Below are 41,390 nucleotides of genomic sequence, written 5' to 3'. Positions count from 1 at the left end.
ATGATATAAAAATAAAACCGGCAAATATTGAGTTTTTGTCGGTTAATAGTGAAAACCTATTTCCCTGTTTCTGGTAAGCGAAAGGGCATCATCATCCAAAGTATTCACATCAATATTGTTCAGGTAGTAATGCCCGCTCGATGCGGTATCCAGGCAACCGAGGATATTCATTAACGTCGACTTACCTGAACCGGAAGGACCCATGATCGCCACATATTCGTTTTTTTCGATATGGAGGTTGATACCGTGTATGACAGGGATTTCACTTTCTCCGAGGGAATAACTCTTCTTCAGGTTTTTTATTTCTATCAACATATCATTTTATTTTATTCGTAACGGATAGAGTCTACCGGTTTCAAATTGGCGGCGTTCTTTGCCGGCAGATAGCCAAAACTCACCCCCACGATTACCGAAAAGGAGAATGCGATAAAAACGGAGTAGGGTTTGATAAAGGTGGTTATATCCGTAAACAGGGTAACGATCAACGACAACATTATACCGATCAGCACACCTATCAATCCACCGGTAATACTGATTGCCACCGATTCGGTGACAAACTGGCTCATAATATCGATCTTCCGGGCTCCTACCGATCTTCGGATCCCTATCTCGCGTGTACGCTCCATTACAGTTGCCAGCATAATGTTCATAATACCTATGCCTCCTACCAATAAAGATATGGCAGCAATGGCACCCAAAAGGAAGTTATAGATCTGCCGTTCTTTTTCTTCCTGTTTAAGAAGCTCGTAAGGGATCACAATACTGTAATCGTCATTATTGAAGTGATGTCTCTTTAATATCTCATCAATAATTCTGGAAGCCTCGATCAATTTATCCGAATTATTGATCTGAACCGTGATCTGCTGTATTTCGCTGGAGAGGATATTATCCCGTGTAAAACGGTTCAGGAACAAAGATAACGGCACATAGACATCCGTATTCAGATCCCTTGCAGCCAGTTCACCTACGGTTTCAGTGAAAAGACTTTTCGATGCCAGTACGCCAATCACTTCCAACCATTGGTCGTCTATCTTTACCAGCTTACCGATAGGGTCTTCACCTTTAAAAAAACTGGCAGCCACACCCGCACCCAGGACACAGACCTTTAATCGTTCGTTGTAATGTTTTTCATTGATGAAGTAGCCTTGTTGTACTTTATAATTCATCAAACTGAGAAAATCGGGTGTAATGCCTATAACAGTAGATTTTACCGATTTGTCATCAAACTTCACTTCGGTGTTTTTTTCTGCCTGCGATGCAACCCTTTCAACTCCCGGTACAATTTCCTTAATGACATTGGCATCCTGAATGGAAAGACCCTGGGAGAATTTAGCCCGCACCTCTTCCAGCTCTTCATCGGAGAGTGATTTTTCCCTGACAATGATATTGTTTACCCCCAAATCCTGGTATTTCGCAATAGCCTCGCGTTTTGCACCTTCCCCAATCGATAACATAGTAATCACCGATGCCACACCAAATATGATTCCCAGCATTGTCAGGAAAGAGCGAAATTTATGGTCGACCAGTCCCTGAAGTGCCAAGCGAATATTTTCACCGTATTGCATATGCTGTTTTATAAAAATTCACAACTCACTGTCATCCCCGGCTTTAATCTCTCATCCGGCTCTAATATACTGATTTCCACATCAAAAACTCTTTGACGGGATTTTTGGTCTTTCAACCTGCATAACTTCCCGATATAGGCTACTTCTCCTTCAAAGACCACCTTCGGCAATGCATCTAAACGAACTGCCACTTTTTGGTTGACATCTATTTTTAAAAAGTCAGCTTCATTCACCTGGGTATCCACTTTCATAAACTCCAGTTCGGGAACTTTGGCTAAATTATTTCCCGCATAAATATTATCCCCTATTTTGTATAGAGTAGGATTGACATTTTGCCGGTTCAATTCAATCTGAAATACGCCTGATACAGGTGTCCGTAAAGTAAGTGCCGGCAGCAATGCTTTTGCATTTTCTATCTCTTTTCTAATCTGTTCGACCCTGATCTCCTGAATTTTTAAATCATTAGCATTGATAATCTTATTCAACTCGTAAATCCTTTTCTCTTTCTCAAGATTGATCTCTGCCTGGTCAAACTCCAGTTTTTTTATCCGTCGTAACCGTTCCGATTCAAAACGGGATGCTTCCAATTCGATCTTTTTTAAATCGAATGACGCCAGTTCGTTTCTAATTCTCGATTCGCTTTCCTGTTCCCTATTTTCCTGTTCCACATACAATTTTTCCAACACGGCTAATTGTGTTTCCAGATTACTCTCCTGATCCAGGATAAATTTATTGATATCTGCGGGATCCAGTTGAGCAATCGAATCTCCTTTTCTCACTATTTCTCCATGATTCAGCAGCCCGATGATCTTCATTTGATACCAATGCCGCCCGTACCTCGGTATGACAAAGGATATGGAATTGATCGCAGCAAGCTCTCCCGTTTCTATAATGGTACTTCCATCTGATGTTCTTCTTTCATTGCCTTCCGACCAAACTCCCTTTTTACAGGAAATAGAAAACAACAGCAGGAAAAACACTACCGAAAGACTATATATAATGCTTTTTTTCATACAATCATTTTTTATTAATTGACAATTGACAGTTGACAATTATCCCGCCTCACTGCTTTCCGGTTTCTTCTCGTCGGATTCTACTGCAAAGGGATCCACCAGTGCAATTTCATCCCCTTCTTTCAGTCCATCGACAACAACCACGTAATCGGTATTATTCTGGCCGGTCTCAACTTCTATTTTATCATAACCACTTGTACTCTTTTTATAGACAAAGTTCTTATCTCCCTCTGGTCTCACCGCATCCAAAGGAATATAAAGCACATCTTCTATCTTGTCTATAATAATTCTGCAACTCACGGTAAGGCCGGGGAGCAGGTGCTTGTCCGATTCGTTCAGTAGTATTTCAACCGGAAATACTTTTATCTTCGATGATCCGTCTTTGTTCACGGCAAGATTGGCAATCGAGTTGACTGTCCCGGTGAAGATACTATCCGAAAATGCATCCGGCTTTATCTCGACTTTCAGACCTTTACTGATTTTCGCTACATCCACTTCGTTAATCCTTACCGTTGCTTTTAACACGGCCAGATCGGGGAGCTGGATAATGGGAAATCCACCCCAGCATTGATCGCCAATCTGAAATTTATTGTTACTGCTCCAGTTCCGCGAGATGATGGCAATTCCGGATGAAGGAGTAACCACAGACAATTTTTTCAGTGTTTCATGCGCTTCATCAAGCCGGGATTGAAATTGCATGATGGAAAGATTTTTTTGCTTCACTTCTTCCCTCTGTATTTTTATCCGGTTATCTATCTGTTCTTTGGCTCTTTCCAAAGCAATATCTGCCTTATCAAGATTCAGTTGTATCTCTTTTTTCTTTATCTCCGATTCATACTCTGCCGACTCAAATCGTATTTTAGATATTTCATGGGAAATTCGCGCCACCTCATAGCCGGCTCTCAGTTCTTCCAGATCGGATTTCTGCTGAGCGATCATCTTCTCAAACTCAGCCTTGGCTATTTCCAGACTCGACTCCGCTTCTACAATGCCTTTAAGAACTTCCGACGGGTCGAAAACGATGAGTGTGTCTCCTGCTTTCACCTCCTGTCCATCTTTTACCAGTTCGGTAATTTTCAGATTACCATATCTCCATGAGATAAGAGGCGCCACAATATTGATAGATTGTACAGCTTCTATTTCTCCTTCTTCATACAAATCAAGAAAAAGAGTTCCTTTTGCCACTTTTCCTACAGGTACTTGCTGAGTTTCTTTCCGGCCGCATGCAGCAAAGAATATCAAACAAAAAAGGAGAAAAAAAAGCGTATTAAACTTGTTCCTCATTTTATCAGTATTTATCTTATTGTTGTAAAATCATTGAAGCAATATCACACCCTAACGAATTGAGTCCGAGAGGAACCTCTTCCCTCTTATAAATGAAGCGGGCGGTTTAATCAGAGAAATTACTTCTCCCTTTCTTAAACCTGTGGTAACTATCGATTCTTTTATTGACGACGGGCCGGTTGCAATTTGGCGCATCTCATATTTATTATTATTCCTGACATACACGACCTTCATCGAATCAACATCATAAATGGCAATCTGGGGAATTACGATGGTATCTCCGATATAGGTTGTAATTACACGGCTGTTTGCTGTAAATCCCGGTTCGGGAAGCTGTATCACACTATCGATAGATGCTTCTACCTCAAAAAACTTCACTTTTGAATCTCTTTTATAGGGTTGTCCGACGGGTAATTTTTTGGTTATTCTTCCATATGCACTGTTCCCCGGCATGGCCTCAAAGGTGTAAGCCACAGAATCGTTTTCATTGATCTGTTTGAAATCTGTTTCATTGACAGCCATTTTCACCTTCATTTCCGACATCTCAGGGATAATAACCACCGGCATATTATTCCAGACATTGTCCCCCACTTTTAACTTGGCGCCTGTCATGCGGGAATCGGCAATAATAGCCAATCCTTTTTTAGGAGCCCTGATAGTCAACTCTTCAAGAATTTTTTCTGCTGATTGTAAACGGTTGGTCAACTGCTGGATATTTATTTCCAACTTTCTTATTTCGGACTGATTAATGATATCAAGGGCATTCAGTTTCTGTTCGAATTTTACTTTTTCTATGTATGCCCTTTCAAGTTCTAATTCCTTGATTCTTCTCTGGGTTGGCGTGGCAAATTTGAGTTGCAAGGAATCAAGATGGGCGATGTCCGTATCGACCTCGTTATTCTTCACCTGTGCTTCCAAGAGAGCGTATTGCATCTTCAAATCGGCATTGACCTTGTTCAATTCAGCCGTAGCATTTTCCAATGCAATTTGCAGGTTGTCATAGTTGTTCTGTTGATTATTATCCTCAATAATACATACTATATCTCCTTCGTTGACATATGTACCATTATCAATCAGGAAGGTGACTATCCCGTCTACATTACCCGGACAAGCCAAGGTTGTAAACCGGATAGGCTCGACTATACCTTCAATTAAAATCGAATTCTCAAAATCCGTTTTGGAAACGGTATAAGTAGATATACTCTCTTTATTTTTCAAATTACATGAAGAGAGACAAAAGAATAAAGTTAAAATAAAAATTATCTTATCTTTTTTGAAGATAATATGATTAGATCGATAGTGCAATAAAAAAAATTTTGGTATTCACCCCTGTTTGTTGCAAATATCGAAAAAAAAGATGATATACCAAAAAATATTACACCTAAAAATGATATCAACTCAATCCTTCCACTTCTCCGTTAACGATATCTATCCGTTTGGCCTGCGGATCGGCGGGTAATCCGGGCATACGCATCATCTCACCGGCGATGGCAACGATAAACTCCGAACCGCGGTTAATCACCAGATCATTGATTTTAAACCGGAAATCTTTAGCTACTCCATACCATTTGGGATCGGCTGAGAAAGAGTATTGTGTTTTAGCGATGCATACCGGCATCTTTTCGAGGGGTGTTCCTTCAATCAGTTTCAGCTTTTTCAATGCTTTCTCACCCATTACCACATCGCGTGCACCATAAATCCGTGTGGCAATCCTGGTAAGTTTGGTCTCGATATCATCCTCATCGTCGTAAGTAAATTTCAAATCCCCTGATGGTCTGTTCTCGACGGCATCTACTACCGCTTCGGCCAACTCCACGGCACCTGCACCTCCGTCGGTAAACGCCTCATTGACAGCAAACGACACTCCACGATCATGACAAAAGGTACGTACCATATCGATCTCTTCAGCGGTATCAAAAGCATATTTATTAAATGCCACCACGACCGACTGACCAAAACCAGCCAGGTTTTCAAGATGTTTCCCCAGATTCTCCAATCCTTTTCTCAAACCTTCCATATCGGGCTCTTTGATCATCTTCTCCGGTGTGCCTCCGTGCATCTTCAACCCCTGCGCTGTAGCAACAATGACGGTCAGTTTGGGACGCAATCCGCTCTTACGGCACTTGATATTGAAAAATTTCTCTGCACCCAGATCAGCCCCGAAACCTGCCTCAGTCACCACGTAATCACCATATGACATCGCCATTTTGGTAGCCAGGACCGAGTTACATCCATGCGCGATATTGGCGAACGGACCACCGTGTATAAAAGCAGCTGTATTTTCAGTAGTCTGCACCAGGTTAGGATGGATGGCATCTTTCATCAATACGGTGATAGCGCCTGCCACGCCCAGATCTTTTACAGTGAATGGTTCACCGTCGATCCTGTATCCCAGGAGTATATTCTCTATCCGTCTGCGGAGATCGGGTTCATCTTCTGCTAAGCAAAGGATAGCCATCAGCTCTGATGCAGCGGTAATATCGAAACCTCCTTCCTGAGGTATCCCGTTACCCGGTCCGAGTCCCGTAACAATATAACGCAGATTTCGGTCGTTTACATCCAGTACCCGTTTCCAGAGCACCTCTTTGATCGCCTCGCCAGTACCTTGCACGCGAAAGATATAGTTGTCGAGCAGCGCAGAAATGGTATTATGGGCTGTGGTCACAGCATGGAAATCACCAGTAAAATGGAGATTGATGTTTTCCATAGGAAGCACCTGGGCATACCCTCCACCCGCAGCACCGCCTTTCATCCCGAATACAGGACCTAATGAGGGTTCGCGTAATGCAACGATAGCTTTCTTCCCGATTTTGTTCAATCCCAACGCCAACCCTATGGAAACGGTTGTCTTACCGATACCCGCCTTGGTAGCGGTAATCGCCGTCACTAATATAAGATTACTACGGTTAATTCTTTCCTGATCGATAAGATGGAGAGGTATCTTTGCCATATGTCTTCCGAAACCGATCACTTCTTCGCGATCGATCCCGATACTCTCTGCTATATCTTTAATTTTTCTCAGGGGTGTTTCCCTTGCAATTTGAATGTCTGGTTTCATCTAAAATTGATTTGCTGATTTATTAATTTGCTGATTTAAAGATTTGTTGATTAACGCCTCGTCACATCCTCCACTTCATTTCATACTTTTGGTTCTAATTTTATTTAAATCATCACATTTCCACATCATCGAATTAACCAATCATTTCAGCTTTTCTTCCAGCATGATCAACTGATCACGCAATTGTGCCGCCTCTAAGAATTCCAGTTTTTTTGCCGCGGCCATCATTGCTTTCCTCGTCTGTTCAATTTTTTTCTTCAGGTCGTCGGTCGAAGCATACTCAGGTATCGGTTCCGCCGCCAAAGCATAATAATCCGGTTCTATATATGCTTTTGCTTCAGCTATTATTTTATATTCTCTGGTCAATACCGATGAGCGTGCCTTCTTTATCTGCTGCGGTGTGATGCCATGCTCTTCATTATATTTTATCTGCTTTTCACGCCTGCGATTGGTCTCGTCGATAGTCATCCGCATACTATCGGTCATTTTATCGGCATAGAAAATTACCTTTCCGTTCACGTTACGTGCCGCACGACCGGCTGTCTGGGTAAGAGATCGATGGGAGCGGAGAAATCCTTCCTTGTCGGCATCCAGTACTGCCACAAGCGATACCTCGGGTAAATCCAACCCTTCGCGCAACAGATTTACACCGATCAACACGTCGAACAACCCGCTACGCAATTCATCCATGATCTTCACCCTCTCCAATGTCTCTACATCGGAGTGGATATAATTACACCGTACACCATTCTTTGTCAGGTAATCGGTCAGTTCTTCGGCCATCCGTTTGGTGAGAGTAGTCACCAATACCCGCTCATCGACCTCCACCCGTTGCCGGATCTCTTCCATCAGGTCGTCGATCTGGTTCAGGCTGGGACGTACATCTATAGGCGGATCGAGTAACCCTGTAGGACGAATCAACTGGTCGACCACAATACCTTCCGATTTTTCCAGTTCATAATCAGCAGGAGTGGCGCTTACAAAAATAATCTCAGGGGTAAGTGCTTCAAACTCTTCAAACTTCAGCGGACGATTATCGATCGCTGCCGGAAGCCGGAAACCAAACTCTACAAGATTGATCTTGCGGGAGTGGTCGCCCCCGTACATAGCACGGATCTGCGGGATGGTGACATGGCTTTCGTCAATAACAGTAAGATAGTCTTCGGGAAAGAAGTCGAGAAGACAGAAAGGACGTGTACCGGCGGCACGGCCGTCGAAATAGCGGGAATAGTTCTCTATCCCGGAGCAATAACCTATCTCCTTGATCATCTCCAGGTCATAGGTCACCCTCTCGTAAAGTCGCTTGGCCTCATACGGTTTTCCGATAGACTGAAAGAACTCCACCTGTTTTCCCAGATCGATCTGTATTTCATCTATCGCCCTGTTAATACGTTCCTGCGTGGTGACAAAAAGGTTGGCTGGAAATATCCGGTAAGAATCCAACCGTTCAATGGTGATCCCGCTGAGTGGATCTACCGATTCAATACTCTCTATCTCATCTCCCCAAAAGATAACGCGGATGATATAATCGTGGTATGCCAGGAAAACATCTACCGTATCGCCTTTCACCCGGAAATTCCCCCGGTTGAAGTCGGCCGTTTCGTTACGTGAATAAAGACTGTTTACCAGCAGGCGCAATAATTGGTCGCGCTCCATCACCTGCCCCTCACGGATATCGATAGTCGTCTTGTTAAAATCTTCGGGATTCCCGATACCATACAGACAGGAAACTGAAGAAACCACTATCACATCGTTTCTTCCCGAAAGCAGTGAGGAGGTGGCTGCGAGCCGTAGTTTTTCAATTTCATCGTTGATGGAAAGATCCTTTTCTATATAGGTATCGGTCGTCGGAAGATAAGCTTCCGGCTGATAATAATCGTAGTAGGATACAAAATATTCCACCGCATTATTTGGAAAGAAACTCTTGAACTCGCTATAAAGTTGTGCTGCAAGTGTTTTATTGTGACTCAGCACTAAGGTGGGTTTATTTATCTGTGCAATCACATTGGCCACCGTAAAAGTCTTACCCGATCCGGTAACACCTAACAGGGTCTGATAAGGGACTTTCTGCCGGAGTCCCTCTACCAGTGCCGCGATTGCTTCCGGTTGATCTCCGGTAGGTTGATATGCTGATGTAAGTTGAAAATCCATAGGTATTCTTTAACAAACAGAATTGAATTTAGTTTTCAGGATTGCTGTCTTGTACAACGCCTGTAACCATTACCACTAAGGCGCTTCAGGATAAGGCTTTGTTTCAAATATGCTGACAATCTGAAACAGTGTATCCAGCTCAATGTGGGCAATATAGCCATGTACCTCTTCCGTGGCACCATCTTTCTGATAAGATTTCCGAAGTGGGACATTGATTTTGTAATGGTTGCTGCTCGTCACTTCATATTGTAGTGACTCCAGATCCGGAGTAAATTTCAGAGTGGCACCTTCTGTCTGTGCACCCGTCACAAGCAGCTCACCGGCAATTCTTTCACGGGTAGCGGCACCTGAATTGAAGAAGCGATACACAGTAGGTGCCAGATAGCGAACCATACCATTATGATCTAAGGCAGAAAGGGCTATAAAAAATCCGCCTACTGTAGCACGTATACTATCCAATGTAACGGCATCGGTCGATTGCGGCCGGGAAAGCAAATCATATCTCTTTCGTGCTTCTGCAATATAATCGCCTGCAATACCACCGTTCTCAGCCAACATGATATAATCAGAGTATGACTCTGGCGTATTCATTTGCAAAGTGCCTATCCATATAAGTGAATCGAGTCTTGTCCTTACTAACGGGGCGTAAGGACTATCGGTATGCCTGTCTAAGAAATCACGCAACTCGGTAACGTTGTCAGTTTCTTTCATCTTTTCCCATGCGGCGGCTTCTTCCGATTTCAGTCTGCGCAGGCCGGCCTGTGCTTCGTCAAAGTGCGCACCCCGCGGATGTGCTTCCATATAAGCCAGATATCCCTCTACCGAATTTACTTTTACAGCTGCATCCCATCCGCTGCGATCCAGGTTACTTTTGCGGATAGTCTCATTATAAACAAAAAAAACGCCAGTTAATAAGGTAATCACTAATAAAAACAGTAATGGAACCCCTATTCCTTTTTTCTTCTTCATTACCGTTTTTTCCGATTTCAAATCCGGTTCCAGACCTGATTCCGGTTCCACGTCAGGCTCTTTATCGACATGAGTCATTTCTGATTTCACGTGATTGCCCGTCTCCTTCTTATCCTCTACGTGTTCTTGCACACGTAAATCCTCAGCAACAGAAGCGCTCCCTATTTCAATTTCTTTCGGAATATCTACTTCATACTCAGTATGGATCTTCCTTGTACAATCATCACAAAAAAGGGCTTCTTCCGTTTTGGTTTTTCCACAAAGGGGACAGGATTGAGACATAGTTTTTTCTAAATTCTTATTGAACCTTTACTTACTTAAGTTTCGCATGTAAATTCATAATGTATGCAACTAAAACGGAGACCTTTAAATATTTTGTGGGGACCCATAGCGCGAGATGTACGAAACTTGAATTACTTATCTACAAATTTACAAGATTTTATTTTGATACAGCCATAATTCATATAGTAATTGGCTATTATACTTTTTATTTTTCCACCTTCATATGAGATTATTTTGGCGAGAAGAGACAAATATTGTAAATTTGAGTACGGATTTCCAATATGGAAGTGGATTGTAAATCGGCTAATCAACAAATCAGTAAATCATCAAATGAGTTATATAAAAAAACGAATCCAATCTTTTGCATACGCCTTCAGGGGTCTGTATTTTTTATTCAAAGAGACACCTAATGCGCTGATACATTTAATAGTGGCAATTATTGCGATTTCGTCAGGATTCATATACAAGATATCTTACAACGAATGGCTTGCCATTATCATTGTTATCGGCGCTGTGTTTTCCATGGAAGCCATAAATACGGCCCTGGAAAGATTATCTGATTATACTTGTAACAAAGAGATTCATCCCGCTATCAAAAAAGTGAAAGACCTTTCAGCCGCAGCAGTTTTGATCGTCGCTGTGGCTGCATTGGCAGTTGGGATTACTATCTTTCTACCCAAAATTTTCTGATATTGTATGGCTGAATCTTCTGCTTTTCCTGTAGGTTTTTCCACTGATACTATCCGCGTTCAACTCCTGAAAGTTGACAGGGAGAGGAAATTGCTTATATGCATGACCATGGAGAATCCGGGCACGGCACTGATTGCCAGATATGGGATTTCACCGGAGAACCGCGTTTTTGACAGTTCAGTAGAAAGATTTCAGGAGGGAGCCAACCTGAACCTGATAGATTCTGTTATCGACGGCAATGGTTTTCTTATCCCTAACTATATCATCCTAGAACCTGATTATCTGATTGATGCTTCCGCAATCGCGGAATGTTTTCAGGATTATTCAATCTCCCCGCTCCATTATTTCCGCAACAAATTTGAGGAAAAAGAAAATCGTTCCTATCTGCTACTGGGAAATTTAGCAAACTTCTTCCTCGATGAACTGGTGTTTGCAGAAAATCCTGAGAAAGTTTCCTTCAGGGATGTATTCCTTCGGTCGTTTAAACAATCGCCTTTCGAATACGCCAGTTGTGAAGATATCCGCAGCGAGAGCGATTTCCGGGTATTCATGGAAAAAGCAAGAAGTCAGTTTGAAAATATTAAACGGGTAATTCGCACGGATTTTCCGGAAAGAGGTATCGATCTGCACCACTGTACGCTGGAGCCTTCGTTTTTTTGCGAACGGTTCGGGTTCCAGGGACGACTCGACCTGTTACAACCTTACTCCGACGAAACAGATGCCCGGATCGTAGAACTGAAATCAGGCAGAATTCCATTCCCTTATTCCGACAACGAGAAGATCTCGCTCAATCATGAAGTACAGACTGCCGTGTACCGTCTGATGATAGAGACCGTTTTCGGAAAAAAGGCACAGGGAGTAGATGCCTCTATTCTCTATTCGGCTGGAAGCCGACCCGGAGAAAATCTCCGCACTGCTGCGGTTGACGGGGAGTTGGAGAAATCAATCCTGAATATCCGTAACCTGATCGTAGCCAACGAACAGATTCTGATCCGGGGAGAAAACAAAGATGCAGAGGCGTTGTTCGAATCATTGTTCAACCTCATTCATACAAAACAAAGATTACCTGCCTTCTTCATCGAAAAAATAGAACGGATACGTTTTCTACTGTCGAGTTGCAGCGATCTGGAACGACTTTTTTTCTATCGATATATCCGGTTTATCTCAAGGGAATTGTATCATCAAAAAATCGGCGATATAGCCTATGAAACGCCGACAGGCACAGCATCACTGTGGAACAGCGCTTTCAGCGAACGTGCCGAAGCGTTGGACGTACTTTTCGATCTTTCTATCCTGGAAATCGATGATTCGGGAAACGATATGACAATCCTATTCGCCCGTAACCAGGCAGGAAACGATATTGTCAATTTTAGGGAAGGAGAGATATGTATTGTCTATCCCAGGCAAAATGACAATGACACGGTACTGAATCGGCAAATATTGAAAGGCACCATCGCAAGGATTACCGCATCGACAGTGGAAGTACGCTTTCGTTATAAACAGAAAAACCACAGTTTTTTTAAAGAGAACCGGCTCTGGGCTATAGAACATGACTCGCTGGATTCCAGTTATAACAGTATGTACAAATGCCTCTTCGCTTTTTTGAATGCTCCTACGAAAAAGAAAAAGATACTGATGGGACTGATACCCCCGGAAACAAGCGATCAAAATAAAACTTACCGGGATGAAACTCATCCGATAGAGACTTCACCAGAGGCAGGCTATCCTGAAAATATCATCCGGAGAGCGATGGACACCCAGGACTACTTCCTGATTATAGGCCCTCCCGGCACAGGGAAGACATCCATCTTTGCCCGACGCCTCATTGAAGAATATCACGCACAACCGGAAAAGAATATCATGGTACTCGCCTACACAAACCGTGCAGTAGACGAGTTGTGTGAAGCCGTCAACGCCGCTTTCGGATGTAAAAAGGGAGAGTGTGACGCCTATATACGCGTGGGTACGGAGCTCTCCTGTGCCGAACCCTATCGTCATCGGTTGCTGCAAAGGATCTCGGAGAAAGCCAAAGACAGGGAGTCGCTACGGCACGAGATAGAAAGGAGCCGTATATACATATCTACCCTTGCCTCCATCAACGGGCGAATGGAGCTTTTCAACCTCAAACATTTTCATATAGCTATCATCGATGAAGCATCCCAGATACTGGAACCACAGATTATCGGCCTCCTACCCCGTTTCGACCGGTTTATCATGATCGGTGATCACAATCAACTATCGACCATCGTGTTGCAGGAGAGTCAATTTTCAGGCATCAATGAACTGGCATTGCGTGAGGCTGGATTTATTGATTGCCGTGATTCTCTATTTGAGCGGCTGTTACGCCGCTGTAAAGCAAAAGGATGGCATCACGCCTATGCGCAACTCACCCATCAGGGGCGGATGCACAACGACATTGCCGCTTTTCCCGCAACCAGCTTTTATTCCGATAAACTATTTCCCGCACTCGACTGGCAATCGGAAGATTGGACACTGCACAGCCCGTCGGATAATATTTTTGACTGTTGGATAGCCACCAAACGCACCGCCTTTTTTTCGACGGAAAAAATCTATGGATCCCCTATTTCTGACAAAATCAATGAGGCTGAAGCAGATCTGATCATCACTCTTCTGGCATCTATCCGTAATGTGTATGAAGCAAACGGTAAGATTTTCGATACGGGATCGATCGGCATTATCGCCCCCTACCGGAACCAGATCGCCCTGATCAAATATAAACTGTCGTTAACAGACATTCCGCACCGGGAAAAAATCATGATCGATACTGTGGAGCGATATCAAGGGAGCCAGCGTGATGTGATACTGATTTCGTTCTGTGCAAATAAACCCTATCAGATGAATTTTCTTTGTAACCTGAACCATGATGGAACGGTGGATAGAAAACTCAATGTGGCCATTACCCGTGCACGCCGGCAGCTTTTTCTTGTCGGTAATGCCACCATCTTACGTGAATCGCCGGTCTATGCAGACCTGCTCGACTTTTACAGGCAAAAAGAGATCTACTCGATCATCAGTGACAACACGAAACCAATAATGGTGTAAGCCAAAATAATCTTTCAAAGGATGAAGGAAAAGATTCAATTTTTTCATACAACTTTTTTTGTTGTCACATTTTTTTATACCTTTGCAGTCCCATTGTCTTATGGTGTAATGGTAGCACAACAGATTCTGGTCCTGTTTGTCCAGGTTCGAGTCCTGGTAAGACAACAACGAAAACCCGCTTAATGGCGGGTTTTATTATTTCGTCTTCCCCATAAGCACAGGAGAAGACGAAACCAATTGAATATAAAGAGGCAGATAATTACCTATGAAAGAGCTTTCTCGTAATTCTTCTCAACTGCTGCCCAATCGAGCACCGACCAGAAAGCATCGAGATAATCGGCACGTTTGTTCTGATACTTCAGGTAGTAAGCATGTTCCCATACATCCACCCCCAAAATCGGACAGCCTTGGTTAGCAGGATTGACATCCATCAAGGGGTTATCCTGATTTGGAGTAGCAACAACGGACAATGATCCGTCTGCTTTTACCACCAGCCATGCCCAGCCTGATCCAAACTGCCCCAGACCGGCTTGCTTGATCTGCGCTTTCAGTTCGTCGAGGCTGCCAAAGGTCTTATTGATTTCGTCTGCCAATTTCCCGGAGGGTGCAGTTTTTGGCGAACCGGATAAAATCTTCCAGAACAGGGAATGGTTGTAATGCCCGCCACCATTGTTTCTCACAGCAGGCGCATATTTACTTATCTCTTTCAGGATTTCTTCCAAACCCTTAGACTCTGCTTCGGTACCGGCAATGGCCTTATTCAGATTGTCAACATAAGCCTGGTGATGACGTTGATGGTGGATAGTCATCGTCTCAGTGTCAAAATGAGGCTCTAACGCATCATAAGCGTAAGGCAATTCAGGTAATGTGTAGCTCATAATTTTACTTTTTAAATGTTTACTATTTATATGACTCTGTAAATGCATATACCAATCAACAATAAATCAATCATATTGTTGTTTTATTTCATTGATTTAACAAACCAGGGCCAATCAGCATAAAATTACTCCTTCAACAAGTTAAAATATAATAATCACTTTATTTTTATTCAAAAGAAAATATCTTTGTATCGATAATATATTAACTGGAGGAGACCAATATGGACAGGCGCAAATTTATAAAGGCCGGAATAGTAGCGGGTACACTGATAGGGACAAATATCCGCAATGCCAGTTATGCACTTCCTTTTAACGTAAAGGATGAAACCGACACGAAGGATGATGCATACCTGGACAGTAAAGTGATACTGGGAGCTACCGGGCTTACGGTACCTCTTATGGCCATGGGATCCGGCACTTCCGGTTGGAATAATGCATCCAACCAGACCCGCTTGGGTATGGAGCAATTTGTCAGATTGGCAAAGAATGCATATGACAGGGGGATGAAATTCTTCGAGATGGCCGAATCATACGGATCCCATCCTTTTTTCGGAGAAGCAATGAAAGGTCTGCCAAGGGAAGAGCTGACACTTCTTACCAAAATAGCCAAAACTGACGGAGTTTCTGCCGCTGAGACACGAAACAAGATCGAGTCTTATCGCAGGGAACTCGGTACAGATTATATTGATATTATCCTGTTACACTGTATGACTTCGGGCGGATGGGCCAACAGCCGTCAGGGAGTAATGGAAGGATTGTCCCGGGCTAAGGAAGATGGCATTGTAAAAGCTGTCGGTATCTCCGCCCACAATCTCGAAGCACTTCAGGAAGCTGTTGAATCACCCTGGGTAGATGTAATACTTGCCCGTATCAATCCTTTCCAATCGCATATGGATGGAACCCCAGACACAATCCGGGACTTATTGGGGGAAGCACGTCGAAAAGGGAAAGGTGTGATCGGCATGAAAATATTCGGTGAGGGCAAGCATGTCAAGGAGGAAGAGCGTGAACAATCGCTACGCTATGCCCTTACAGAATCCAATATACACTGCATGACGCTCGGATTTCAAAGTATCGGGCAGATGAACGATGCTATTGCTCGAGTTGTACGCATTCGGAAAGAGATTGCCTGATCTACTCTTATCGCAGTCGTTTCCTGTCAAATAAAGGCATTCTTTTATAAATGATTTCAAACCTTTTTCACCTATCTTTGATAATTGGAGGTAAACTGTAAGACAGAGACAAACCCTTCAATTACATTAGACTTTTCAATTTTTATTTATACAAAAGTTCAGACAATGCCTGTCCATCAAGGATTTATCCGGCAAGAACAAGACTACATGACCCGTATAGTTACACTTCTGCTTATTACATTTTGCGTTGCTGTTTCCTCAACGCTTTATGGGCTAACAACTGACAGTATATATCAAAATGAATCACTTACGCTTGAACCGGTAGAAGTAATTGCCTATTTCAACCAGCAACCTATTTTAGGATTAACTGCTTCGGCACAATCTGTTTCTTCAAACCTTATAGAAACACAACAGGCCACGACACTTTTACCGGCGTTGAATATGGTAGCCGGTGTTCGTATGGAAGAGCGTTCGCCGGGAAGTTACCGGTTGGCAATACGTGGTAGTCTGATCCGGTCTCCATTTGGTATTCGCAACGTCAAAATATATATAGATGAATTTCCTTTGACCGATGCAGGAGGTAATACCTACCTAAATTTGATAGATCCTGCTTCCATATCTACAATACACGTGCTAAAAGGACCTGACGGCTCGCTTTACGGGGCCAATTCAGGAGGTGTGATCCGCATTCAACCTAAAGGATTTGGCACGCCCCGGAACCAAGGGTTTCTTTTGTTAAGCGGGGGCTCTTTCGGATTGTTCCAGGAGCAATTTTCCATACAACGAAAAGTAAATGATAGTTATGCTTTTTCAATAGACCAATCATTTACCCGTTCGGATGGCTACCGGGAAAATACAGCATTAAACAAAAAGACCTTTCAAACGTCCCATAAATGGCAATATTCTGAGAACAACGAACTAAGATTTATCGCCCTATATACTGATTTAGGTTATCTCACTCCGGGCGGGCTTACAGAAGACCAAATGCATGAAAATCCAAGGATGGCACGCCCTTCCAGTGGGTCAACACCCTCTGCTGTAGAACAGGAATCAGGTATATACAACAGGACATTTTTTGGAGGTATTGCCCACAACGCACGAATCAGCGGGAGGTTATCCCATACCATTAGTGTTTTCGGTTCACACACCGATTTTGAAAATCCGTTTATTACCAATTATGAATTCCGGAAAGAGAAAAATCTGGGTATCCGCACTTACTTTTCCTATAGAAATGTGGATCAAGAACAGTTTCAATGGCAGATGCAATTTGGTTTCGAGGGACAAAAAGGGTGGAACAGAATTGATAATTATGACAATGAAAAGGGTACAGCCACTACCCCACAAGCAAAGGATAACCTGGATAATACCCAGGGCAGTTTCTTTTATCGGGCAATGGCTTATCTATATAACCGTTGGACCATCGAAGCCTCATTAGGCATCAACCGGGTTGAAATCAACTATACCCAACGCTATCCCGAAGTTCCAGATCCTGATGGCAGTGCCGGTTTCGGGAATATATGGATGCCGAGAATTGCCACCTCTTATATACTAAGAGAAGGCTTAGCCGTCCGCGGTTCCATATCAAAAGGATATTCACCGCCTACCATTGCCGAAGTACGTTCTTCTGATAATATCATCAATACCGATCTGACAGCGGAAACAGGAATAAACTACGAATTGGGAATACGTTGGGAAACCGCAGGAAGGAGATTTATCGCAGATGTAAGTCTCTACAATTACAATATGGATAATGGAATTGTACGACATCTCCGTGATAATGGTGCCGAATTTTACCTGAATGCCGGAGAAATAAAACAAAAAGGGATTGAAGCCTCGATTTGGGCCTACCTGTTACCCATGCAAACCGGCAGGTTTATACAAACCCTGAGCCTCCAATCCGCCGTATCATATAACCATTACCGATTTGGAAACTATCAGGTGAACGACAACGATTTTTCCCGGAACAAGGTAACTGCCGTACCCGATTGGGTATGGACGAATTCACTGTTTATTACTTTTCCCAAACAGTTCAGATTGAATGTTTCCCATAATTTCACTTCGGCTATGCCGCTAGATGATGCAAATAGTTTCTTTTCGGACAAATTCCATCTGGTTCAACTGAAAGGGAGCTGGAACCGGAAAATGAATCAATCACTACAAATAGAATTTTTTGCGGGGATAGATAATTTGCTGAATGAGAAATATAGCTTAGGCAACGACATCAATGCTTTTGGTAATCGCTTTTTCAACCCTGCACCCACAAGAAATTATTATGGAGGAACTAAGCTCTCATTTTAGCATATCAGAACGGATAACCGATAGCGAAATGGAAAGCCAAATCGCGGCGGAGGTTCGGTTTGAAGATCGTCCACCGGGTACCTGCCGGAAGTCCGGGATTGTGCGCTTTCATCCCTCCGTCAACCCTGAGCAACAAGAAGTCGAGATCTAAACGCAAACCAAGTCCATATGCCACGGCCAGTTCCTTGTAAAAACTGTTCCATGCGAACATACCACCCGGCTGCTCCACATAATCCCGGATAGTCCATATATTTCCGGCATCTACAAAGGTTGCCAGTTCAAACCGTCCGGTAAGCTTACGGCGGAACTCCACACTGAGGTCGAGTTTCATATCTCCTATCTTACGTCCAAAATCGGATCCTGCTGAGTCCCTACTATAGGTACCTGGACCCAAAGCACGTGTGCTCCAACCTCTTACGCTGTTAGCCCCTCCTCCGAAATAACGTTTTTCGAAAGGTAATACGTTGGAATTTCCGTAAGGATACGCCAGTCCTACTGCAAGATGTGCGGCAATAGTATTTTTGTCGTCAAAAGCATGCGATGCGGAGATATCAAAATCCCCTTTCACATACTCCGAATAAGGTTGTTTAAAGAATGTCTCGAAGCCTTTGTCATTCACTTCACCTCCCCCCAGACCGGTAACGATACGGGGCAACCATCCGGCCAGTTCAATCCCTGATCGAACTCGAATAGGAACAGCAGGCATACTGCGTCTCCCAAGACGATTATAGTTGGTATAGGTGATATTGTATGTAGTGCGTACAATCAACAGGTCATCGTAACTATAGCGCAAGATTGGGTTGGCATCCTCATCCATATAAAGCTCTTCGAATCGTTTGGATTTCCAGGGCATCCTTACATAGGTTACCCCTATCGGTTCAAGCATATGTTGTAATTGCCATTCCATAGAAGCCCACTGAAAGCGGGTGGATAGGTTAAAGAACTGACGCAGGTATTCAGGCCGTTTCTGGAAGTTGATACCTGCCGAAAATTCCGTTGATGCCGAGGGTTGGTCTCTGAGTCGCTTCATCAGCCACGGAAGCATCAACTGGGGGATGGAAAGGAATGCCTCAGCCCCATATTCATAGAAACTGTTGTCGAGGAGATTGAGGCTGTCTGAAGGTGTGATAAATTCGTAAGCAGCATTTAATTGCACCCGGAATGTTTCTCCCCCTTTCAGGAAGTTGCGGTGCTCATAGGCCACATTGCCAGCAACCCCAAGGTCGCCCGCCGAATTGGTACCATCCACCCCGAAGCGCATGTAGTGGAGATTTCCCGGATAAAGGGTGATTCTCGAATCGATATATGCCGAATCGTTCCGCACCTCAGGCGTTAAGTTGATAGACGTCTGGTTCACCGGCCCCATCCCGTTCAATGACGCATAGGTTCGCTCAACCATCCTGTCGGCATAGAGTCGTCCGGGACGTAAAAAGGTATTATAATAGACTGCCCGTGGACGCAGAAAACGATCTTTTTCCGAGATAACTTGTATCCCTCTATAATTTACCGTATCCAGCTCCAAAGAAGAACGACGAACCGAATCCTGCAAGAGAACCGGATCTACCCCGTTGATCACGGTCACATTCCCCATATAGTACTGCTGGTGGTAAGTCGAATCGGAAGGATTGTTGAGGGCAAGCGTCACATCCACCTGATTTGTTCCTACGGTAGTATCTGCAATAAAATAGAAGTTATCTTTCAAAAAATTGTAATATCCTCTGTTCCTCAGTATGGTAGTCATTCTTTCCCGCCCCTCTTCCAATACGGATAGGTCAAAAAGATCTCCCTCTTTCATCAGTTCGAGCTGTCTGGTCCGGTTCAGGATATTATAAATAGTAGTATCAACCGAATGGATCGTGTCGGTAAAAGTGCGGATGCGATGAGGTTCATTGCCGGTCACATTATAAGTGACATTGGCTTTCTTGTCTTTCTTTACCACATTGGTATCGACTTCAGCATTCAGGTATCCCTTATTTTTAAGGTGCAACCGGATCTGTTCAGCCGAAATAACAGCCAACTGCTCATTATAGAGTACGGGCGGTTCGCCGTATTTGAGGAATTGCCTGTTCATCCATGTGGAGGTGTCATTGGGGGTATTATACATATGCAGCTTCACCCTTCCCAACAAGATCATCGACGAGTTAGGCTTCTGCCGCAGGTAAGGCTCCAGGGCAGACGACCCAATACCTCTCACGTCTGACTTTATATCAGTCTTGTTGAGAAGATAACTTCCCTCCGGCACTTTTTTGGTTACGTTACAGGCAGCCAAAGTAAATATCCACAATATAAGGAATATATAATTCTTCATACAATCAGCAGAGTAAAATTACAAATTAGTAATCACCAATTACTAATCATCATCAAATCATCTCATTATCTATCTTTTATGGCGCGTAGCACTTTAATCCTCTTCCTTCGGTCTGACAAACCTTAAGTCAAACAAATCCTTGAACTCTTTGGCCTCCCTGGTAACCATAATCCCTACCCCTTGCGTGGTGAGTGAGCGACGGTAAAAACGTTGATTAGCCCTATTAAAAGCACGCAACATAAGCCAGGTGTTGATATCATACTCTAATTCAAACTCTCCCAGAAATTGCTGTTGGCCCCCCACCAGCATACTATTATCTCCATAGCTCAGGTTGGTGTTTATACGCAGCCGGTTGTCCATCAAACGGGTGGAGACATCCACCCCCATCCTTACGTTTTCGAGGCTGCCGTCGACCGACTCCAGGTTGGTACTGACCGACCAGTTATCCCTCAGTGCTCTGGCAAAGAGAGCATCCAATCCTCTGGAGAGCGCATTAGCCGCGACATTTGTCACTGTCGAAGAACCGAAATTCATATCCGGAGACCCCTCCGCCGGCATAAAACCGCCGGTGGTTACCAGATATACCACCTGAAGTATCTTCGCCTCCTCATTCGGCATAAAGCTTTTTACCCGCTGTTGCACATCATTGGAGTTTTCCGGCAATTCAACATCAAATTGCAGGTCCATCCCTTGCAGATTACCTCTGATCTGTAGTAGTGCATTCACCGGTACCCGCGTATTGGCCAGTTCAGATTTAAAAGTGCTGCTGAGTGCTGCCAGATCCGCCCTTACAGACCTGTAAGCAGTTACATTGAACTGCGTATTCATTGGATTACCTTCCATAGAGAGCCTGCTTCCTTCGCGAATATTGAACTCTATTGTACGAAGATTCTGTAGGTTGTAATGAAACTTTCCACTATTGAGGACATAATCTCCGTAAAGTAATACCGGCGGGGTAGACCTTGAGTTGAAGTTGATATTCAACTCGCCTTCTCCACTCACCTCAAGCGCATTACCGGTAGTAGGGTCGAGAACCACACCTGCTTCGAGCAACGGGGTCAGGTTCACGGTAACTGCCATGACAATGGGAATGCCCTGGGAAACGTTAGTACTGAGTTGTCCTCCCGATTCTTCATTCTTACGCAAAAATGCCAGTGAATCGGGTTCCCTGGATTTGCTGCTGACATAGACTATACCGCTGTATTCCGTTGCTGTCGCTGTTTGTGGAAGTACTATGGTAACATCCGACTTGCTTGAACTGGTCAAATTCCCATTGCCAAAAATTCCGGAAGGAGATCCCGTCACTTTCAGTTCTCCCGACAGTTTCAGATTGCCATAGGCCATCAGGTCGGTCCGGTTCGCATTGTTCAGCAGCATGAAATCGTTGAGACGGATGCCGGCATTATACACCATACGCCCGAAATTGGTATGTGACAGGCTTACGTTCAAAGTGGCTGTATGATTGTTCTGGTCACGGATCACCAGATCTTTCAATCCCACATTATCCCTGCTAATCTCTATTGTATCGGATACATAATAGGTTACATTGGTAAATGCCACCTTCATCACACCGTCATCAATTCCGAGCCATCCTTCCGTTATTGGTTCAGAAAGTGTGCCGGTTACGTGTATATTAGAATTTAAACGTCCGTTCAATTCACTAAAAACACCGGTGGTAAGCGGCTGGATTGCCATCAGTTTAAAATCAGCAATCGAGAGGTTTATATCCATTGGAAAGGGACTATTATCCCCGGTGGGAATATATCCTTTCACATCGAGGCTGCGTTCTCCCCCATCCTCCAGCCAGGCATTCAAATTGAGTCCGGAAAGGAGGTTATCCCAATCCGCATCAATCCGGAATGTACCGATAGTATCACCATGCACGGTAATATTCTCTATCCGGAGTTCTTCGGAACGAATCATCGGATTATCCAATGCCTGACGCACATAGATATCTCCATTGATAGAGCCCGAAAAATTGGTCACATTAAAGGCATTAAGAATATTCGCAAGATCCGTATTATTAAAATAGATACGGATGTTATCCGCTTCACTTTTGGATGCCACCCCATCTATTCCTAGCAGGAGCATGTTATCTTCACGGATGCCAAAATTGGAGATTACGATACGATCTTTACTGTAAGCGATGGCAGCATCGTTGAAGTCGATCTGTTTGTTATTGAAACTGATCCTGGCCGGAGGAATGCGGATGTTTGCCGCCAACCGGTCGTCAATATCACGCCGGAATCCCATTGTGATCATCAGTTCCCCGTTGGAGTTGGTATTGTTTTGCTTCATATCGAACGACAGGCGGTTATTCACCGAATCCGACGCCACGTCACTATCCAGTTTTACATTAATATATCCGTTATTCTGCACCAGATAGCTGTTCACATCCAGTTTCAGGTCGGATGTATGGTTACGCAACCCCATCTTCGTCTCCCTGATGTCATTGTTCCCTACCATTATCCGGGGAAGGTGTGCGTCGATGCGCAGTGATTCGTCTGCCGTCATGTCCACACGGCCGGAAATGGTCGCCGGTTCAACATTATAAAACGGAAGTGAAAGCGCATAGGAGATATCTTCCGTATTTTGAAGTTGGATATTGAACTGAAAATTATTCTTGCCGGTTTGCACTTGTTCCTGCTCCTCCTTCTCAACGATTACGGAAGGAAGATGAGGATGGATTGCCCGCATCAACTCTTCACCTATAGTAGAGAAATAGTAATCACCCGTGATATTACCTTCAAAAAAGGATGACATGAATTCGATCTTCTTTCCCTCTCCCTCATCGGGCAATGCCTGGAGATAGATAGCACCCGGATTATAAAAGAAATTACTGTCGGCCAATGAAATGTTATCGATCACAACCATCCCCGTGAGATCATCCAACGAACGCCCCGATAAATTTCCATCAATATTCACCCTCAGGTAAGGATCTTTCCAACTTTCAATTGCCACGAAAGGTGTTAACTCGAGACGTTCCACATCTCCTTTTACGTCAAATTTCATTATCTCTCCGAATGTGATGTCACCGGAAAGGTCAAACTTATTTCTTTCGGTATCAGAACGGATATCAGCAACAATATTATTCCCGCTATACACCCCGTTGAAAAAGATATTACTGTAATGGTACTCTTTGAAGGATGTCGATTCAATCCGTCCATCGGCTGCCACGCTAATTGTTGAGTCTTGAATGATTGATAATTTGATATTTGTATTTATGGTAGTATTACCTATCCCCACATCCTCGCCTATGATATTGCCCACTTTTATATTATTGGCTGTAACAGGCCCTTTAAAAACAAAGCTTTTAAATTGATTACCGATATGACCGGTACCATTGAGTGACACCCCCCCCTGACCGGTAATTACCTCTCCTTCGTAAAGGAATTGTCTCAAACGGCCGTTGGCTATCATACGTAGATTGAGGTCTCCCATTGCAACCAGTTGATCGGGAGAAGCATAGTCCGGCACACCAATGCGGATAAACGATTGCAGATCTTCCTGAGAGAGGGTCATATCCCGGAGATTAACACGCAATTCCCCGTCATTGATATTACTGTAATCCGAGATCGATGCCGATACATTAATCTCAGTATCGGGGCCATACTGGAAAACCAAACTGTTCAGTTCAGCTTGGGGTAACGTACCCTCTGCGTTAACTTCAAATGAGATAGGCTTATCAAGATGAGCAAAACGGGGAACAAAAATATTTATATCACGCGGGTCTATCAGATTACTTTCGGCAACGAGGGAAAACGCTTTCGATTCGAGATCATAGGCCGCATCTTTAACCTGAATACGCGATCCGTTCAAACCCACAGTGAGTCCTTCACTACTAAGTAATGTACCCTCACCTTTCATTCTCGCTCTTAAATTATTAAGCGTAAGTCCGGCATTCCTTTCCAGAAAATTGAGAAGGCTCACCTCTGCCTTCATATTTTCCAGACTCAAAAAATCCGCTTTCCCCTTAAAATTAAAGTCAACCAGATCTATATGGTTGACATTAAAGGTTCCCGGAGTCTCCGGAATGGAGTGAATATCATAACTGATATTTCCATTTTTCAATATCACTTCATCAGCAGTAATACGCCATTCCTTTTTTTCTTTCTCCACCTTTATTGTATCCTCTTTGGCAAAGGCATCGATAATAAATTGGAAATTGAAAGGATCATCCGGCGAAGCACGGTGTATATTGGCTTTGAAATTCTCAATACCCGCTTTATGCACTGTAACCTTGTTTCTCAAAAGATCCAGAGCTTGTATTCGGACCGCTATTTTACCTACATAAAGCAAAGTGTCCTGCTGCAAATCCTCCACATAAATTCCATCAAGTTCTACGGTATTAAAAAGACGGATACGGATACCCTCCAAATCGACTTTCGTTCCAATGATTGGCCTGAATTTTTCCAAAGCCATGTTAGCCACACCTTTTTGTACTGCCGGAACAGAGAAGGTAATGACAAGTATTACATTCAACAAAATAATACTAACAATGATAATGGCGAATATGCGGACAATTTTAGCGACCAACTCAATCGAAATATTATAAATGAGAGACTTTGATTATTTAATAATACAATTATACAAAAAAAAGAAAGCAAAAGTTCGTTCCCGGTAAAGTTTTTAACCAAAAATAGGCTTTTTGAATAATAAAGAACTATCGCCATAACTCAGAAACCGATAATCATTTTCCAGTGCATAGTTATATATCTTACGCCAATCATCACCGGCAAATGCTGAAATAAGTAGTAGCAATGTGCTTTGAGGCTGATGAAAATTCGTAATGATAGCATCGGGAAAATGAAACTCATAGCCGGGGGCGATCATCAGTTGCGTGGAAGAAATAAGTTGCTGTAGCCCGGTCTTTTCCAGATAGTTTAAAATATTGAGAAGTGCCTGTTCCGGAGCAATTTCCGCAGTGTCATCATAGGGTTCCCATTGCTTTACACCCAGTTCTTCGGGAGACATACCAGGATCTGTGCTGAGTTTTCTCCCAATATAATAGAGGCTCTCCACGGTACGCATTGAAGTGGTTCCCACCACTACAATTTTCCCGGAGTTGTGGGTCAGCAATTTCTCAATAGTTTCTTTCGGTACCGAAATGAATTCGGTATGCATCTCATGGCCGGCTATAATTTCACTTTTCACAGGTTTGAAAGTCCCGGCTCCAACATGGAGGGTTACTTCTGCCGTCCGGGTCCCCTTGTTCCTAAGCTCTTCCATCACCGCTTCCGTGAAGTGTAATCCCGCCGTAGGTGCTGCCACAGAACCTTCAGAACGGGAATAGACAGTCTGGTAAGTCTCGTCGTCTATCGCTTCCGAAGGACGATTCAGATAAGGAGGAATAGGCAGCTTACCGGCAATTTCCAATAGTTCTGAAAAAGTAAATCCCTCATTATCCCAGCAAAACCGGACTACCGTATCACTTCCCGCGATATCTGCCTTTTCAGCCTTCAAGTTCACGATACCATCATGAGTGGATATCTGCATCTGCAACGTCCCCTCTTTCCAGCGTTTGGCATTCCCGATCATACAATGCCAGGAACAATGGCGACGTTGCTGAAAATTCACCACATAATCGGCAGGATAATGGGGAGAGAGACAAAAGACCTCAACCTGTGCCCCGGTCCCCTTAAGAAACAGCAACCGGGCATGAATCACCCTGGTATTATTGAACAGGAGGAGACTACCTTCCGGGAGTAAATCAGGAAGTTCACCGAACCGGTGGGTATCGATTCCAACACCGTCGTATAACAACAGTTTGGATGCATCTCTTCGTTCGAGAGGATATTTCGCGATTTTATCGTCAGGTAGATGATAATTATATTGGGATATCTGTAGTTGCTGAATCTTTTCCTTTTGCATACGATTTTTTTAATCTTACATTTTTTTACTAACACAAAAATGATTTTTCGTAATAATTAATGATTTTATTCCACAAAATTAGTCAACTTTGCAACACGTAACAAGAATAAAAGAATCAAACAGGCGTATCCATCGTAAACTCGCCTTGACAAACGAAACACGCTGACACTTTATAATGAATAAATTAACAATAGGAGACACGGTCCGTTTCCTCAATACAGTAGGTGGAGGGATCGTAAAAGGATTCCGGAATAAACAGGTGGTAATCGTTGAAGATGAACATGGTTTCGACGTGCCGGTATTGATTTCAGAATGTGTTGTGGTACAACCGGCAGGTAATGAAAAACTGACGCAATTGCCCCAATCCGCTCCACGACTCAACCCACCAGCAGAAGAGAAGAAAGAGGAAGAACCAGCCGAAGAAACTCCGGAAGGTGAAAAGATTACAGCCTGCCTGGCATGGCTTCCCATGGATATAAAGAACCTGTCGTCCACAACCTACGAATGTTATTTCGTGAACGACAGTAACTACTATCTCTTTTTAAATTATATGAGCCGTGAAGAATCTTCTTTAAGGATCCGTTATAGCGGGCTTATTGAACCCAACACCAAAATATTTTTGGAAGAACTCGAAAAAGGCGATCTTAATGAAATAGAGAGGATAACCATACAATTCATTGCATTCAAACGGAACAAACCATTTAATGAAAAACCTCCCTGCTCTGTAGCACTGCGTATAGATACGGTAAAGTTCTACAAGCTGCACAGTTTTCACGAAAACGACTACTTCGAAGATGATGCTCTTACCTGTTTTGTCATCCGAAACGATATCCCCGAAGATAAACTCCGCATTTCAGCAGGAGATCTGGAGCAGGCAATGAAAGAAAAAAAGAGAGAGGATGACCGGCCACAGAGAGCACGTATCGAGAAGATAAAAAAAGAGGCAGCAACCATGGTCGATCTTCACATTAACGAGTTGCTCGACACCACTGCGGGAATGAATAATGCAGAAATACTGGAATATCAATTGGGTAAATTCAATGAGGTGATGAATGAGCATATTCATCGGAAAAACCATAAAATAGTATTTATCCACGGTAAAGGAGATGGCGTATTAAGAAATGCCATTATCAAAGAGTTGAAAAAGAATTATCCAAAATGTTTTCACCAGGACGCCTCTTTTCGCGAATACGGCTACGGAGCGACAATGGTGACTATTAAATAAGAAAATAAATATTATCGTATGAAAAAGATGATCCTGCTCCTTAGCGTAGCCCTTTTATTCAATGGCTGCGACGTGATGAATAAAATCGGAGGAGCCTACCAACTTTCACAGAGCGAATATCGCTATCATTCATTAGACAACATCCAACTGGCGGGAATAAATTTAGGAAACGCTTCTGCCATCTCAGTGTCAAAACTAGCTTCTATAGCCACTGCATTGGCCGGGGGATCCTCCTTACAAAACATACCATTCAGCATGACTCTCAATATGGATGTAACCAACCCCAATAAAAGTGCCGCTTTCCTTGATGCATTAGATTATGCCATCCAAATCAATGAAATGGAATTTGTAGAGGGAAAAATGGATATCCCTATCCGGATTGAGCCGGGAGAAACCAAAGTGGTTCCTATCCCCATCAGTCTGGATTTGAAGAATGTAATAAATCGTTATTCCCAACAACGGGTCGCCAATGAGATGAGTGCTTTCCTGGGAATCACTCCCAACGAGACCTCCGTCACTGTAAAGTTGTGGCCTAAATTAACAGTAGGAAATACAGTCCTTAAATCACCCGCAGCAATTCCTGTAGTATTTAATTTCGGGGGAAAAAATTAACGAATTAAGCAAATAATAAGGGTTAAACCGGTCCGGGGCGGGAAATTATTTTCCCGCCTCTTTATTTGCCACCTTTTCGAATAATATCCGTGCGCGGCAAGCAGTTCCTTTTTCTTTTGTTTCAATTTGAAAAAGGTAATCTTCGGGGGCAATCATTTGCCGGTAAACTTCCCCCGAATCACCATATGTAATCTCTTTCAGGAAGTTGATCTCAAATCGACGAATATAATGTTGCCTGTAAAAATCGAGAGAAAAACAATCAGATACCCATTGTACATAATTCAAACTGTTCACATGGCCATTCACATCAATTTCACTATATTTTACGGTAAAACTGTTAGCACCAGCCCCTTCCACATTGGCAATCCTACCCGGCTCTTCCACCGGAACGGTTTCATCTACTACAAACTGCTGCATAGAAGGGATAGAATCTAACTGGACACTACGTCGTGTACGCATGTCGATGACTGCCCATGATGATTTGGCATGGCCGATTACTGTTCCGGCACCATCCCTCATCCGAAAATTACGAGTCGTGAATGCAGTCCCTACATGTTCTATCCATGTCTCAATAGAAAGAGAATCTTGTTCGGTGGGGAAACGGTCCATGTCGATCACTAAACGCGATAACACCCAAGTGTAATGTTCCGTCTGTAACTCCAGCAGGCCGAAACCATTTTCATCAGCATTCCTTCCGGCTGTCATCAATACCATATTGGTAAGCGACCTCAACGAGACCCTACGTCTGAAATCGATATCCTGCGCCTCAATATTATAGCTGTACTTTTTCTTTGCACTCATTATGCTCTTTTTTAACTATTTCATTTTTAAAATCCCAAAGGTACAAAAATATCCAAAAACGGCCTTTTATCTCCTATTGATCTCTCAATACAACCTATTACCCACTATTATCCGGCAGCGGTTCATGACGACTTTTTTTCCAAATGGAATTAATCATTACCTTTGTAAAGACTTTACAAAAACAGCTAATTTCACATTTGTCCATGCAATCGATAAAAGAACTTTTCCGCATCGGGAACGGGCCGTCAAGTAGCCATACGATGGGGCCAAAAAAAGCAGCAGCCATGTTTGCCGAAGACCATCCCGAAACAAAGAGATTTGTTGTTACGCTTTACGGAAGCCTGGCCGCTACGGGCAAAGGGCATTTAACCGATGAAGCAATTTTAAGCGTACTGGAACCGGTTGCTCCCACCACCATCGAATGGCTGCCGAAAACATTCCTCCCTTTTCATCCCAATGCCTTGAAACTGGGTGCTTATGGCAGCGATGGTAAAGAAATAGCTTCTCAGACCGTATACAGTGTGGGCGGTGGAAAGATTTCCGATGGTACAAAGACTATCGGCATAACAGGAAATGAAGGGAAAGATATCTATCCGATGACCACTATGACAGAGGTGATGGAGTGGTGTGAAAAAACCGGCAAAAGCTATTGGGAATATGTGGGAGAACATGAAGGTAAAGAGATATGGGATTACCTGTCGGATGTGTGGGATGTGATGAAAGCTGCTGTGGAAAGGGGACTCGATAATGAAGGGATACTTCCCGGGCCATTGGGCCTGCAACGCAAGGCGGCAAGTTATTTCATCAAAGCCAAGGGATACAAGGCGTCATTGCAATCACGGGGTCGGGTATTTGCATTTGCCCTGGCGGTATCGGAAGAGAATGCATCGGGCGGAGAGATTGTCACGGCACCTACATGTGGCTCCTGCGGTGTGGTACCGGCAGTGCTTTATCATTTGGAAGAGAGCCGCAGTTTCAGCAAGAACAGAATGCTCCGTGCACTGGCTACAGCGGGACTGGTCGGCAATATCGTAAAGGAAAACGCCTCTATTTCCGGTGCCGAGGTAGGATGTCAGGGAGAGATAGGCGTTGCCTGCGCAATGGCCGCCGCAGCAGCCAGCCAACTCTTCGGAGGAAGTCCCGCCCAGATAGAATATGCAGCAGAAATGGGCCTGGAACACCACCTGGGAATGACCTGCGACCCGGTATGCGGATTGGTACAAATCCCCTGCATTGAACGTAACGCCTATGCCGCAGCAAGAGCACTGGATGCCAATCTCTATTCGTCATTCACCGACGGGATACACCGCGTTTCATTCGACCGTGTAGTAAATGTGATGAAAGAGACAGGGCACGACCTGCCTTCACTCTATAAGGAGACCGGTGAAGGCGGATTGGCAAAAGGACATATATTTTAATGAAGAGTGAAGATCTTTTTTGCCCCGGATATACTTTTTTATCAATTTTACCGTTATAACAGCGGTATTACGTAATCAACCTATTAAACAATGATTGACTATATCAAAGGAGAGGTAGCAGAACTTACACCGACTAATGTAACATTGGAATGCGGAGGTATCGGCTACCAATTAAATATCTCATTAAATACCTACGGTGCAATCAGCCAGGAATCCGGGGTAAAACTCTATGTATATGAGTCCATCCGTGAGGATGCCCATGTGTTGTTCGGATTTAGGGATAAACATGAACGGGAACTGTTCCTTCACCTTATCTCGGTATCGGGTGTAGGCCCCAGCACAGCAAGAATAATCCTTTCCTCCCTCAACTCAAGGGAACTGGAAAATGTGATCGCTACGGAAAATGCTGCCGTACTCCAATCCGTGAAAGGGATCGGCGCAAAGACTGCACAAAGGATTATTGTCGATCTGAAAGACAAGATCAAAATGACGGATGAGAGCGGTACCATCCGGTTACCCACAAAAAATGATCTTTCCGAAACAGGCCATGCTGCTGTGTCCGCCTTGGTTATGCTTGGATTTGTACAGACCGCCTCACAAAAAGTGGTATCAAGGATTTTGAAAGAATCGCCTACATTACCGGTAGAAAGCGTAATCAAAGAGGCGTTGAAAAGATTATAAAATTACAATCATACAGAGGTTTTTAAGGAGATCATAACAGGCTGATTACGTAATACGGATTTAATTAAGATGAATCCTGTTAAGCTGTTATTTCTCTGAGAAAAATTGGTCACATATCCTTCTACTTCCATACGGCAATCTCCCGCTTTTTTCTAAGAAAGCCACGTGAGATCCGCGTGCTTATTATCTTGTGCGCATATTACGTCATCTCCCCTGCTCCCATATCTTCCCAGCTCCTCCAGTCCCCGCCGACGGTACGGACAGAAGTACGATACGATCATCATACCAACCTTTATATCATTGAACGGATGATTGGTGACATGGTGATAGATACACCCATTGTCATGACTCCCAAAGAGTATATGGAATACCATCTGAAACAGATGCAGCACCGTCATTTCAGGGAACGTAATACGTCCACCAATAGCAACCCACCACCAGTCCGTCTTACTCCACTTTCACGTCAGCAAGCCAGAAATAACCAGGGAGCCACTATTTTCGGCCCCGGAGGTGTACGCATTACTACACAGGGCTCTATGGAAATTTCGGCCGGATTGAAAAGGGATGTGACCAATAATCCCACTCTCCCGCAGCGGGCACGCATACGTAACCGGTTCGATTTCGACCAGCAAATCCAGCTCAATATGAACGCGCAGGTAGGCGATAAAATCAATTTCAATATCAACTACGACAGCGACGCTACTTTTGATATGGACGCCCGGCAGATAAAACTGGCCTACCGGGGAGATGAAGATGAGATTATCCGCAATATTGAGGCAGGAAATGTAAGCATGACCACCAGCAATTCACTTATTAACGGGGGGACGGCACTCTTTGGCATAAAATCGGACCTGCAATTCGGCAAACTACATATCAATACCCTTTTTTCCCAACAACAGTCGGAAACGCAGACAGTCAACAGCCGGGGAGGGGTACAGACCACTCCGTTCGAGTTTAATGCCGACCAATATGACGAGAACCGTCACTTCTTCCTGGGATATTATTTCCGTGAGTCATACAACCATGCGTTGAGTAAACTGCCTTATATCCAGTCACCGGTATCCATCACCCGAATGGAGGTATGGGTTACCAATAAACAGGGGAATTACGACCAGGTAAGAAACTTAGTAGCATTTGCCGACCTGGGGGAATACAATACCATCCATAATCCTTTCTGGACACAACAGGGAAGTGAAGAGTATCCTAATAACAGGGCTAACTCAATGTACGAACAGCTTGTTACTGCTTATGCCGGCGCAAGAGATATCACAGCTACCGACAATACTTTACCCGGCAATATAGTTCGTGGTGTTGATTACGAAAAACTTGAAAATGCACGTCTTCTCAGTCCATCGGAATATACCTTCCAACCACAATTAGGATATGTCTCGCTTCAGATGCCATTACAAGCGGACGAAGTACTGGCAGTGGCCTTTGAATATACCCGAAACGGCCAGGTGTATCAGGTGGGAGAGTTTTCTGATGATGTGGAGGGAGGTGCACTCTTTGTGAAACTGCTGAAACCGGTCTCTCTCTCTCCACGAGCCTACACCTGGGACCTGATGATGAAAAATATCTATTCCGTAGGTTATAGTGCCTACGATCTGCAGAAAGAGCATTTCAAACTGCAGATCACCTACCAGAGTGATACCACCGGTGTTTATCTGAATTATCTCCCCAACAGCGGTATAGAAGAGAGACTGTTATTGCGGGTGATGAACCTCGACAGGCTCAATTCACGGAATGACCCCTACCCCGATGGGATATTCGATTTTGTGGACGGTTATACCATTGACAGTAAGAACGGACGTATTATCTTTCCGGTTGTGGAACCATTCGGGTCTCATCTTCGGGAGAAGATCGGCGATGATGCCTTAGCAGAACGGTTTATCTATCAAGAGCTATATGACTCTACCCTTACCGCCGCCCGGCAGGTGCCGGAAAAAAATAAGTTCCGTATGAATGGTGAGTACAGAGGTTCATCAGGAGCAGAGATCAACCTCAACGCAATGAACGTACCGCGGGGATCAGTACGGGTGACTGCCGGAGGTATTACCCTGACCGAAGGGGCAGATTACACCGTAGATTATCTCTCCGGTGTAGTACGTATCATCAACCGGTCGATCATCGATGCCGGCACCCCCGTGAGCGTCACACTCGAAAACCGCATGATATCACAGATGCAACGCAAAACATTAATGGGGGTAAACCTATCATACAATTTCACTAAAAACTTTTCTGTGGGTGCCACGCTGATGCACTACTACGAGAAACCACTCATCATGAAAACCGTTTTCGGCGATGAGTCGGCAAAAAACACCTTATGGGGGCTCAATTTGGATTATAAGAAAGAATCCATTGCCCTGACCAATCTTCTCAATATGCTACCGTTTGTAGAAGCAACCGCCCCCTCCCAACTCTCGGCAAGAGTGGAATTTGCCCATCTCATCGCAGGGCATTACAAAAACAAGTACACAGGTGGTTATTCTTATCTTGACGATTTCGAGTCCTCCGCTTCGGGAATAGACCTTCGCAACCCTTACGGCTGGTCGCTTGCCGCCACACCCTATAACAACACCTCTACCGGATTATTCCCCGAAGCAGCCCTTTCCAACAATATTGAGCAGGGTAAAAACCGGGCACAACTGGCATGGTTCTATATCGACGGGATGTTCACCTACAGGAACTCGGGGCTTACTCCTACCCATATAAAAAACGACACAGAACAACTCTCCGATCACCGTGTAAGGGAGATCTATGAACGGGAAATCTTCCCCGGCAGGGACGCTTACTTCGGACAACCCGCAACCATCCCTGTGCTCAACCTCTCCTACTATCCCAACGAACGGGGTCCTTATAATCTCGACACCAACGTGGACAGCGAGGGCAGGTTACTCAATCCCCGTGATCGCTGGGGCGGCATCACCCGACGGATGGATGTCCGCGATTTTGAAGCAGCCAACATAGAATACATAGAGTTCTGGCTGATGGATCCTTTCGTAAATGACACTTTGGGCACTTCACAAGGGGGTGACCTTTATTTCAATCTGGGGGAGATATCGGAAGATGTACTGAAAGATGGGAAAAAGTTCTTCGAGAATGGTCTGCCTGTCGATGGCGACACTACAGCCATAGGCTATTCGGTATGGGGAAAGTACCCCAAGCGCCAATCCACCGTCTATGCTTTCGACAACTCCCGTGGCGACGAATCCCGCCGGTTACAGGATGTGGGTCTTAATGGGTTGAGCAGCGAAGAAGAGAAAACATATCCCGCTTACAGGGATTATCTGGAAACATTACGTACCCGCCTGTCGGGTGAAACCCTTTCTCAGATGCAGGAAGATCCACATTCCCCGTTCAATGACCCGGCAGGCGACAGTTTCCGCCATTATCGGGGAGCAGAGCAGGACAGGCAACAACTGAGCATCCTTGAACGATATAAATACTTCAACGGTACAGAAGGGAATTCACTTTCACCCGAAGATGGTAATCCCTACTCCACCGCTTCACGGGCTACTCCTGACATAGAAGACATTGACAACGACAACACCCTCAATGAGAACGAGTCGTATTACCAGTATAAAGTCTCCCTTCGCCCCGACATGATGGAGGCAGGTGCCAATTTCATCGTGGATAAACGGGAAACGAGCGTGCGATTACGCAACGGAAAGGAGGGCAAAGTCACCTGGTATCAATTCAAGATTCCCATACAGGAATACCAGATAAAGACAGGCAATATAGAGGGGTTCAATAATATCCGTTTCATGAGGATATTCCTCACCGGTTTTGAAGAACCCCAATTCCTCCGGTTTGCCACACTGGAACTGAAACGGAGCGAATGGAGGAACTACAGGAATGACCTCTCCTCCGGGGGAACAGTCTCCGGATCAGGAAACCTCGGCATCTCTACGGTCAATATCGAAGAGAACGGCCGCCGCACTCCGGTCAACTATGTCCTTCCGCCGGGCGTTACCCGTATTCTGGATCCGGGGCAACCCCAATTGCGACAGGAAAATGAACAGTCGCTCTCTCTTAAAATAACCAATCTCGATCCGGACGACAGCCGGGCAGTATATAAGGGGAGTATGTATGACCTGCGTCGGTACAAGAGGCTGCAGATGTTTGTACATGCGGAACGGCTGGCGGAAGATCCCGGTACCCTGCAGGATGGGGACCTCTCAATCTTCCTGCGGCTGGGTTCGGATTACCGGAATAATTACTACGAATACGAGATCCCATTACGACTTACCCCCGAGGGGCAATACAGTACCAATAACCTGCCGGATCAGGAGAAAGTATGGCCGGTAGAGAATATGTTCGACTTTCCACTCGCACTGTTCACCGACTTGAAATTGGCACGCAATGCTGAAAAGGAAAACGATGAAGGAATATCCTTTTTTGTCCCTTACACGCAACCTGATCCCGGGAAGCAAGGGAACAGGATTACCATTGCCGGCAATCCATCACTGGCTGAAGTGAAAGTGCTGATGATCGGTATCAGGAACAACGCAGACAACCAACGGTCGGCAGAAATATGGGTCAACGAATTACGTCTGGGCGAATTTGATGAGAAGGGAGGCTGGGCTGCACAGGGCAATGTGCAATTGGCACTGTCCGACATAGGAACAGTCAGCTTTTCCGGCCGGAAAGAGACTGCCGGTTTCGGCGCACTCAACCAAAGCCTGCTGGAACGGCGTGATGATGATTATACTTCGGTACAACTGGCATTGAATTTAGATATGGGGCGCTTCCTGCCCAAACAGATCAAACTATCGGCTCCACTCTACTTCTCCTACTCTAACCAGCTTACCGCTCCTCTTTACGACCCGTTCAACCAGGATATCCTGCTCTCGGAATCCCTCCAACACTCCGGGACACAGTTCCTTCGTGACTCGATACGACGGATCGCCACCACCGGCATCAAAGATATAAACCTCAGTCTCAGCAACGTGAAGATGGATATCAAGAGTAAGCAGCCGATGCCTTATGATCCGGCCAATTTCAGTTTCACCTATGCCCGCAATCAAAACCTACGTCGCAGTCCTGATACCGAATATGCTACCTTGAAAGATTTCAGAATACAGGCCAATTACGATTACACTCCACAAATAAAAACCTGGGAACCGTTTAAAAACAGTAATGCCAATTCCGGTTGGACAAAACCGCTCCGGGCAATAAACCTCAACTTCCTGCCCAACAACATCCGATTGGGCTCCAATCTTGTACGACATTACGAAGAGGTACAGCTACGAGACCTGAACAGCTCCGCTGAAGGGACTACCCAAACAGAACAGAAGTATTTGTCATTCAGCCGCAATTTCTTCTGGGACCGGAATATTTCCATTACATGGGATTTGACACGTAACTTGAGAACCTCTTTCCGCTCAGGAACCATCGCCGAGATCGAAGAACCCTACTTACAGGTAAACAAGGAGCTTAACAGAAGTGATTACACAATATGGAAAGACTCGGTGATACAGAGCATTCTCGAACTGGGTAAACCGTTAAACTATACACAGACAGCCGATGTGACCTATACCCTTCCGTTCGCCCACATCCCATTGTTGGATTGGGTCAATTCCAGTGCGGCATACCACTCCCGATACCGCTGGGAGCGCGGTGCCATGATAGCGGATGAAAAGATTGGGAATTTTCTGCAAAACGACCTTTCATTCACACTTAACAGCCGTTTCAATATGGCATTGCTATATAATAAAATCCCCTTTTTACGGGAGATAAATAACCATTTTGCCGGTGAACGGCAGGAATACCGGTCCGACAACCCATCGAATAGACAGAACAATGCCGGACAGGATATTGCCCGATATACGGCACATACACTGCTGATGCTCCGAAGCATCAGCATTAACTGGGGATACAAAACACGCAGCGACATCCCCGGTTTTGAAGAAATGATAGGAGATTTCTTCGGACAGCATCAAACATCCGGCGGCCTGTTACCCGGTTGGGGGTTCGCCTTTGGGTTTGAGGGAGGCGAGCGTTTTATCGGGAAATTAAAAAATAGTGGTCTTCTTGTATTGAATGAAAACAATATCACCCCGGCTATCTATAACGAAACCAGAAACCTGCGGTTTGACGCCTCCCTGGAGCCGTTACCGGGATTGAGGATAGATCTGAATACATTGTATGAAAAGAATCACCGGACAGAGATCCAGTACATGTTCGACGACATGCCCAAAAAGAGAGGTGGCAGTTTCGCCATGACTATACAGACTCTCTCTTCGGCATTCGAAAACTCCAAAGCAAACAACAATTACCGTTCACGGGCATTCGAGAAGTTTCTCGAGAACCGGCAGATTATCTCAGAACGTACAAGGCAACAATACGTCGGCACAAACTATCCCGCCGGAGGATTTCTTGCGGGGAGCGGTTTTGAGGATAAACCTTTCGACAGCAATATAGGTGATGTGAGACTCAATTCTGCCGACGTGCTTATCCCTGCTTTCCTGGCCGCCTATACAGGCAAAGATCCCGCATCAATAAGACTTACCCCTTTCCCGGATATCTCTGCGCTACTACCCAACTGGCTTGTCTCCTATAACCTAATGAGGATGTTCCCCCAACTGGGAGAACATATGCAGTCTCTCACCCTCACACATCAGTACCTCTCCCAGTATAGAATAGGATCATTCGAATCTTTTATGAACTGGGTGCCTCTCCCTAATGAGGGTAATCTGGGATATATACGCGATGCGGTTTCAGGCTCTCCCGTTCCATCTACTCCATTTAACATAACTTCAGCCAGCATTCAAGAGAGTTTCAATCCGCTGATAGAAGCACGAGGAGTGTGGGACAATAATGTGAGCCTCCATTTCAGAATCAATATGGGCAGGACACTTAACCTCAACATTGCTTCCTACCAGATTGTAGAAACAAATGACCGGGATTTTGTAACCGGTCTGGGGTACCGTATCCAGCACTTCAATCGTATCATCGGTTTCGGATCCAACTCCATCCAAAGGGAACGCCGCCGGAACTCTCCCAACAGACTGGCCGGCAAATCCCAGGCAGAACATAACACTACATTCACTAACGACCTGAATATACGGCTTGATATCTCACGGAAGACCACCCATGCACTGGTCAGGAGGATTGAAGAAGAATTTACACAGGCTACAAGCGGCATAAGAACCACTACTATCAGTTTTTCAGCCGACTATGCACTAAGCAGATTGATTACCATGCGTGCATTCTTCGACAAGATGATACACCGGCCGCTTGTTTCGTCAGGTTCTTACCCATCTTCAACCACCAGTGCCGGAATAAGCCTGCGGTTTAATATGAACCAAAATTGATGGGAGATGGAGAGAGATTGATGGGAGATGGAGAGAGATTGATGGGAGATTGATGGGAGATTGATGGGAGATTGATGGGAGATGGAGAGAAGGAATCTTGAATTTTGAATCTTGAACCTGCTAAACAAATGCTAAAAAGAAAACTTGACCGGCGACATTCTATTAATTTATGTTGTAAAAAGGAGTTCCTTACGTTTTTTTTTAATTTTAAGGACAAGTGTTAAACAAAAAAGAGGTTTATTTGTTAAATTAAAAATGAAGGGAGACGATCTTTGAAATAAGATTATCACTAAAACGGAGGTAAGTAAAAGAAGTGTATGAAAAAATCGACTATCTGGTTGCTTGCTATTGTGATGTTCACGGCGTTTTTGGTATTGCTGTTCCTGCAAGTAAGATATATGAAAACCAGTCTGGATATCCGTACCCAGCAGTTCGACGAGCAGGTCAACAGAAGCCTGTATAGCGTGATGAAAGAGCTCGAAAAGGATCAGACTCTGAGATATCTGGAGGAGGACATGATCGCATCGGAAAACAGGTATTCACAATACAACCGGCCGCAAATTTCACAAAGCATCACAAGTGAAAGTAGTAGTACAACAATTATGCACCCCGACGGAAGTGAAACAAGAATCGAACTGAGCAGGACGCAACAGTCACTACAGCCTCAACAGCAACGGGAGAGTGTGTTTTTATCCCCCAACAGAGGTTCCAGCACCATCTCCAGGACCCAGTACGACATGCAGCAATCGCTTCATAAACGCTACGCGTACGAAAAAGCGCTGATGGATGAAGTTATTCTGGAGATAATGAGCCGTGCAAGCGACGAACCGATTGAAAAAAGGGTAGATTTCCACAACGTTGAAAAATACATCCGGTCCCAGTTGGCATACAACGGGTTGAATGTTCCGTTCAGTTTTCAGATTGTAGATTTCAACAATAAAGTGGTCTATTCCTCACCCGGGTTTTCCACCAAGCAAAAAAACGCTATCTACACACAGATTCTGTTTCCGAAAGATCCACCGGCAAAATTAAACAGGCTCAGGGTCTATTTTCCGACGAGAAGTAATTATGTGTATGGCGAACTTTCTTTCTTTATCCCGTCGCTTATATTTACGATTATCCTGCTGATAACGTTTATATTCACGGTGGTATCACTCTTCAGGCAAAAGCGTTTGTCTGAAATGAAGAACGATTTTATTAATAATATGACGCATGAGCTGAAAACACCCGTCTCGACCATCTCATTGGCATCCCAGATGCTGAAAGATGAATCAATACTGAAATCACCCGAAGTGTTCAAACATGTCACCGGTGTAATTCACGATGAGACCAAAAGATTGAGTTTTCAGGTAGAAAAAGTGTTACAGATGTCGCTTTTCGACAAACAGAAAGCCACACTGAAAATGAAAGAGATCGATGCAAACGATCTGGTAGTGAGTGTGGCCAATACGCATGTGTTGAAGGTTGAGAAACTGGATGGAACCCTCGACATTGATCTTCAGGCGGAAGAATCTACCATTAAAGTAGATGAGATGCATTTCACCAATGTGATTTTCAATATTCTTGACAATGCACTCAAATACAGAAAGAAAGATGTACCACCGGAATTAATGATCCGGACCAGGAATGAGGGGAACAAGATCATTATCAGTATTGAGGATAATGGGATCGGAATGAAGAAAGAGGATGCGAAGAAAGTATTTGACCGATTTTACCGTGTGCCTACCGGCAATCGTCACGATGTGAAAGGATTTGGCTTGGGACTGGCATACGTAAAAAAAATCGTGACTGACATGAATGGCACTATCCGTGCCGATAGTGAATTAGGAAAAGGAACAAAATTTATAATAAGTTTACCCGTAATAACACAAAAATGATATGGAAGAGAAGTTAAAAATTTTTTTATGCGAAGATGATGAGAATCTTGGTATGTTGCTCAGAGAATACCTCCAGGCAAAAGGGTTTGACACCGATCTGTTTCCCGACGGGGAAGCTGGTTTCAAAGGATTTGTGAAGACAAAATATGATCTTTGCATTGTGGATGTGATGATGCCCAAAAAAGACGGAATTACGCTTGTAAAAGAAATAAGGACCATCAATACGGAAATCCCGGTAATCTTTCTGACTGCAAAGAACATGAAGGAAGATGTGTTGGAAGGTTTCAAGGCCGGCGCAGACGATTACATCACCAAACCGTTTAGCATGGAAGAGTTGGTACTTCGTATCGAAGCTATCATCCGTCGTGTGAAAGGTAAGAAAAGCAAAGAACAACAGGTTTACAACTTTGGTACAATGTCTTTCGACACTCAGAAGCAAATTCTCACTATTGGTGACACCCAGACAAAACTGACCACCAAAGAGTCTGAATTGCTTTCGCTCCTCTGTGCACACGCCAATGATATTCTTGAAAGAAACCATGCCCTGAAACAGATATGGGAAGAGGATACCTATTTCAATGCACGCAGCATGGATGTGTATATCACCAAATTGCGTAAATTGCTGAAACCTGAGCCCAATATTGAAATTATCAATATTCATGGAAAGGGTTACAAGTTGATTGTTCCTACCGATGAAAATGAAAACGTAGAACAATAGTAACTAATTTTTTTGATCAGAAAAGAGCCGTTCCCTCCGGAGCGGCTCTTTTTATCCATAAAATTTCACGTTACAAATTCGTAACATTAAATTTATTGAGTACTTTTGCAGAACGTACGAAAGGAACTGAACCACTATGGATTGAAAATCCATAGGTTCGATTCCGACTAAAAGTCGGC

The 41,390-nt window shown here is 44.2% G+C and carries 24 protein-coding genes and 1 tRNA gene; 12 read left to right on the top strand and 13 right to left on the bottom strand.

Annotation, left to right across the window (positions count from 1 at the left end; translation table 11 throughout):
- Positions 1-42: 42 nt before the first annotated feature.
- The 8 genes from U2P89_RS13455 to U2P89_RS13420 all read right to left on the bottom strand — a co-directional run bounded on the left by U2P89_RS13455 (position 43) and on the right by U2P89_RS13420 (position 10,322).
- On the bottom strand, positions 43-315 hold the full coding sequence (locus tag U2P89_RS13455) for an ATP-binding cassette domain-containing protein (protein ID WP_322191642.1): 273 nt from the start codon (positions 313-315) through the stop codon (positions 43-45).
- Positions 316-326: 11 nt separating this feature from the next.
- Positions 327-1,565 carry an ABC transporter permease gene (locus U2P89_RS13450; protein ID WP_322191641.1) on the bottom strand — a complete coding sequence of 413 codons (1,239 nt, stop codon included), beginning with the start codon at positions 1,563-1,565 and terminating at the stop codon, positions 327-329.
- A gap of 8 nt (positions 1,566-1,573) precedes the next feature.
- Entirely contained in the window at positions 1,574-2,578 is a 1,005-nt protein-coding gene (locus U2P89_RS13445) for an HlyD family secretion protein (protein ID WP_322191640.1), read from the bottom strand.
- Positions 2,579-2,617: 39 nt separating this feature from the next.
- Positions 2,618-3,862 (bottom strand): efflux RND transporter periplasmic adaptor subunit, encoded by a 1,245-nt coding sequence (locus U2P89_RS13440; protein WP_322191638.1) that lies wholly within the window; start codon positions 3,860-3,862, stop codon positions 2,618-2,620.
- Between the two features lie 51 nt (positions 3,863-3,913).
- On the bottom strand, positions 3,914-5,080 hold the full coding sequence (locus U2P89_RS13435; protein ID WP_139224088.1) for an efflux RND transporter periplasmic adaptor subunit: 1,167 nt from the start codon (positions 5,078-5,080) through the stop codon (positions 3,914-3,916).
- Between the two features lie 175 nt (positions 5,081-5,255).
- Positions 5,256-6,920 carry a formate--tetrahydrofolate ligase gene (locus U2P89_RS13430; RefSeq protein WP_322191637.1) on the bottom strand — a complete coding sequence of 555 codons (1,665 nt, stop codon included), beginning with the start codon at positions 6,918-6,920 and terminating at the stop codon, positions 5,256-5,258.
- A 141-nt stretch (positions 6,921-7,061) separates the two neighbouring features.
- Positions 7,062-9,071 carry an excinuclease ABC subunit UvrB gene (gene uvrB / locus U2P89_RS13425; protein ID WP_322191636.1) on the bottom strand — a complete coding sequence of 670 codons (2,010 nt, stop codon included), beginning with the start codon at positions 9,069-9,071 and terminating at the stop codon, positions 7,062-7,064.
- Positions 9,072-9,146: 75 nt separating this feature from the next.
- The gene (locus tag U2P89_RS13420) at positions 9,147-10,322 is read right to left on the bottom strand and encodes a hypothetical protein (protein ID WP_322191635.1); all 1,176 of its coding nucleotides are present in this window, start codon (positions 10,320-10,322) and stop codon (positions 9,147-9,149) included.
- A gap of 330 nt (positions 10,323-10,652) precedes the next feature.
- Here U2P89_RS13420 and U2P89_RS13415 point away from each other — a divergent pair, with 330 nt between their 5' ends.
- From U2P89_RS13415 to U2P89_RS13405, 3 genes are all read left to right on the top strand, one after another.
- The gene (locus U2P89_RS13415; protein ID WP_313381350.1) at positions 10,653-11,012 is read left to right on the top strand and encodes a diacylglycerol kinase family protein; all 360 of its coding nucleotides are present in this window, start codon (positions 10,653-10,655) and stop codon (positions 11,010-11,012) included.
- Between the two features lie 6 nt (positions 11,013-11,018).
- Positions 11,019-14,075, top strand: coding sequence for a DEAD/DEAH box helicase (locus tag U2P89_RS13410; protein WP_322191634.1), 3,057 nt, complete (start codon positions 11,019-11,021; stop codon positions 14,073-14,075).
- Between the two features lie 94 nt (positions 14,076-14,169).
- Positions 14,170-14,240, top strand: a tRNA-Gln gene (locus U2P89_RS13405).
- A gap of 98 nt (positions 14,241-14,338) precedes the next feature.
- Here U2P89_RS13405 and U2P89_RS13400 read toward each other — a convergent pair.
- Positions 14,339-14,953, bottom strand: a complete 615-nt coding sequence (locus tag U2P89_RS13400) for a superoxide dismutase (RefSeq protein WP_076929839.1) — start codon at positions 14,951-14,953, stop codon at positions 14,339-14,341.
- A gap of 221 nt (positions 14,954-15,174) precedes the next feature.
- Here U2P89_RS13400 and U2P89_RS13395 point away from each other — a divergent pair, with 221 nt between their 5' ends.
- Both U2P89_RS13395 and U2P89_RS13390 read left to right on the top strand, forming a co-directional pair.
- Positions 15,175-16,086, top strand: coding sequence for an aldo/keto reductase (locus U2P89_RS13395; protein WP_322191633.1), 912 nt, complete (start codon positions 15,175-15,177; stop codon positions 16,084-16,086).
- Positions 16,087-16,251: 165 nt separating this feature from the next.
- On the top strand, positions 16,252-18,384 hold the full coding sequence (locus U2P89_RS13390) for a TonB-dependent receptor (protein ID WP_322191632.1): 2,133 nt from the start codon (positions 16,252-16,254) through the stop codon (positions 18,382-18,384).
- 4 nt (positions 18,385-18,388) lie between these two features.
- Here the strand turns inward: U2P89_RS13390 and U2P89_RS13385 are convergent, their stop codons facing one another.
- The 3 genes from U2P89_RS13385 to U2P89_RS13375 all read right to left on the bottom strand — a co-directional run bounded on the left by U2P89_RS13385 (position 18,389) and on the right by U2P89_RS13375 (position 26,563).
- On the bottom strand, positions 18,389-20,692 hold the full coding sequence (locus U2P89_RS13385; protein ID WP_322191631.1) for a BamA/TamA family outer membrane protein: 2,304 nt from the start codon (positions 20,690-20,692) through the stop codon (positions 18,389-18,391).
- A gap of 93 nt (positions 20,693-20,785) precedes the next feature.
- Positions 20,786-25,114 carry a translocation/assembly module TamB domain-containing protein gene (locus U2P89_RS13380; protein WP_322191630.1) on the bottom strand — a complete coding sequence of 1,443 codons (4,329 nt, stop codon included), beginning with the start codon at positions 25,112-25,114 and terminating at the stop codon, positions 20,786-20,788.
- A gap of 207 nt (positions 25,115-25,321) precedes the next feature.
- Positions 25,322-26,563, bottom strand: a complete 1,242-nt coding sequence (locus tag U2P89_RS13375) for an S-adenosylmethionine:tRNA ribosyltransferase-isomerase (protein WP_322191629.1) — start codon at positions 26,561-26,563, stop codon at positions 25,322-25,324.
- A 175-nt stretch (positions 26,564-26,738) separates the two neighbouring features.
- On the opposite strand from U2P89_RS13375, the gene U2P89_RS13370 reads away from it, so the two are divergent.
- Positions 26,739-27,788 (top strand): DUF2027 domain-containing protein, encoded by a 1,050-nt coding sequence (locus U2P89_RS13370; RefSeq protein ID WP_322191628.1) that lies wholly within the window; start codon positions 26,739-26,741, stop codon positions 27,786-27,788.
- 18 nt (positions 27,789-27,806) lie between these two features.
- Positions 27,807-28,400, top strand: coding sequence for an LEA type 2 family protein (locus U2P89_RS13365; protein WP_092024893.1), 594 nt, complete (start codon positions 27,807-27,809; stop codon positions 28,398-28,400).
- Positions 28,401-28,445: 45 nt separating this feature from the next.
- Here U2P89_RS13365 and U2P89_RS13360 read toward each other — a convergent pair whose 3' ends face one another.
- Positions 28,446-29,201: an acyl-[acyl-carrier-protein] thioesterase gene (locus tag U2P89_RS13360; RefSeq protein ID WP_322191627.1), complete on the bottom strand. Its 756-nt coding sequence runs from the start codon at positions 29,199-29,201 to the stop codon at positions 28,446-28,448.
- 203 nt (positions 29,202-29,404) lie between these two features.
- On the opposite strand from U2P89_RS13360, the gene U2P89_RS13355 reads away from it, so the two are divergent.
- The 5 genes from U2P89_RS13355 (at position 29,405) to U2P89_RS13335 (ending at position 41,211) form a co-directional block, all read left to right on the top strand.
- Entirely contained in the window at positions 29,405-30,619 is a 1,215-nt protein-coding gene (locus U2P89_RS13355; protein WP_076929821.1) for an L-serine ammonia-lyase, read from the top strand.
- Positions 30,620-30,709: 90 nt separating this feature from the next.
- Positions 30,710-31,300, top strand: coding sequence for a Holliday junction branch migration protein RuvA (gene ruvA, locus U2P89_RS13350; RefSeq protein ID WP_076929819.1), 591 nt, complete (start codon positions 30,710-30,712; stop codon positions 31,298-31,300).
- Positions 31,301-31,488: 188 nt separating this feature from the next.
- Positions 31,489-38,616 carry a cell surface protein SprA gene (sprA, locus tag U2P89_RS13345; protein ID WP_322191626.1) on the top strand — a complete coding sequence of 2,376 codons (7,128 nt, stop codon included), beginning with the start codon at positions 31,489-31,491 and terminating at the stop codon, positions 38,614-38,616.
- Positions 38,617-38,933: 317 nt separating this feature from the next.
- Positions 38,934-40,493, top strand: coding sequence for a sensor histidine kinase (locus U2P89_RS13340; protein WP_092024890.1), 1,560 nt, complete (start codon positions 38,934-38,936; stop codon positions 40,491-40,493).
- A gap of 1 nt (position 40,494) precedes the next feature.
- Entirely contained in the window at positions 40,495-41,211 is a 717-nt protein-coding gene (locus tag U2P89_RS13335; RefSeq protein ID WP_076929812.1) for a response regulator transcription factor, read from the top strand.
- Positions 41,212-41,390: the final 179 nt, after the last annotated feature.

Origin of the sequence: Proteiniphilum sp. (assembly GCF_034331125.1) — a bacterium.
GTDB classification, from domain to species: Bacteria; Bacteroidota; Bacteroidia; order Bacteroidales; family Dysgonomonadaceae; genus Proteiniphilum; species Proteiniphilum saccharofermentans.
The sequence above is the reverse complement of the archived record's forward strand: the minus strand, read 5'-3'. Positions and strand labels throughout refer to the sequence as shown.

Bases quoted from the DNA above. Each gene is read 5' to 3' on its own strand.
- U2P89_RS13455 (WP_322191642.1), bottom strand. From the start codon at position 315: ATGTTGATAGAAATAAAAAACCTGAAGAAGAGTTATTCCCTCGGAGAA.
- U2P89_RS13450 (WP_322191641.1), bottom strand. From the start codon at position 1,565: ATGCAATACGGTGAAAATATTCGCTTGGCACTTCAGGGACTGGTCGAC.
- U2P89_RS13445 (WP_322191640.1), bottom strand. From the start codon at position 2,578: ATGAAAAAAAGCATTATATATAGTCTTTCGGTAGTGTTTTTCCTGCTG.
- U2P89_RS13440 (WP_322191638.1), bottom strand. From the start codon at position 3,862: ATGAGGAACAAGTTTAATACGCTTTTTTTTCTCCTTTTTTGTTTGATA.
- U2P89_RS13430 (WP_322191637.1), bottom strand. From the start codon at position 6,920: ATGAAACCAGACATTCAAATTGCAAGGGAAACACCCCTGAGAAAAATT.
- uvrB (WP_322191636.1), bottom strand. From the start codon at position 9,071: ATGGATTTTCAACTTACATCAGCATATCAACCTACCGGAGATCAACCG.
- U2P89_RS13420 (WP_322191635.1), bottom strand. From the start codon at position 10,322: ATGTCTCAATCCTGTCCCCTTTGTGGAAAAACCAAAACGGAAGAAGCC.
- U2P89_RS13415 (WP_313381350.1), top strand. From the start codon at position 10,653: ATGAGTTATATAAAAAAACGAATCCAATCTTTTGCATACGCCTTCAGG.
- U2P89_RS13410 (WP_322191634.1), top strand. From the start codon at position 11,019: ATGGCTGAATCTTCTGCTTTTCCTGTAGGTTTTTCCACTGATACTATC.
- U2P89_RS13400 (WP_076929839.1), bottom strand. From the start codon at position 14,953: ATGAGCTACACATTACCTGAATTGCCTTACGCTTATGATGCGTTAGAG.
- U2P89_RS13395 (WP_322191633.1), top strand. From the start codon at position 15,175: ATGGACAGGCGCAAATTTATAAAGGCCGGAATAGTAGCGGGTACACTG.
- U2P89_RS13390 (WP_322191632.1), top strand. From the start codon at position 16,252: ATGCCTGTCCATCAAGGATTTATCCGGCAAGAACAAGACTACATGACC.
- U2P89_RS13385 (WP_322191631.1), bottom strand. From the start codon at position 20,692: ATGAAGAATTATATATTCCTTATATTGTGGATATTTACTTTGGCTGCC.
- U2P89_RS13380 (WP_322191630.1), bottom strand. From the start codon at position 25,114: ATGGCTTTGGAAAAATTCAGGCCAATCATTGGAACGAAAGTCGATTTG.
- U2P89_RS13375 (WP_322191629.1), bottom strand. From the start codon at position 26,563: ATGCAAAAGGAAAAGATTCAGCAACTACAGATATCCCAATATAATTAT.
- U2P89_RS13370 (WP_322191628.1), top strand. From the start codon at position 26,739: ATGAATAAATTAACAATAGGAGACACGGTCCGTTTCCTCAATACAGTA.
- U2P89_RS13365 (WP_092024893.1), top strand. From the start codon at position 27,807: ATGAAAAAGATGATCCTGCTCCTTAGCGTAGCCCTTTTATTCAATGGC.
- U2P89_RS13360 (WP_322191627.1), bottom strand. From the start codon at position 29,201: ATGAGTGCAAAGAAAAAGTACAGCTATAATATTGAGGCGCAGGATATC.
- U2P89_RS13355 (WP_076929821.1), top strand. From the start codon at position 29,405: ATGCAATCGATAAAAGAACTTTTCCGCATCGGGAACGGGCCGTCAAGT.
- ruvA (WP_076929819.1), top strand. From the start codon at position 30,710: ATGATTGACTATATCAAAGGAGAGGTAGCAGAACTTACACCGACTAAT.
- U2P89_RS13340 (WP_092024890.1), top strand. From the start codon at position 38,934: ATGAAAAAATCGACTATCTGGTTGCTTGCTATTGTGATGTTCACGGCG.
- U2P89_RS13335 (WP_076929812.1), top strand. From the start codon at position 40,495: ATGGAAGAGAAGTTAAAAATTTTTTTATGCGAAGATGATGAGAATCTT.